The 44,064-nt window shown below is 73.9% G+C and carries 35 protein-coding genes (1 of these 35 only partly in view); 25 read left to right on the top strand and 10 right to left on the bottom strand.

Annotated elements, in window-relative coordinates:
• The 4 genes from LZG04_RS42585 to LZG04_RS16965 all read left to right on the top strand — a co-directional run.
• Positions 1-239, top strand: the final stretch of a protein-coding gene (locus LZG04_RS42585; RefSeq protein ID WP_233818024.1) for a flavin reductase family protein. 289 nt of this gene lie to the left of the window's left edge; 239 of the gene's 528 nt are visible here — the last part of the coding sequence; the start codon falls outside the window, past its left edge; it ends in the stop codon at positions 237-239.
• A gap of 365 nt (positions 240-604) precedes the next feature.
• Complete coding sequence (locus LZG04_RS16955; RefSeq protein WP_233818026.1) at positions 605-1,939, top strand: PHB depolymerase family esterase; 1,335 nt, start codon at positions 605-607, stop codon at positions 1,937-1,939.
• A 56-nt stretch (positions 1,940-1,995) separates the two neighbouring features.
• Positions 1,996-3,063 (top strand): cellulose binding domain-containing protein, encoded by a 1,068-nt coding sequence (locus LZG04_RS16960; protein WP_233818029.1) that lies wholly within the window; start codon positions 1,996-1,998, stop codon positions 3,061-3,063.
• Positions 3,064-3,457: 394 nt separating this feature from the next.
• Positions 3,458-5,074: a vanadium-dependent haloperoxidase gene (locus LZG04_RS16965; RefSeq protein WP_233818031.1), complete on the top strand. Its 1,617-nt coding sequence runs from the start codon at positions 3,458-3,460 to the stop codon at positions 5,072-5,074.
• A gap of 19 nt (positions 5,075-5,093) precedes the next feature.
• On the opposite strand, the gene LZG04_RS16970 is transcribed toward LZG04_RS16965, so the two are convergent.
• The 6 genes from LZG04_RS16970 to LZG04_RS16995 form a co-directional block, all read right to left on the bottom strand.
• Entirely contained in the window at positions 5,094-7,331 is a 2,238-nt protein-coding gene (locus tag LZG04_RS16970; protein WP_233818033.1) for a glycosyl hydrolase, read from the bottom strand.
• Between the two features lie 181 nt (positions 7,332-7,512).
• Positions 7,513-10,122: a CBM35 domain-containing protein gene (locus tag LZG04_RS16975; protein WP_233818035.1), complete on the bottom strand. Its 2,610-nt coding sequence runs from the start codon at positions 10,120-10,122 to the stop codon at positions 7,513-7,515.
• A gap of 38 nt (positions 10,123-10,160) precedes the next feature.
• Positions 10,161-11,507 (bottom strand): sugar ABC transporter substrate-binding protein, encoded by a 1,347-nt coding sequence (locus LZG04_RS16980; protein ID WP_233818038.1) that lies wholly within the window; start codon positions 11,505-11,507, stop codon positions 10,161-10,163.
• Between the two features lie 36 nt (positions 11,508-11,543).
• Complete coding sequence (locus LZG04_RS16985) at positions 11,544-12,434, bottom strand: carbohydrate ABC transporter permease (protein WP_233818040.1); 891 nt, start codon at positions 12,432-12,434, stop codon at positions 11,544-11,546.
• A gap of 11 nt (positions 12,435-12,445) precedes the next feature.
• Positions 12,446-13,333, bottom strand: a complete 888-nt coding sequence (locus tag LZG04_RS16990; RefSeq protein ID WP_233818042.1) for a carbohydrate ABC transporter permease — start codon at positions 13,331-13,333, stop codon at positions 12,446-12,448.
• Positions 13,330-15,495: an alpha-galactosidase gene (locus LZG04_RS16995; protein WP_233818044.1), complete on the bottom strand. Its 2,166-nt coding sequence runs from the start codon at positions 15,493-15,495 to the stop codon at positions 13,330-13,332. Before LZG04_RS16995 ends, LZG04_RS16990 begins: the two co-directional genes overlap by 4 nt.
• Positions 15,496-15,667: 172 nt before the next feature.
• Between LZG04_RS16995 and LZG04_RS17000 the strand changes: the two genes are divergently transcribed.
• The 3 genes from LZG04_RS17000 to LZG04_RS17010 all read left to right on the top strand — a co-directional run bounded on the left by LZG04_RS17000 (position 15,668) and on the right by LZG04_RS17010 (position 18,127).
• Positions 15,668-16,696, top strand: a complete 1,029-nt coding sequence (locus LZG04_RS17000) for a LacI family DNA-binding transcriptional regulator (protein WP_233818046.1) — start codon at positions 15,668-15,670, stop codon at positions 16,694-16,696.
• Between the two features lie 66 nt (positions 16,697-16,762).
• Positions 16,763-17,248, top strand: coding sequence for a hypothetical protein (locus LZG04_RS17005; protein WP_233818048.1), 486 nt, complete (start codon positions 16,763-16,765; stop codon positions 17,246-17,248).
• Between the two features lie 39 nt (positions 17,249-17,287).
• On the top strand, positions 17,288-18,127 hold the full coding sequence (locus tag LZG04_RS17010; protein ID WP_233818050.1) for a hypothetical protein: 840 nt from the start codon (positions 17,288-17,290) through the stop codon (positions 18,125-18,127).
• Here LZG04_RS17010 and LZG04_RS17015 read toward each other — a convergent pair.
• Positions 18,124-18,297: a hypothetical protein gene (locus LZG04_RS17015; protein WP_233818052.1), complete on the bottom strand. Its 174-nt coding sequence runs from the start codon at positions 18,295-18,297 to the stop codon at positions 18,124-18,126. The two genes, LZG04_RS17010 and LZG04_RS17015, sit on opposite strands and share 4 nt — an antisense overlap.
• Before the next feature lie 42 nt (positions 18,298-18,339).
• Between LZG04_RS17015 and LZG04_RS17020 the strand changes: the two genes are divergently transcribed.
• Entirely contained in the window at positions 18,340-19,173 is an 834-nt protein-coding gene (locus LZG04_RS17020; RefSeq protein ID WP_233818054.1) for an NYN domain-containing protein, read from the top strand.
• Positions 19,174-19,753: 580 nt separating this feature from the next.
• Here LZG04_RS17020 and LZG04_RS17025 read toward each other — a convergent pair.
• Positions 19,754-19,960, bottom strand: coding sequence for a hypothetical protein (locus LZG04_RS17025; RefSeq protein WP_233818056.1), 207 nt, complete (start codon positions 19,958-19,960; stop codon positions 19,754-19,756).
• A 77-nt stretch (positions 19,961-20,037) separates the two neighbouring features.
• On the opposite strand from LZG04_RS17025, the gene LZG04_RS17030 reads away from it, so the two are divergent.
• Positions 20,038-21,279 carry an ROK family transcriptional regulator gene (locus LZG04_RS17030; protein ID WP_233818058.1) on the top strand — a complete coding sequence of 414 codons (1,242 nt, stop codon included), beginning with the start codon at positions 20,038-20,040 and terminating at the stop codon, positions 21,277-21,279.
• Here the strand turns inward: LZG04_RS17030 and LZG04_RS17035 are convergent.
• A complete protein-coding gene (locus LZG04_RS17035) occupies positions 21,183-21,944 on the bottom strand; it encodes a BTAD domain-containing putative transcriptional regulator (RefSeq protein ID WP_233818060.1) in 762 nt (253 codons plus the stop codon). The two genes, LZG04_RS17030 and LZG04_RS17035, sit on opposite strands and share 97 nt — an antisense overlap.
• Positions 21,945-22,306: 362 nt before the next feature.
• On the opposite strand from LZG04_RS17035, the gene LZG04_RS17040 reads away from it, so the two are divergent.
• From LZG04_RS17040 to LZG04_RS17080, 9 genes are all read left to right on the top strand, one after another.
• Complete coding sequence (locus LZG04_RS17040) at positions 22,307-22,474, top strand: thiazolylpeptide-type bacteriocin (protein WP_233818062.1); 168 nt, start codon at positions 22,307-22,309, stop codon at positions 22,472-22,474.
• 68 nt (positions 22,475-22,542) lie between these two features.
• Entirely contained in the window at positions 22,543-24,948 is a 2,406-nt protein-coding gene (locus LZG04_RS17045; protein WP_233818064.1) for a lantibiotic dehydratase, read from the top strand.
• Positions 24,945-26,021 carry a lantibiotic dehydratase C-terminal domain-containing protein gene (locus tag LZG04_RS17050; RefSeq protein ID WP_233818066.1) on the top strand — a complete coding sequence of 359 codons (1,077 nt, stop codon included), beginning with the start codon at positions 24,945-24,947 and terminating at the stop codon, positions 26,019-26,021. The genes LZG04_RS17045 and LZG04_RS17050 overlap by 4 nt, the downstream gene beginning before the upstream one ends.
• Positions 26,018-27,565 carry a hypothetical protein gene (locus LZG04_RS17055; protein WP_233818068.1) on the top strand — a complete coding sequence of 516 codons (1,548 nt, stop codon included), beginning with the start codon at positions 26,018-26,020 and terminating at the stop codon, positions 27,563-27,565. Before LZG04_RS17050 ends, LZG04_RS17055 begins: the two co-directional genes overlap by 4 nt.
• Positions 27,562-29,232 carry a TOMM precursor leader peptide-binding protein gene (locus LZG04_RS17060; RefSeq protein WP_233818070.1) on the top strand — a complete coding sequence of 557 codons (1,671 nt, stop codon included), beginning with the start codon at positions 27,562-27,564 and terminating at the stop codon, positions 29,230-29,232. Before LZG04_RS17055 ends, LZG04_RS17060 begins: the two co-directional genes overlap by 4 nt.
• Entirely contained in the window at positions 29,229-30,329 is a 1,101-nt protein-coding gene (locus LZG04_RS17065; RefSeq protein WP_233818072.1) for a hypothetical protein, read from the top strand. Before LZG04_RS17060 ends, LZG04_RS17065 begins: the two co-directional genes overlap by 4 nt.
• Positions 30,329-31,861: a thiopeptide-type bacteriocin biosynthesis protein gene (locus LZG04_RS17070; protein ID WP_233818074.1), complete on the top strand. Its 1,533-nt coding sequence runs from the start codon at positions 30,329-30,331 to the stop codon at positions 31,859-31,861. Before LZG04_RS17065 ends, LZG04_RS17070 begins: the two co-directional genes overlap by 1 nt.
• Before the next feature lie 233 nt (positions 31,862-32,094).
• Positions 32,095-32,475, top strand: a complete 381-nt coding sequence (locus tag LZG04_RS17075; protein WP_233818076.1) for a nuclear transport factor 2 family protein — start codon at positions 32,095-32,097, stop codon at positions 32,473-32,475.
• Positions 32,476-32,600: 125 nt separating this feature from the next.
• The gene (locus LZG04_RS17080; RefSeq protein WP_233818078.1) at positions 32,601-35,579 is read left to right on the top strand and encodes an AfsR/SARP family transcriptional regulator; all 2,979 of its coding nucleotides are present in this window, start codon (positions 32,601-32,603) and stop codon (positions 35,577-35,579) included.
• A gap of 1 nt (position 35,580) precedes the next feature.
• Here LZG04_RS17080 and LZG04_RS17085 read toward each other — a convergent pair whose 3' ends face one another.
• Complete coding sequence (locus tag LZG04_RS17085; protein WP_233818079.1) at positions 35,581-35,886, bottom strand: hypothetical protein; 306 nt, start codon at positions 35,884-35,886, stop codon at positions 35,581-35,583.
• Between the two features lie 214 nt (positions 35,887-36,100).
• Here LZG04_RS17085 and LZG04_RS17090 point away from each other — a divergent pair, with 214 nt between their 5' ends.
• The 7 genes from LZG04_RS17090 to LZG04_RS17120 are packed head-to-tail and all read left to right on the top strand — an operon-like array spanning position 36,101 to position 44,009.
• Positions 36,101-37,309 carry a helix-turn-helix domain-containing protein gene (locus LZG04_RS17090; RefSeq protein WP_233818081.1) on the top strand — a complete coding sequence of 403 codons (1,209 nt, stop codon included), beginning with the start codon at positions 36,101-36,103 and terminating at the stop codon, positions 37,307-37,309.
• 39 nt (positions 37,310-37,348) lie between these two features.
• Entirely contained in the window at positions 37,349-37,789 is a 441-nt protein-coding gene (locus LZG04_RS17095; protein ID WP_233818083.1) for a cobalamin B12-binding domain-containing protein, read from the top strand.
• Positions 37,786-39,057 (top strand): methylaspartate mutase, encoded by a 1,272-nt coding sequence (locus LZG04_RS17100; RefSeq protein ID WP_233818085.1) that lies wholly within the window; start codon positions 37,786-37,788, stop codon positions 39,055-39,057. The genes LZG04_RS17095 and LZG04_RS17100 overlap by 4 nt, the downstream gene beginning before the upstream one ends.
• A gap of 36 nt (positions 39,058-39,093) precedes the next feature.
• A complete protein-coding gene (locus tag LZG04_RS17105) occupies positions 39,094-40,119 on the top strand; it encodes an asparagine synthetase A (RefSeq protein WP_233818087.1) in 1,026 nt (341 codons plus the stop codon).
• On the top strand, positions 40,116-41,396 hold the full coding sequence (locus tag LZG04_RS17110) for a glutamate synthase-related protein (RefSeq protein ID WP_233818089.1): 1,281 nt from the start codon (positions 40,116-40,118) through the stop codon (positions 41,394-41,396). Before LZG04_RS17105 ends, LZG04_RS17110 begins: the two co-directional genes overlap by 4 nt.
• Positions 41,393-42,610 carry an MFS transporter gene (locus tag LZG04_RS17115; RefSeq protein ID WP_233818091.1) on the top strand — a complete coding sequence of 406 codons (1,218 nt, stop codon included), beginning with the start codon at positions 41,393-41,395 and terminating at the stop codon, positions 42,608-42,610. The genes LZG04_RS17110 and LZG04_RS17115 overlap by 4 nt, the downstream gene beginning before the upstream one ends.
• A complete protein-coding gene (locus LZG04_RS17120; protein WP_233818093.1) occupies positions 42,603-44,009 on the top strand; it encodes an amidase family protein in 1,407 nt (468 codons plus the stop codon). The genes LZG04_RS17115 and LZG04_RS17120 overlap by 8 nt, the downstream gene beginning before the upstream one ends.
• Positions 44,010-44,064: the final 55 nt, after the last annotated feature.

Below are 44,064 nucleotides of genomic sequence, written 5' to 3' on the forward strand. Positions count from 1 at the left end.
CCACGCACGGCGTGGACCGCTTCGCCGCGCCCACCCGGTGGCGTCGCCTCGCGGACGGCGAACCGGTCCTGGACGACACGGCGGGTTGGCTGCGGGCCGAGGTGGAGGCGCTCGTCCCGGTGGGTGACCACCACCTCGTGCTGGCCCGCGTCACCGCCACCGACCTGCGTGAGGCCACCCCTCCCCTGCTCTACCACGACGGCCGCTACCACTCGCTCCAGGACGTGCCGTCGAGCTGAGCCCTCCGAAACGAGACGTCGATTTTCCGGCTTCGCGCTCGCCGTCCCGGCTAGCCTGAACAGCGCAACGCGGGGCGCGCCCGTCGAATCGGACATCGACGAGCGCGAAGCCGGACATCGCGCAGTTCACCGCGCCCGCCCGAAGCACGCGACCCCGTGCCGGCCCTTGCGGTTGTTCGACCGCACGACACCGACGAACGGCCGCACGCGGCGAACCGCGACGGCACGTCGGCGCGTCTCGATCGCCTTGCCATCAAAATTGTTTCGACGCAGACTCCTGAACGTTTCGACAGCCGGACACCGATGTCGGGCGCCGGGTGGCCTCGTGCGCTCCCCGCCCTTGCGAGCGTGCGGAGGAACTGCCCATGGGAGTCAAGAAAGCCCTGCTGTGCGCCGCCCTGGCGATCGCCGGGTTGGCGGGTGCGGCGGTGCTCGCCGTCACCTCGCCGCCGCCCGCGTCGGCGGCGAGCCTGACCCAGGTCACGAACTTCGGCACGAACCCGACGAACCTGCAGATGCACCTGTACGTGCCGGACCGGGTGGCGGCCAAGCCCGCGATCCTGCTGGCGATCCACTACTGCGGCGGGACGGGACCGGGCTTCTACTCGCAGACGCGGTACGCGTCGCTGGCCGATCGGTACGGCTTCGTCGTGATCTACCCGACGGTGACCCGCAGCAGCAAGTGCTGGGACGTCTCCTCGCCCGCGGCGTTGCGCCGGGGCGGTGGCAGCGACCCGGTGGGCCTGGTGGCGATGGTCGACTACGTCAAGCAGCGCCACAACGGCGACCCTGGCCGGGTCTTCGCCACCGGCACCTCGTCCGGGGCGATGATGACCAACGTCCTGCTGGGCGACTACCCGGACGTGTTCCGGGCGGGCGCGTCGTTCGCCGGCGTGCCGTTCGCCTGCTTCGCCACCACCAACGGGTCCGAGTGGAACAGCCAGTGCGCCGGCGGCCAGTCGATCAAGACGCCGCAGCAGTGGGGCGACCTGGTGCGCGGCGCCTACCCCGGCTACACCGGACCGCGACCGCGGATGCAGATCTGGCACGGCACCAACGACGAGACCCTGCGCTACCCGAACTTCGGCGAGCAGGTCAAGCAGTGGACCAACGTGCACGGCCTGGGCCAGACGCCCACCTACACCGACACGCCGCAGTCCGGCTACACCCGCACCCGCTACGGCAGCAGCGGTGGCACGGCGCAGGTCGAGGCCATCAGCATGCAGGGCGTCACGCACAACATCCCCGTCGACGCCGCCCAGGTGATCCGCTTCTTCGGCCTCGACGGCACCACGCCGACGACCAGCACCAGCACCACCACGACAACCACAACGACCACCACCACGAGCTGGACGACCCCCTCGACGCGACCGCCGACCAAGATCGACTGCCGGGTGAGGTACACGGTGAACGCCTGGAGCACCGGCTTCACCGCGGAGATCATCCTCTTCAACACCGGCAGTCTGGCCGTCGACGGGTGGGACCTCGTGTTCACCCTGCCCGCCGGGCAGACCATCACCAGCGGCTGGAACGCCACCTACTCGCCCACCAGCGGCACCGTGGTGGCGGGCAACGCCTCCTACAACGGCCCCATCGCGCCCGGCGGCGCCGTGTCCTTCGGCTTCCAGGCCACCCACACGGGCAACACCGACAAGCCGTCGTCGTTCACCTACTTCGGCAGGGACTGCGTCGTCGAGTGACGCGCACCGCCGAACGCCGCCGCCCACCGCGTTCCCGTCACCCGGAGGTCCGGTCCATGAAACGAAGGCACCTGCTCGCGAGCGCGGCCGCCGCGCTGACCCTGGCCGCCGCCGCGGTGCTCGCGGTCGGCACCGCCCAAGCCGACAGCGGCGTGAAGGTCATGCCGCTGGGCGACTCGATCACCGACGGCTTCAACGTCCCCGGCGGCTACCGCATCGACTTGTGGCAGAAGCTCGTCGCGAGCGGCCGCACGGTCGACTTCGTCGGGTCGATGACCAACGGCCCGAGCAGCCTGGGCGACCGCAACCACGAAGGCCACTCCGGCTGGACCATCGCCCAGATCGACAGCAACATCACCAACTGGCTGCGCACTTACACGCCGCGCACCATCCTGCTGCACATCGGCACGAACGACATGTACGGCGGCGACCCGGGCGGCGCGCCGCAACGCCTGAACACGCTGGTCGACCGCATCACCACCCTGGCGCCGAACGCGGACCTCTTCGTCGCCACGATCGTGCCCCTGTCGTCGGGCGACGCGACCGTCCGCGCCTTCAACGCCACCATCCCGCCGATGGTGCAGAGCAAGGTCAACGCGGGCAAGAAGGTGCACCTGGTCGACATGTACCGGGCGCTGACCACCGCCGACCTCGCCGACGGCGTGCACCCCAACGCCGGCGGCTACTCGAAGATGGCCACGGCCTGGTACAACGCGCTGCTGTCCGTACCCGGCAGCATCGGCGATCCCGGCACCACGACGACCACCACCACCACCACCACGACCACGACCACGACCACGACCACCACCCAACCGGGCGGCACGTCCTGCACCGCGACCTACCGCCTGGTCAACTCGTGGGGCGGCGGCTACCAGGCGGAGGTCAAGGTCGCCAACACCTCCACCGGGGCGATCAACGGCTGGACGGTCCGCCTGACGTTGCCGTCCGGCCACGCGGTCAACAACCTGTGGGGCGGCGTGAACACCGGCACGAGCGGCGCCGTGTCGGTCAAGAACGCGCCGTACAACGGTTCCCTGCCCAGCACGGCGTCGACCACGTTCGGCTACGTGGCCAACGGCCCGAACGCCAACCCGCCGGCGGAGATCACCTGCACCAGCCCGTGACACCGGGGCACCGGGCGTCGCCGCGTCCCCGACCGGCGACGCCCGCCCCGCGCGCGGTGGCCCGACCACCACACCGGCACGGCCGGGTGGTGACAGGCGAACCGCGCCGTCAGGGACAGCACCCCTTCACCCGGACGGTGGGCGCGCGTCGGGCGGACCGCGCACGGACCGTCTCCCCTGGCCGCACGAAGCCACCTGTGGGCGTGACTTCGCGCATCGTGCGAGCGCCCCGGGTTCCGGGCCGGTTCGCCGACCGGGGGCCGTTGTTACGGTCGGAGCCGTCCCAGGTCACCTCAGGGCCGGACGGCGGGGCGGCGGCGCGGTGTCCTCGCCCGGCGACCACCGGTTCGTCGCGGTGGGAACCGGCGTCCCTGACAACCCACAGGAGAACCCCGTGCCAGCGAAGGACGCCCTGAGCCGACGTGCGGTCCTGGCCGCTTTGGGCACGGCCGGCCTGACCACCGGCCTGCCCGGGCTCGCCGCCGCGGCGCCCGGTCGTGGCGAACCGCCCGACCTGCCGGAGTCCCGGGTCGAGCGGTCCTACCGCATCCGGGAGCGGGCCGCGGCCCGCCGGCGCTCCGCGCCGCTGCCCCTGCACCGGGACAACGGCGACGAGTCGGCCCACCCCGACCGCATCGGCAACTACGCCAAGGGCCTGCCGCACGACGAGCTGGGACGCGTGGACCGCGAAGCGTACGACATCATGGTGGAGACGGTGTCCGGTGACGAGCCGGGCGACTTCGAGGGCATCCCCCTGGGCGGGCCGGTAGGCTTGACCAACCCCCACGCCGCCTTCACCCACACCCTCGTGGGCGCCGACTCCCACCACCTCGGGCTGCGACCGCCGCCGTCGTTCGCCTCCGCCGCGACCGCCGCCGAACTGGTCGAGCTGTACTGGCAGGCGCTGTGCCGCGACATCCCGTTCGCCCACTACGACAGGCACCCGCTCACCATCGCCGCGTGCCACGACCTGTCCCGCCTCACCGACCACACCGGCCCGACCACCGACCGGCGCGTCACCCCCGCGACCCTCTTCCGCGCCACGCTGCCCGGCACGCTGCGCGGCCCCTACCTCTCGCAGTTCCTCCTGCACGACGTGCCGTTCGGCCCGACCACGATCAGGCAGACCTACCGCGTCACCACGCCCGGCGACGACCACATGACCGAGTACGACGAGTGGCTGCGCGTCGTCCGCGGCCAACCGCCCCGCGGCGAGAACGCCTACGACGCCACGCCGCGGTACCTGCGCAACGGCCGTGACCTCGCCGAGTACTCCCACCAGAACTTCTCCTACCAGCCCTACCTGATGGCCGTGCTGCTGCTCATCACCCGGGGCCGCGACGCCTGGGACCGCAACAACCCCTACCTGCACTCCAAGACCCAGCCGGGGGTGACCTTCGACTGGTCGCACCCGCTCGACGTCGTCGCCCGCGTCGCCGTCGCCGCGCAGAAGGCCTCGTGGTTCCAGAAGTGGTGCGTGCACCGCAGGCTGCGCCCGGAGGAGTTCGCCGGTCACGTGCACAACCACCGGCGCGGCAAGGCGTCCTACCCGCTGCACCCGCAACTGTTCGACTCCGAGGCACCGCACCGCGTCCACGCCGGGCACGGCTCGTTCCTGCTGCCGATGGCCTACCCCGAGGGCTGCCCGACCCACCCCTCCTACACCGCCGCGCACGCCACGGTCGCCGGCGCCTGCGCCACGGTCCTCAAGGCCTTCTACGACGAGTCGTACGTGCTGCCCGACCCGGTCGAGCCGAGCCCCGACGGGTTGTCGCTGCGCCCCTACCGCGGCCAGGCCCTCACCATCGGCGGCGAGCTGGACAAGCTCGCGTTCAACGTCGCCTACGGGCGCAACTTCGCGGGCGTGCACTGGCGTTCGGACACCACCGCCGGGCTGCACCTGGGCGAACAGGTCGCCGAGAGCATCCTCACGGACCTGAGGCTCACCCTGACCGAGCGGTTCGAGGGCTTCACCTTCACCCGCTTCGACGGCACCACCGCGATCGTCTGACGGCTGTCGCGGTGGTCGCTCAGGGGACGACGGTCTCGTAGATGCCCCGGCCGAAGGTGGCGGCGACGAGTCGGTGGTGGCGGCCGTCGTACTCGATGTCGTCCACCGCGACCCGGGGCAGGCCGTGGCCCAGGCGCAGCCAGTGTCCGGTGGCGAGGGTGTTGCCGACGAACACGCCCTGGTCCGTGGCCGCGTAGAGCTGCCCCGCGCGGCCCAGGACGATGTCGTTGACCGGGGCGGAGGGCAGGTTGCCCGAGATGTCGGCCCACCGCGTGCCCGCCGAGCGGGTCATCAGGACGTGCGGCAGGCCGGAGCCCGAGCGGTACCCCGACAGCGTCACGTAAGCCGTGGCCGGGTCGTGGTCGGACACCGCGACCCGGGTCACCCACGGTTGGCCGTCGAGCACCTTCGCCCAGGTGGCACCCAGGTCGCGGGTGAGCCACACGCGGCCGTCGTCGGTGCCCACCCAGATGGTGCGCGGGTCGGACGGCGCGGCGGCGACGGTGGTGATCGTGCCGTACGGGTAGGTGTCCTGGCCCGGGCCGCCGGTCAGGTCCGGGCTGATCGGGGTCCACGTCACGCCGTTGTCGGCGGAGCGGTTGAGCCGGTTGCCGCCGTAGTACAGGACGTCGGGGTTCGACGGGTCGAACTGCACCGGGGTGAACCAGTTGCGCCGCTCGGCGGTGGTCGCCGGGGTGAGGAACGCCATCGTGGTGCCGCCGTCGGTGGAGCGGAAGCAGTTGCCGTACTGGTAGCAGGCGAAGACGTTGTCCTCGGCGCGCGGGTTGATGATGTTCTCCTCGCCGTCGCCGCCGAGGTACTCGTTGAACGCCGGACCGCCCCACGAGCGCAGCGAGCCGTTGTCCTGGGTGCCGCCGGAGACCCGCGTGACGTCCTGCGGGGTGATCGCCACGCTGTAGAACTGCGTCCACGGCTCGTGCTCGGCCTTGGTCCAGCCACCGTCGCCGTCGGCGTCCGACCGGTACACGCCCCCGTCGTTGCCCAGGTAGACCCGCGCCGGGTGGCGGCGGTCCCAGACCATGGCGTGGTGGTCGACGTGGGTCGACGTGTCGTCCGCGGTCCACGTCCCGCCGCCGTCGTGCGTGGTCAGCAGCGCCACGCCGGCGACGTGCACGTGCCGGGCGTCGTCCGGGTCGACCCAGACCTTGCCGAACCACCAGCCGAAGCTCGACTGCGAGGACTTGAGCACGTCCGGTTCGGGCAGCCGCGTCCACCGGTCGCCCGCGTCGGCCGAGGCGTAGAAGCCGGCGAACGGGCCCGCGGTGCTGCTGACGATCGCGTACAGCCTGCCTGGCTCGGACGTCGAGACGCCGAGGCCGATGCGTCCGACGTCGGGACCGGCGGGCGGCAGGCCACCGGCGAGCCGTTGCCAGGTCAGGCCGCCGTCGACGGACCGGTACACGCCGGAGCCCTCACCGCCGTAGGTCCGCTTCACCGGGGTGCGCCGGTGGTCCCACAGCACCGCGTACACCCGTTGCGGGTCGGCCGGGTCGATCTGCACGTCGACCGCGCCGGTGAACTCGTTCGGCACGTCGAGCACCCGCTGCCACCGGCCGCCGGCGTCGGTGGACAGGTACACCCCGCGGTCGCCGCCCGGGCTGTAGAGCGACCCGGTGGCGGCGACGAACAGCCGGTCCGGGTTCGCCGGGTCGATCGCGATGGCGCCGACCGCGCCGGAGTCGCGCAAGCCGACGTGCCGCCACGTCGTGCCGCCGTCCGTCGAACGGTGGACGCCGGTCCCCTCGTAGGTCACGCTGCCGCCGCCCGGGTTCGGCTCGCCGGTGCCGACGTACAGCGTGCCGTCGCCCGCGGTGGCGACCGCGCCCATGGCCTGGGTGGCGTCGTCCGGCCACGCGGGCGCGAACGTGCGACCCGCGTCGGTGGACCGCCACAGCCCACCGCCGGCCGCGGCGGCGTACACGGTGTCGGGGCGACGCGGGTCCAGCGCGAGGCTCACGACCCGGCCGCCGACGTTGGTCGGACCGATCGACCGCCACCGCGCCCCGACCGCCGGGATCCGTTCGGCCTGGGCGGCGGCCAGGTCGTGCGCGTGCCGCGGGATGGTGTCGCCGCGGACGGCCTTCTGGAGGAACCGGTGCTCGGCCGGCGCCGACGGCCCCCGGACCGGCCGGTACTCGCCCGGCTGCCCGGTGCCGGGCCGATCGGCGGCGAGCGCGGGCACGGGCGAGAGCAGCATCAGCGCACCGGCGACGACCAGCAGGCGGCGAACTCGCATCGGGAACCCCCAGGCGGTGGACCACGGCAAGGCCGTCGCGGACGCTAGGGGAAGCGGTGACACCGACGACACCGGTGATCGTGGGTGGTTCTTGACAGTTGACCCCGGCCCACTGGTCGGCGCCACGTCGAAGGCGGGTGACCCCCGGCCGGATGGGGATCCGGCCGGGGGTGCTCCGACCTCAGCGCCGCGGCGTGACCGAGGTCGTCGCGACGAGCGGGGCGAGTTGGACCCAGTCGACGTTCGGACCCCAGCCGGTGGCGTTGCCGAAGGTCAGCGCGCCGCCGTCGGTGGTGAGGTCCAGCGGTGAGGTCTCGGCCCAGAACCCGTCCCAGGTGTAGTTGTGGCGGTAGGGCGCACGGGTCGTGCCGCCGCCCGCCTCGGTGGCGTCCAGGTACCTGGTGATCGCGTCGGTGTTGTACGGGTGGCCGGTGTTCTTCTCGGCCTGGGCGTACGCGACGGTCAGGTTGTACTGGCCCGCCTCGCGCAGCGCGTCCGGCCGGGCCACGGTCAGCGTGCCGCCGTTGCCGAGGTAGCCGACGTACGAACCGCCGGAGGCCCACCGGCCGGGCGCGGTCGCCGCCGCGCCGCCCAGCTGCCCGCTCTCCGCCTCGACCCGGACCGCGAGCCGGTCGGCCGCCGTGTCGCGGACCTGGGTGAGCGCGCCCAGGACCAGCGGGGTGCGGCCCTCGTTGGACAGCACCACCTCGGTGACGCCCGCCTTGAGGTGCACCGTCGTGGTGCCCGTCCACGCGCCGGCCCGGTCGGTGGTCAGGTCGCCGCCGGCGACGCGGCGGTCGGACAGGGTCAGGCCGAGCTTGCCGCGACCGGCCCCGAACCACGTGGTGGACAACGCGTAGTAGCCGTCCTCGGCGGCCGAGACGTAGGTGGTGACCGCATCGCCCGGCGTCAAGACCACGGCGTTGGGCACGAGGGCGCGCAGGGCGCGGACCCCGCGGTCGACGGAGCCGCCGGTGCGGCGCGAGTCGGACAGCTGGTAGGTCACCCGCTCCGGGCTGGTGACCTCGGTGAGGTCGAGGCGGTCCAGCGCGACGTCCGAGGGCGCGCCGAGGAAACCGGTGGGTTCGCTGGTGCGCAGGGAGATGCGGTGCCGACCGGCGGTGAGCTGGACCGGCGTGTCGAGCCGGCCCCGGTACTGCCAGTTCAGCGTGGCGGGGAAGGTGAGGGTCGCGCGGTGGGAGTCGTCGACGTAGAGGGCCTGCCGGCCGACGAACCCGCCCGTGCCGTACAGCACGCCCAGCCGGTACGTCCCGGTGCGCGGCACGTCGACCTCGACCGTGACGCGGGAACCGGCGTTGTTCATGTAGCCGACGTCCTTGCCGCCGGACGTGGTGTACCGCCAGCCCGACGGGTCCGACTGGTCGACGACCCGGGCGTTCTCCACCAGGCCGGATTCGGCTTCGTGGCTCGAGGTCCACGGCGCGTTCGCGGCCGGGGCCGGCGCCAGGCCGGCCGGGGTGACGATCACCTGGTAAGCGGCCAGGGGGTCGCCGCCGGGCACCTTGACGGTGATCTTGCCGTCGGAGACCCGGACACGGGAGGCCGCCACCACCGGCGGCTGGCCGGCGTCGCCCTCGTAGCCCGACCAGGTGGTCTTGGACACGCGCACGTCGACGTGACCGCCGAACGTCTTGCGGTCCAGGCCCGTGACGGCGACGTCCACCGGGTTGGCGGTGCCGCCGAGCAGGACGGTGGCCTCGGCGTCGCCGCGGTCGAGGGTGGCCAGGCCTTGCAGGGTGTCGCGGGTGCTGGGTTTGGGCGAGGTGACGCGGACCGTGTCACCGGACAGGTCGGCGTACCACTTGGTCAGCCACCAGCCGCCGTTGGCGCGGCCCGTGCGCACGGCCTGGTCGCTGAGGTTGCCGGCCAGCGACCAGTACGCCATCTGCCCGTCGACCTTGGTGTCCTCCAGCATGGTGATCCACTGGATCAACTGGCCGGGCACGGAGGTGTCGCGGCGGTTGGTGTACTCGGTGATGTTGATCGGCAGCGGGCCGATGCCGAGGGACTTCTCCATGGCCCGGTAGTCGTCGTAGTGGGCGCGGTAGTGGTTGAGGGAGTCCGGGCTGAGCTCGTGCCAGGTGACGATGTCGGGCAGCACGTCGTTCGCCTTGGCGTAGGTGAGGAAGTCGCGCAGCCTGCCGGGGTTGTAACTGGCCTCGCCGGGTCCGTCGATGCGCGCGTTCGGCAGCACCGACTTGACGGTCCGGTAGACCTTGGTCCAGTCGGCGAGGAACCTGTCCTTCTTCGTCGCCCAGTCGCCGTACCAGATCCAGTCCGGCTCGTTGAAGATCGTCCACACGAACCGGTCGCGGTCGGGTCGGGCGGCGACCTTCTCCAACTGCGGGCGCAGCCGGGCGAGGTAGTCGTCGATGCCCAGGTCCTGGTAGGGCCAGGCGCTGTAGATGTCCTGGGAGTTGATGAAGACGTCGGCCCCTCCGGAGGCGAACAGGTCGTCGGCCACGACGAGCGCGTCACCGTTGGGGTGCTGCTCACCGTCCGGCGGCTTCTGGGCGATGGTGCGGGGCTTCATGCCCGCGATGAGGTCGCGCGAGGGCACACCGGGGTCGCCCAGGCCGTAGAGGATGCCGGTCGCACCGCCGCGGAACGCGCCGGTCGAGTCGGCGAGGTCCACGCGCAGGGTCTCGGCGGTGGGCGCGGGTTGGGCGGCGGCGGTCGGCGAGCCGGGGATCGGGGACAGGGCGGCCAGCACCAGCGCGGCGGTCACCGCGACGGTGGTGGTCCGGGATCTTGCGGATCGGTGTCGCATCAGTGCTCCACGGGGTTGTGGTTGCCGGGGACGGGCGGTCAGCGGAACAGCGCGTTGACCTGTTCGTTGGCCTGGGTCAACGAGGCGGGGTCGGCCTGGGAGGTCAGCACGGCGTCGATGGCGGGCCCCATGACGGCGGCGACCTCCGGTGCGTGGTCGGTGATCGGGAACAGGTGGGTGGCGCCTTCGTCGAGGGGCTTGGTGAAGGCGGTGATGTCCACGCCCTTGGCGGCGAACGTCTCCTTGGCCACGGCGAGCGCCTCGGGCAGGGCCGGGAACACCACGGCCTTCTCCCCCACGGTCTTCTGGCACTCGGCGGAGGCGAGGTGCTTGACCCACTTCCAGGCGCCGTCGCGGTTGTCCGTGCCGGTGTAGATGGAGTCGGCCAGGCCGTTGAAGATGGTCGCGCGCTTGCCGGACGGGCCGGTCGGGGTGGGCGCGACGCCGACGTCCACACCGTCGTGGCCGAAGTAGGCGTTGATCATCCAGGAGCCGTTGGTGCTCAACGCGTACTTGCCCGCGCCGAAGGCGTCGTTGACGCTGGAGCCGGAGCGGGCCGTGGCCAGGCTCGGCAGGTAGCCCTTGTCGATCAGGCCCCGGTACCAGGCCATGGTCTGCTGGAAGCGGGGGTCGTCGTAGTTGAACTCCGTGCCCCACGGGTTCTTGTCGGTGTAGGTCCAGCCGGTGCTCAGCGCGTACATGCTCCACATCTGCTGGCCCACGCCCGCGCCGTTGTTCTCGTCCAAGCCCAACCCGTGCACGGCCACCTTGGACTTGTCGAACCCGGGCTCGTCGCCGCGCACCCCGTTGGCGTCCACGGTGAGCCGGGCGATGAGCTTCTCGTAGGTGCCGCCGTCCTGCGGGTTCCAGGTGAGGTTCGCCAGGTCGGCCTCGGCGACGCCCGCGTCGGCGAGCATCTTCTTGTTGTAGAACAGCGCGACGGTGTCGAAGTCCTTGGGCAGGCCGTAGCGCTTGCCGTCCTGGGCGGTCCACAGGTCGGCCAGGCCCTCGGGGTAGACGTCGGTGGGCACGGCGTCGCGGGAGACGAACTCGTCCAGCGGCAGCAACTGGTTCTTGGCGGCGTAGGTCGGGTAGTAGTTGAGGTGGTTGGTGAACACGTCCGGAGCGGTACCCGCGACCAGGTCGGTGGTCAGCTTGTTCCAGTAGTCGGCCCAGCCGAACTGCTCGATCTTGACGGTGGTGCCGGGGTTGGCCTGCTGGAACGAGGTGGCGCACGCCTGGTAGGCGGGCAGTTGGTTGGCGTCCCACAGCCAGTAGGTGATCTCGCTGGAGCCGCTGCCGCCACCCGGCGCGCCCGCGCAGCCGGCGAGCGCCAACGAGACGGCGGCGGCCAGTGCGGCCGGCTTGGACAACTTGTTGTGCACGGTGAAAACTCCTTTGTCCCACCCGCGTCGGGACGGCTACTTGATGCCGGAGAACTGGATGGAGTCGACGATCCGGCGCCCGAAGGCGACGAACAGCGTGATGACCGGCAGCGCCGCGAGCAGGGTGGCGGCCATGAGGCCGGCCCAGTCGGGACTGCCCTGCGGGGTCTGGGAGCGGAACACGCCCAGCGCCACCGTGAGGACGCGCACGCCCTCACCCTGGCCGACCAGCAGCGGCCAGAAGTACTCGTTCCACGCGGTGATGTAGGCCAGCAGCGCCAGCGTGGTCAGCGGGGCCCGGCTCATCGGCAGCACGATCCGGAAGAAGATCCTCGGGTGCCCGGCGCCGTCGATGCGCGCGGCCTCCTCGACCTCGCGGCTGATGCCGAGCAGGAACTGGCGCATGAAGAACACCGCGAACGGCGTCATGAAGAAGAACGGCAGCACGACGGCCGCGTAGGTGTTGAGCAGCTCGAGGTCGCGCATCAGCACGAAGTTGGGCAGCGCGGTGAAGATCGGCGGGATCATCAGCGCGGTGAGGAAGACGAAGAACACCGCGTCACGCCCGCGCCAGCGCAGCCGCGCGAACGCGTAGGCGGCCATCGAGCTGAACAGCACCTGGCCCGCGGTGATGAGGGTCGAGGTGAGCACCGAGTTCAGCAGGTAGCGCCAGAAGTCGATCGACGCGCCCGACCCGCCCTGCGCGCGGGCCTCCTCCAGCGACGCCAGGCCGAGCACGCGCTCGAACGCGCCCAGCGTGAACCCGGCGGGCAGCAGCGAGCCGGCGTCGGCCGCCAACGCCCGGTTGTCCGAAAGGGACACGCGCAGCATCCAGTAGAACGGGAACAGCGTGATCAGCACCAGCAGGGTCAGCACCACCCAGCCCAGCGCCCGCCGCCAGGTCGGGCCGATCGCGGTCGAGGTCATCACCGGCTCCTTCAGTCCAGGTCCGAGCTGCCCGCGCGCAGCAGGCGCAGCTGCGCCACCGCCAAGCCGGCCAGGATGACGAACAGCACGACCGACAGCGCGGCCGCGTAGCCGAAGTCGAACTGCTGGAACGCCTTCTCGTAGATGTAGAAGTAGATGACCCGGGTGGCGTCCACCGGGCCGCCCTTGGTGGTGACGGCGACGGTGTCGAAGATCTGGAACGAGCCGATCACGGTCAGCACCAGCACCATGGCCAGCACCGGCCGCAGCAGCGGCAGCGTGACGCTGCGGAAGACCCGCCACTCCGACGCGCCGTCGATCGCCGCGGCCTCGTACACCGACTTGGGGATGGCCTGGAGGCCGGCGAAGAGCAGCAGGGCCGTGTAGCCCATGTGCCGCCACACGTTGACCAGCGCGATGGTCGGGATGGCCGTGGACGTTTCGCCGAAGAACGCCACCGGGTCGACGCCGACCCACGACAACACCGCGTTCACGATGCCCAGCTGGGCGTCGAGCATGTTGTACCAGACCAGCGCGACCACGACGTTGGCGATCAGGTACGGCAGCAACAGCAGGCCCCGCACGAGCGACGACTTGGTCAGCCGGTGCATCAGCACCGCGATGAGCAGCGCCACGGCGGTCTGCACGCCGATGTTGATCACGACGTACTCGACGGTGACCAGCAGCGCGTTGCCGAACCTGGCGTCGCCGAACGCGGCCCGGTAGTTCTGCGCGCCCACCCAGTTCGGCGCGGCCAGCAGGCTGTAGTCGGTGAAGCTCAGGTAGAACGTCTGCAACGCGGGCCACGCGTAGAACAGCACGAAGCCGAAGCCCGCGGGCAGCAGGAACAGCAGGGCCACCCGGAGGTCGCCGCGCCGGGCCGGGTGTGCGGCGGTCATGAGCGCTCCTCCCGCACCAGGTGCAGCAGCAGGGCCTGCTCGGGGTGCAGCGGCGGGACCTGGACACCCACCTCGGCCAGCTCCCGCCCGGACAGGCGCGCGCCGGTGGCCAGCCAGGGCACCCCGACCAGGGCCGTGGACGGCGGCAGGTCGGCGTGGTCGACGGGGCGGACGGTGAACCGGGCGCCGGGCGGCAAGCCGGGCAGGGTCACCCGGCCGGGCGAGGTGGTCGTCCCCGACGCGATCGCGACGACGGCGAACAACGCCTGCGCCTCGTCATCGGACACCACGCCGTGGACCAGGACCGCCGGGTCCGGCGAGTCCGCGCGCACCACCCGCCCACGGTGCAACCAGCCGCGTACCCGCTGGTAGAACCGCACCCAGCGCGCCAGCTCGGCCAGCTCCGCCGGGTCGGCCGCGACCAGGTCCCACTCGATGCCGAAGTGGCCGAACAGCGCGGTGATCGCGCGGAAGGCCAGGTCGTGCCTGCGCCCGGTGGTGTGCGACCGGGCCGCGCCGACGTGCGAGCCGATCAGCTCGGGCGGCAGCAACAGCCCGGTCCAGCGCTGGATGCCCTGCCGGTCCAGGGCGTCGATGCAGTCGCTGGCCCACACCCGGTCGGTGCGCTCCAGGATGCCCAGGTCCACCCGCGACCCGCCGGAGGAGCAGGACTCGACCTCCAGGCCGGGGTGGCGGCGGCGCAGCTCGTCGAGCAGGCCGTAGGCGGCCAGCGTCTGGGCGTGCACCGCGGCACGACCGGTGCGCGAGTCGCCCGCGTCGACCAGGTCGCGGTTGTGGTCCCACTTGAGGTAGGCGATCCGGTACTCGGTCACCAGGGCGTCCAAGCGCTCCAGCAGGTGGGCCCGCACCTGCGGGCGGGTCAGGTCGAGCACGTACTGGCCGCGCACCAGCGGCGGACGGCGGGCACCCGTGGACAGGATCCAGTCGGGGTGCGCCCGCAGCAGGTCGGAGTCGGCGCTGACCATCTCCGGCTCGACCCACAGCCCGAACTCCAGGCCCAGCGAGCGGACGTGGTCGACCAGCGGGTGCAGGCCGTCGGGCCACACCGACTCGTCGACGTACCAGTCGCCCAGACCCGCGGTGTCGTCACGCCGGTTGCGGAACCAGCCGTCGTCGAGCACGAACAGCTCCGCGCCCACCTCCGCGCCGCGGTCGGCCAGGGCGCGCAGCCGGTCGAGCTCGTGGTCGTGGTACACCGCCTCCCACGTGTTGAGCACGACGCGACGCGGGCCGCCCGGGTGGTGGGGCCTCGACCGCAGGTGGCGGTGGAAGCGGGCGGACAGCTCGTCCAGGCCGTCGCCGCAGGAGCCGAACACCTCGGGGGTCGTGTAGGTCTCCCCCGGCGCCAGGCGCACCTCGCCGTCGAGCAGCAGCTCGCCGCCGCCGATCACGGCCTCGCCGGTGGGCACGCGTTCGGCGTAGGTGCGGTGGTTGCCGCTCCAGGCGACGTGCACGCCCCACACCCGGCCCCGGCGGAACCCGAACCCGCGCTCCCCCGCGACCAGGACCAGCGTGGCGTCCGACCCGGTCCGACCGCGCCGGCTGTCCCGCACGTGCGCCTCCACGCCGAACGGCCTGCGCTGCGGCGTGCGCTCGCGCCCCCAGCGCCCGGTGAGGTCGAGCAGCTCGTCGGCGCGCGCGGGCAGGGGCAGGGCCAGCACGAGCCCGTCGAGGGTGTAGGTGGTGTCACCGGTGTTGCGCACGGTGGCCCGCAGCCGCACCAGACCCGCGGGCGTCAGCCCGATCTCCAGGTCCAGGGCGAGCCCGGCGTCCAGGTCGGTGGCGTGGACCAGGCACGAACCGCCGTCCTCGACCACGCTCTCGACGGAGAACAGCGGCGACCAGTCGCGGCCGTCCCGGTGGCCCCGCAGACCGGGTGCGCCCGGCCAGGCGGTCGCGTGCTCGGGGATCACCGCCACGGCCGCCGGCTCGTCGGTCGCGTTCGGCACCACCGCGGGCACGCTGACCGAGGCCAACGCCTCCACGTCGGCGTCCGGACCGAGGTCGACGCCCCAGTGCAGGACGTGCGGCAACCGGGAGCCCTCACAGCGCAACACCAGGCTGACGCCGTCGGCGCGCAGGTGGACGATCCGGTCGGCGACCTCGACGGCCGGTGCGGTGACCAGCGGAGCACGGGACACGCAGGCCCTCCTGGAATCGGTCGGGTCTTACATTGAACGTTCCATGGAAGATGTCAGCAGGGTCACGTTCGGGTCAACGGTGTCGCCGGTAACGAGTCCGCAACATTGATCGTTCAATGTGCCCGGGTCGTCACGTTCGGTGAATCATGACCGGGTGCAGGGAGGTGGCCTCGTGCCCAGAGGCGGATCGGACCAGGGGAAGCGACGCGTCAGCATCGTCGACGTCGCCGCCGCCGCGGGCGTGTCCCGGCAGACCGTGTCCAACGTGCTCAACGGCCGCGACGAGTACTACTCGGCCGTGACGCACGAGAAGGTCACGGCCGCCATGCGGGAGCTGGGCTACCAGCCCAACCGCGCGGCGCAGACCCTGCGCTCCCGGCGCACCATGCAGCTCGGCTACCACATCTTCGGCGAGCAGCTGGACCGCGCGCAGGGCTTCACCCTGCACTTCCTGCTCTCCCTGGTCAAAGCCGGCGCCGACGTCGACCACCAGGTGCTGGTGTTCACCCACCGCCGCGACGACCCGCTCGGCGTGTTCAAGGACCTCGTCGCCCGGCACGCCGTGGACGCCGTCATCCTGTCGGAGTCCAGCGTCGAGGACGAGCGGGCGCGCTTCCTCGCCGACAGCGGCATCCCCTTCGCCTGCCTCGGCCGCCTCGCGCCCGACCTGCCCCAGCACTGGGTGGACGTCGACAACGCGGCGGGCATGAGCGCGGTGGTGGACCTGCTCGTCGCCGAAGGCCACCGGCGGTTCGCCTACCTCGGGCCCGACGGCGACCAGTACTGGAAGGCCGAACGCCTCGACGGCTTCGTCCGGCGCACCGCCGACCACGGGATCCGGGTGCCCAAGACGTCGCTCTTCCGCGGCCCTCACCAGGACATCCGCCGCCGCACGCGGCAACTGCTCGGCGGCAAGAACCCGCCCAGCGCCATCGTGACCGGCAGCGACGCCATCGCCGCCGTGGTCGTCAACGTCGCGCACTCCCTGGGCCTGCGGGTCGGCACCGACCTGGCGGTCACCGGCTTCGACGGCGGCGCCGTCGAACTGGTCACCGAACCCACCCTGACCACCGCCCGCATCCCCGTCGAACGCATCTCCCGCGAACTGGTCGCCCGCTGCCTGCGCCAGGTCGAGCACGGACGCGACGACGAACCCGGTCTCCTGCTGCCCACCGAACTCGTGCGCGGCGGCAGCGCCTGACCAGGTGCTCGCCGGTCCGGCGGCAAAGCCCGTCCGGGCCGACCGCGGTGCCGGTACCGTCCGGTCATGGCCGGTGGTGGTTTCGTGGAGGTGCACCCGGCGGGGCGTGGGCCCAACGTGGTGTGGCGGGTGGTCAGCGTGGTGATCGCGGGCGTCGGGCCGGTGATCGCGGCGTTCGGGTACGGCGACGACGGGATCGAGTCCGGGCAGTTGGTCGTCGGCGGGGTGCTGTCGTTGTTCCTCGTGCCGGTCGGGATCGGGGTGTGGCGCGGGGCCACGCGGGCCCGGCGGCGGTTGTTGCGGCTCGACGCGGTCGGGTTGCCCGCGACCGGGTTGGTCCTCGCGACGAGGAGCGACGGTGGCGAGATGCCGGAGATCGTCGTCACCGTGCGGATCAGCGGGCCGGACGTGCCGGCGTTCGACACGACCGTCACCGTCCGCTTCGACCCGGTCATCCGGCCCGGCTACGAGCTGACGGTGCTGGTCGACCCGGACGACGGCACGTTCCTGATCCGCGACTTCGACGACGCCGACTTCGTGCCGGGGAGCTGACGCCCCACCCGACGGCCGGAACGGCCCCTACCCGGTCGGGTGGGGATCGCGATCCTGTGCGCGCTGACGGGTGCGGTGCTGAGCGCGGTGGGCGCGGCACTGCAGCACAGCGGCGTGCGGGACGTCGGCGACCTCACCGTGCGCGGGTTCACCCGGCTCGCGCGCAACCGGCGGTGGTTGCTCGGGTTCTCGGTGCCGGCGGTCGCGGCCGTGTTGCAGGTACTGGCCCTGGCGTTGGCCCCGGTGACCGTGGTGGCACCGCTGGCCGTGCTGTCGCTGCCGATCATCGCGGCGATCGGGGTGCGCCGGGTGACGCCGGATTCCGCGGTGGCCGTCCTGGCGGCGACGGGCGGGGTGGCCGCGTTCGTCGCGGTCGCCGCGCGGTCCGCCGTGACGACGGACGTGGCGCCGGCCGTGGCGCTGCGGGCCGGTCAGGTGGTCGCCGTCGTGGTGTGCGCGTTCGTCGTCGTCGGCGCTTCGCGCAGCGGCACGGCGCGGGCGCCGGCGCTCGCGGCCGGCGCGGGTGTGGCGTACGGCCTGGTGGCCGTGCTGGTGCGGGACGTGGCGACCTCGTTGCCGAGGCTGTCGTGGGTGTCGTTCATCGGGCCGGCGGTGGCGTTCCTGGTCGGCGCGTCGCTGATCCGGCTGGGGTACGCGAGCGGCCCGGCGGACCTGGTGGTGGCCGGGCAGACGGTGGTGAACCCGATCGTCGCCGCGGGCATCGGCGTGGTGCTGCTGGACGAGACCCCGACCGCCGACCGGGGCGCGGTGGTGGCGCTGACCGGGAGCGCCGCCGTGTCGTTGACGGGCATCGCCGCACTCGCCCGCTTCCACCACCGTCGTCTCGCGGCGCGGGGCCGTGCGCCGACGGGCGGCTAGGCCGGGTCCATCCCGCCGGCGCTGTCGGGGGTCGACTCGTCCGGTGCGGTGTTGGCGGAGTCCGACTGGTCGTCGGCGTAGGTCGGCCGGGTGTGCTCGTCGGCGAAGTCCGGCTCCTCCTCCATGGCGGCCGCGGTGACGGGGTCTGGTTCGGGTGTGGTCACCGCCATGGTGTATCCCTTCGCTGACGGCCCAAACCAGCAGGGGAGATCGTGCGCATCGGGGTGTTCTACGACGGGACGTGGTTCGCGTACCTGAGCGATTACTACGCCACCGCCCATCCGCGGGCGGCCCGGATCGCGCTGGACGGGCTGCACGACGCGTTGCGCTGGTACCTGCACACCGAGACCGGCACGGCCCTCGAAGACTGCGTGGTGCGGGAGGCGCACTACGTGCGCGGCCGCATCGAGACGCCGGCGGCGTCGTTCGACGGGGCCCTGGCCGCCGCCGGCGTCACCCGGCACGACCTCCCGCTGCACGGCGGCAAGGAGAAGGGCGTCGACGTCCACTTCGCGCTGGAGGCGTGGGAGCGCGCGACCACCGTGCCGTTGCAGTGGGTCGTGCTGATCACCGGCGACGCCGACTTCACGCCGCTGGCCACCCGGCTGACCGGTCGGGGCGTGGGCGTGGTGGTGCCGGTCGTGGACGACCGGTCGGCCCCCGAGGCGCTGCCCGCCTGGACGCCCCGCAGTGCCGCGCCGCTGCGGGCGGCGGCGACGCTGACGCCGTCGTTCGACGACCTGTTCGCGCCCGCCGACCGCGCCGACTACCCGTTGAGCCGCCCGTTCGTCCGGTCCAGCGAGGTGGTGGCCTCACCCGCGGGCACGCCGCGCGGCCGTCGGCGCGGGACGGTGACCGGGTGGAAGGCCGGGCAGGCGCACGGCTTCATCACCGACACCCGCGGCGGCTCGTGGTACGCCTCGCGCGACGACCTGCCGGTAGGCGTGGCAATGCTGCCCACCGGCACGGCGGTGTCGTTCACCGGGTCGCCGGTGCCGTCGCCGGGCCGCAAGTACCCCCGGGCGGAGTCCATCCGGTTCGAGTGACCGGTCAGCTCGCGGTGCAGGACGCCGTCGGGGCGGTGTTCGCGCCGCGCGACGAGGTGCTCGCACCCGTGGCGAGGCTGTCGTGGTAGCTCGCGCTGCGTGCCGTCACGGTCGACCCGCCGGTGGTGACGGCCTGCCCGTCGGCGAAGGTCCACGTGACGGTCCAGCCCTTGCTCGGCGACGTCCCCGCGGTGGGCCGGGTCGAAGTCGGCGACCACGTCGAGGATCGGGTCGGAGTCGCCGCTCCACGACCACGCCAGGTAGCCCGGACCGCGTGCCTGGGCCTCGCGGACGATCGTCTTGTCGTCCACCTCGCCGGAGGCGAACCTCCACCCGAACTCGCCGACGACCAGCGGCCGGCCGTTGGCCTGGGAGCGGTTGAGGTAGTCCACGATGCCGGAGGCGGTGTTGATCACCGAGTACATGGAAGCCGACGTGGTCCTCCTGGCCGTAACCGGTGGTGTCGTGCACCTCCAGCACGCGGATCACCCGGTTGCGGTTGCAGAGGTCGATCAGGGCGGGCACGTCCGTCGACGGCCCCCACCGCTTGCCGCTGCCCAGTACCACGCGCCCGCGGCCTTCATGTCGGCGAACGAACTCGTGCGGCCGGTGAACCAGATTGCGGGTGGTCGACACCGCGCATCACGAACGGCTGCCCGTTGGCCTCGACGATCCTGGTACCGCTGACGTGCCGCCCCACCGCGGCCTGGGCCTGCGGCAACACCGTCAGCCCGAAGCCCGCGCCGACGAGCAGCGCGGCCACGATCAGGGCGATCCCGCTTCTCATGGCTCTCGACACCTCATGAGCCGATTCGTCCCGCTCCATGCCTGGGAGCGGTCCCGGATGGCCGCTATGTTCGAGCCGTGATCTCCGAAGCGGGCACCCGTGCCACCTCCTCCTGGCCGCGGCTGTCCGACGTCGCGCGCGACGTGCTGCTGGAGGTGCTGGTCCACGGCCCGCTGTCCCGGGTTGAGATCGCCGCCCGGCTGCGACTGTCCCGCCCCGCCCTCACCCGGGTGGCCAAGGCGTTGGTGGCCCGGGGCCTGCTGGTCGAGGGCGACACCGGACCGCGCGCCACCGCCGGTCGGCCGTCCGAGCTGCTCCACGTGCGGGGCGCGGCCCACCGCTTCCTGGGCGTGAAGCTGACCGCCGAACGGCTCTTCGCCACCGTCACCGACCTGACGGCCACCCCGGTCGCGACGGCCGAGGAGCCGCTGCGCTCCTCCGCACCGGACGACGTCGTCGCGCAGATCGCGGACCTCGCGGGCCGCTTCCCCGGTGTCACGGGCATCGGCGTGACGCTGGGCGGGATCGTGCTGGACGGCCTGGTGGCCCGCGACGAGTTCCTGCGCTGGCACGATGTGCCGCTGGAGGAGGCGGTGTCGCGGGCGACCCGCGTGCCCACCGCGGTGGACAACGACGTGCAGGCGCTCACCGCGGCCGAGCACTGGTTCGGTCCCGGCGCGGGCCTGAAGTCGCTGGCGGTGATCACAATCGGCGCGGGCGTCGGCACCGGGCTGATCGTGGACGGCGGGCTCGTCACCGGCTCGCACGGCCTGCCGCCGCACTTCAGCCACACCCTGGTCGACGGCAACGGACCGCGGTGCGGCTGCGGCCGGCGCGGCTGCATCTCCAGCTACCTGATGACGCACGTGATGCTGCGCCGGCTGCCGGGTCGCCCGACCTACGCCGAGGCCGTCGAGCTGGCGCGCGCGGGCGACCCGGCGGCGCGGCAGGTGTTCGACGAGGCCGGTTACGCCCTCGGCGTGCTCATCGGCACCGTCGCCAACGTCGTCGACCCGCAGAAGATCCTGCTCACCGGCGACGGCCTGCCGCTGTACGAGATCGCGTCGCCGCTCGTGCACGACGGCATCGAGGACACCTACGAGGGCGACCCCGACCAGGTCGTGCTCGACGTGCGGCCGTTCGACTTCAGCGAGTGGGCCCGGTCCGGCGCCGCGCTCGCGATCAAGGCCACGATCACCGGCACCATCGGCGACCGGCCGCGTCAGGCGTTGCTCGACAGCCCTTCGAACACCGCCCGCGCCTCACCGCCGGGCCGGATGCCGAGGTCGGAGTCCAGCACCCGCCACAGCCGCTGGTAGACGTCGATCGCGCCCACCCGGTCGCCCAGGTGGATCAACGCGCGCATCAGCAGCACCTGCGTCGACTCCCGGGTCGGGTGGGCGGATGCGTGGGGCGCGAGCAGGTAGACCGCCTCCTCCCACGCGCCCAGTGCGATCTTCGCCGCGGCCAGGTGCTCCACGGCGGCGATCCGGCGTTCCCGCCACAGCGCGGCCACCGCCGTCATCGGCCCGGAGGGCACCAGCCCGACCAGCCCGTCGACCGGCCAGCACGACAACGCGGCGGTCAACGCGGTCACCGCGCCGCCCGGATCCCCTTGCTTCAGGCAGGTCACGCCGCGGCGCAGCGACCCTCCCGCGCACAGCACGTCCACCGCCTCGGCGGGCACGTCCAGCCGGTAGCCGTGGCCGACGTGCACCAGCAGGCGGGCCAGGCCCGCGTCCGCCGCGTCCAGGCAGCGCCGCAGCCGGGACGCGTACAGCTGGAGGTTCTTCACCGCGCTTCGCGGCGGTTCCTTCTCCCACAGGTAGTCCATCAGGCGCTCGGTGGACACGGCCGACCCCGCGTCCAGCGCCAGCGCGGCCAACAACGTCCGCGACTTCACCCCTCCGGGCACCACGTCGGCCGCCCTCGGCCCGCTCACGGCGGGCCCGCCTAACAGCCGGACGGCGACGTCCCGTCGCACGCGCGACGTCGTACAGATCGACACCCCGGATCTCCCCACGTCGAACTCGATCATCCACCGCACACGGTAGGTCGTGGTCGGAGGTGTCCGACGGGAACCCGAACGCGGGCGACGACCGGGCGCCGCCACGCATACCGGACGTATACCGGCAGGTGACAGCGTGCCGCTCGACGCCCGCGCCGTGGGCGGGCACCCGACGACCCCGCCGGAACCCGATTCGGACAACCGCACCGCCGCAGGCGACGCGGTCCGGTCGCCGCGACGGGGCGCGGGGCGGCCCCCGGCCGGGCCGACCAGCACCACCCGACGCGGCGGGCCGACCGGCCGCGCCGCACCCCCCGTTCCGGAAAGGACGTGAACCGATGGACCTGACCTTCGACGACTCGGAGCTCGACCTCGGCGACCTGGCGGTCACCGCGATGCGCGACGCCGTGGCGCTGCCCGAGACCGGCGCCTCCGCGGCGGCGTGCTCGTGCAGCGGCACCTCGTGCTGTTGCTGCCAGCAGCCGCAGTTGCCGACGCAGGGCTGAGTCGAGCCGGAGCCGGGAGCGTCCGCACGCGGGCGCTCCCGGCACCACCTTGAGGGGGGAGCACGCCGATGGCCGGTGACCGCACCACCACCGAACTCGCGCCGTACGCGCTGGTCCGGGTGGCCGCGCTGCCGCACCCCCGACCGGTCGCGTCGGGCTTCCGGGCGGGGCTGGACGCGGTGGTCGCGGCGCGGGTCCGGATCGCGGCGCTCGCACCGGACCTCGCCGACGCGTTGCACGACAGCGCGGGCGGCCACTCGACCGCGTTCCACCAGAAGGTCGTGCTGCCGTTGCGCCGCGATGTGCACAACGGCCGGGTTCCGCGCGCGACGGAGTTGGGCACGTTGCCGCAACGGGTGCCCTTGTTGGCACGCTGGTTGGCCGCGCACGAGGAGTTGAGCCGGGCGGTGGACGCGGTGCTGGCCGCGTGGCCCGGCGAGCTGGCGGCGTCACGCCGGTGGCTCGCGGAGGTGTGCGCGACCGATGCGCTGCGCCGCGCGAGCGCGCTGACCGGACCCGACCTGCTGCACGGCCTGGACCGCACCGCGCGGGGCCGCGGCGAGCCGGACCGCAAGGCGCGCAAGGCCGAGCCGACCGTGTTGCGGTACGCGTTGCGCGCCACCGCCAAGACCAGTCCCCTGTCCTGGTACACGCACGTCGGCTGGGGCGTGTGGGGCGAGGGGCCCTGGCCCGCCACCGAGCCGGTGTCGCACCCGGCGGTGCACCGCCTGCTGGTGACGCGGGTGGTCGACGCGCTGGGCCCCCGGCTGCCGCACCGGCTCGCGCCGGGGCTGCGCGAGCGTGACGGGCGGCTGCTGTTCCGCCGTGACGTCCCGGTCGAGGGCGTCGGCCGGGCGGAGGTGGTCCGGGAGGAGGAGGTGGACGTCGCGGCGACGCGCCCCCTGCGGTTCGTGGTCGAGGTCGTTCGGGCGGCCGGGCCGGACGGGCTGCCGCCGGACCGGGTCGCCGATGCCCTGGCGGCGAAGCTGAGCAAGCCGGACGCGGCGGCCGCGTTCGTGGCCAAGACCCTGGAGCTGGGGCTGCTCGTGCCGGTGTCCCCGATCCACCCGCAGGACCCGGACGCGGTGGGCTCGCTGGCCGCCTGGCTCGCGCCGACCGACGGCGAGGCGGCCGGTCGGTTGACCGCGCTGGCCGCGACCACCGCCGCCTTCGCCACCGCCGACCCGCCGACCCGCGTGGCCGTGCTCGCGGAGCTGGCCGAGGGCTGGCGCGCGCTCGGCGACCGGTTCGGCGCGGACCTGACCGGTGTGACGCCGGTGGTGGAGGACGTCGTGCTGCCCGAACCGGTGCCCGTGCCGCCCGGCGCCGCGCCCGCGTTGACCCGCCTGACCCCGCTGCTGGTGGCGTTCGACCAGCACGTGCTGCTGCGCCGGCTGATCCGGACCCGGTTCGTGGAGCGGTTCGGCCAAGGCGGTGTCGCGACCCTGGCCGATTGCTCCGCGCCGCTGTCGCGGGCGTGGCAGGAGTCCATGGACACCGACGCCCTGGACGACCCCGACGTGCGCGCCGTCCTCGACCTGCGCGAGAAGCTGGCCGGGCAGGTGCACGACGGCGTGGTGACCGACGACGTACTGGCCTCCGCCGCCGACCTGCTGCCCGCGTGGGCCACCCGCCGCACCGGCTCGTACGGCTTCTTCGCCCAGCCGACCCACGACGGGCGGCTCGTGGTCAACCGGGTCTACGCCGGGTTCGGCAAGTTCACCAGCCGCTTCCTCGACGTGCTGCCCGGCGCGCGGGACGCGGTGGCCCGCCAGGTGCGCCGCCACACCGTCGACCCGGTGCAGTTCCGGCCGGTGCGGGGCTTCAACGCCAACCTGCACCCGCTGCTCGGGGCGCGCGAGGTCGGTGAGGACGCCCGGTGGGCCGACCTCCCGGCCGACGAGCTGGACGTGCGGCACGACCCCGTGGCCGACGAGGTGCGGGTGACGCACCGCGGTGTCCCGCTCGACGTGCTCTACCTGGGTTTCCTGATCCCGCTGGCGCTGCCCGACCGGCAGGTGGCGTTGTACTCCGACCTCGCCTGCGGCTGGGTGGACCTCGACCGGCTGCGTGCCGCGACGACCGACGGCGGTGTGACCGCACGGGGTCGGCTGACCTACGGCGACGTCGTGCTGGCCCGCCGTTCGTGGGACTTCGCCGTGCCGCCCGCGGTGGGCGCGGAGGAGCGCTCGGCGCTCGACGTGGCCCTCTTGCGCGCCCGGCACGGGTTGCCGGAGCACGTCTTCGTCGGACCGGACCGGGGACCGGCGTCGGCCGACGCCTACCAACGCGCCCTCACGGCGGGCAAACCGCAGTACGCCGACCTGGGCGACCCGCTGCACCTGCGCTGCCTGCCGCGGCTGCTCGCGCGGTTCCCGGACGGCGTGCGCCTGACCGAGGCGCTGCCCGTGCCCGGAGCCGCCGGTGGCCGGGTGGTCGAACTGATCGCGGAAACGTACTGGAGGGCCTCGTGACCGATGTCGTCTGCTACTACCACGACCCGGTGAAGGCGCCGTTGCTGCGCGAGGCCGTGCTGCCCGCGCTCGCGGAGGCCGAGCGCGCCGGCGCGACCGGGCACGTGGAGCGGCACTGGCTGCACGGGCCGCACGTGCGGGTGCGGTTGGACGGTCCGGACGAGGTCGCGGACCTCGTCGCGGCACGGTTGCGCGACCACCTGGCCACCTCACCGTCCACTGTGGACATGGAGCACGGCGTGCTGCTCGCGCAGGCCCGGCAGAACGGGATCGCCGAGCTGGTCCCGCCGCCGTACGAGCCGATCCACCCGGACAACACCGTGGTCGTCGAGCCCACGGACCTCACCGCCCTGCGCCGGCTGCTGCTGTCCGACGTGCTGGTGAACCTGCGCACGCGGTGCCTGCGGCTGGGCGTGCCCGCGATCCGCGACGCCGTGGCCGCGGACGCCGACAGCCCCGCGCGGGTGCGGCTGGCCATCGTCGCGATGACGGCGCACGCGAGCCGGTTCCCGGCGGGCCTGGTGAACGGCTACCACTCGTTCCTGTCGCACCTGGAGGGCTTCCTGTTGCACAGCGATCCCGGCGGGGTGCTGCGCGCCCGGTTCGACGCGGTGTGGGAGCGCAACGCCGAGCAGGTGGTGCGGACGGTGCGTGACGTGGCCGAGGGGACGGTCCCGACGCCGTGGGTGGCGTGGACGGACCGCACGCGCGCGGTGATCGAGGAGGTGTTCGACCGCGGCGAGCTGCCCACCGCGTACTCCCATCACCTGGGCGAGCGCGCGCTGGAGATGGACGAGGAGGAGGCGATCCGGCGCTGGCACCGCGACCACGCCGACCGGATCAGCGACTACCACGCCAAATTGCGGGAGGTCGACTTCGACCACCCGGACTACCGGCGGCCGGTGACCGTCTACCGCTTCGGGACGAACATGCTCTACCAACTGCTGGCCGTGTGCGACGTGACGCCGGTGGAGCGCTACCTGGCGGCGAGCCTGGTCGTGCGGGCGGCGCAGCGCATCACCGGCATCGCGTGGGCCGAGCACGTGGCGCAGATGGCGAAGGTGGCCCGATGAGCGAGGTGCTGGTGCGGCTGCGGCCGATCGTGCACGCGACGCCCACCCCGACCGGCCTGCACGTGCGGGGGTGGCGGTCCAGCTTCACCCTCGACGGCGGCACGGGGCTGTGGACGATCTGGGAGCGCCTGGCCGGTCCGTTGGCCGACGGCGTGCCGCCCGACCGGCTCACCGTGCCGGAGCACGCGCCGCCGGCCGTGGCGCGGGCGTTGGACCTGCTCATCGGCCAGCTCCACGAGCACGACATGCTGGTCGAGGTGCCCGCCGACTGGGGTGGCGACGCGCCGCCCGCCGACATCGCGAGCTGGCTGGACTCCGTCGCGCCCGCGCCGCTGGAGGCGTGGCGGCGGCTGCGGTCGGCGACGGTCGCCGTCACGGGCGAGGACGCCTTGGCCGGCCACGCGCGCCGCGCCCTGGTCGCCGCGGGCCTGCGGGTCGCACCCGGTCGACGCGGTCCCGGGTTGCTGCTGGTCGCCGGCGGGCACGCGGTCGCGGCCGGGTGCGCCGCCGACGTCGGCTTCGTCGTCGCGCCGGGTACGCTCGCGGACGTGGCGGCCGACGCGGCGGCGGTGGCCGAACGGCTGGCGGGCGCGCCGGGCGGTCCGCCGGAGGTGCTGGCCGCGCTGGTCGGGTCGGCCGCGGCGCACCGGCTGGTGTGCGCGGTGGGCGGGCTGCCCGACCCGTCGACCGAGGTGGTGGACATGTGGAGCGACGTGCCGCCGACCGGGCCGCCGCACCAGGCCGTGCTGGTGGCCCGGGTCGACCCGCTGCACGCCGAGTACCACCCGTGGCTGTCGGCGGTCCGGCCCCGCGAGCCGAACGGCACGCTGCTGGACGTGCTGGGTGACCGTGAGCTGGGCCCGGTGCCCACTCCCCGGCCCCGCGACCTGCCGCAGTTGCCGGTCAAGCTGGCCGCCGCCGGTGACGCGGTCGGCTTCGGCACGACCGAGCGCGCCGCCCGGCTCGACGCCCTGCTGCGCGCCGCACGGGCGCTCGCACCGGACGGCGTGGTGCTCGGCGCGGACCGCGTGCACGCGCTGGGACTGGCCCTGCGCACGGCCGTCCGGCGGCTCGGCGGCGCACCGGTGGCCGAGGAGGAGTGGTCGGGCGACCCGACCGCGCGGCGGTGGTGGAAGGCCGTCGTGCTCCGGTTCGCCCTGCCCGCCGAGGTCGAGGTGACCAGGCTCGGGCCGCACGTGGTGCGCGCGGTCGTGCGGGCGGACGGCGAGGAGCTGTCCTGGTCGGTCGAGGCGCGGGCGGCGGACGCCGTCGCGTTCGCCGCGATGGCCGCCGCCGGGCGGGCGCAGGCCGGGGTGCGCGAGACCGTGGTGCTGTGCGGGGCGGCGCCGTTCGCCGAACCCGACGGGGCCGCCGCGCCGTGGACGAACCGGGACTGGCACTGGCCGTACGGCCTGCGGGACGGCGAGGAGGCGTTGCAGGAGGACCTGCGCGCGCTCGCGGCGGAGGTCAAGCCCGTGCCGCTCGGACCGGTGCTCGACGCGGCGGGCCTGGTGGCGTTCGCGGTGGCGGAGGACGGCCGGTGACCGTGCGGGTGGTGGAGCTGGCCGACTACGCGCTCGGCGACCTGGACGGGATCGGCGCGGGCGGTCCCGTGCTGCCGGTGCGGTTCGACGGCGCGCTGGTGCTGATCGGGCCGGTGTCGGACGGGGTGTGCGTGCGCTGCGCGGAGGACGCCCGGTTGGCGGCGCTCGGCCCGTCCGTGCCGCGGCAGGACCCGGGGATGCGGTTGGGCGGCTTGGCGTCGCCGGCGGTACGGCCGTTGCTCGCGGCGCTGGTGGACCGCGTGTCGGCCGAGCCGGACGCCTACCGCGACAAGGTGATCGCCGTGCGGACCGACCTGGCCACGGTCGGCGAGCACCGGGTCCGGCCGAGGTCCGGCGGCTGCCCGACGTGCGGGCCGTTGCCCGAGGACGGTCCGCGGACCGTGGTCCGCGGGCCCGTGCCGGTGGTACCCGGCACGTTGCGCGGCCCGAACCCCCTCACCGCCGGTGACGCGCTCAAGCACGAGCTGTTCGACCTCCGGCACGGCCCGGTCGGCGGGATGCACCGCATCGGCGACCTGACCGTGGCCGCGGTGAGCGCCGAGCTGGGCGGCGGGCAGGCCGGGTTCGGCCGAACCGCCGACTACGCCGAGGCCGAACGGGTCGCGCTGTACGAGGCCGTGGAGCGGCACGCGGGGATGCGGCCCCGGGGGGTCACCACGGTGCTGGAGGCGTCGTACGCCGAGCTGGGCGACCGGGCGCTCGACCCGGTGCGGCTCGGGCTGCCCGACCACGAGTCGCCGCACGTCGTGCCGTACCGCCCGGACGTGCCGACCCGGTGGGTGCACGGCTGGTCCTACACCCGCGGGCGGCCGGTCGCCGTGCCGGAGCACGTGGCCTACTGGGGTCACGGCGAGGGCGCGCGGTTCGTGGACGAGACGTCCAACGGGTGCGGCACCGGCAACAGCCTCACCGAGGCGGTGCTGTACGGGTTGTTCGAGGTCGCCGAGCGGGACGCGTTCCTGATGGCCTGGTACCAGCGGACCCCGTTGCGCAGCCTGCGCGTGCGCGACGACGTGACCGCGCACCTCGCGGACCGGTTGGAGCAGCTCGGCTACCGGCTGGAGCTGTACGACGCCACCAACGACATGGGTGTGCCGTCCGTGCTGTCGCTCGCGCGCTCGCCCCGGTGGCCGCACGCGTTCTTCGCCGCCGGCGCCGGGCTCGACCCGGACGCGGCGATGCGGTCGGCGGCGGCCGAGGTCGCGATGGACGTGGAGGCGGGCGCGAAGCGCTACCGCGTCGAACCCGGCGACTACGACCGGGACCGGCTGCGTCGGCTGCTGCGCGAACCGCGGCTGATCCGCGGCATGGACGACCACGTCAACGTCAACGGCCTGGCCGAGGCCGCGCGGCGGTACGACTTCCTGACGCCCGGACCGCCGGTGGAGCCGACCGTGCCGGACGTGCCGCTGGACGACTTGGACGCGGTGTTGGAGCACTACGTGCGCGCGTGGGAAGCGTTGGGGCTGGAGGTGATCGCGGTCGACCAGAGCGACCCGGTGGTGCGCGACCGGCTCGGCCTGCACTCGGCGAAGGTCATCGTGCCCGGCACGGTGCCGATGACGTTCGGCGAGCTGAACCGCCGCACGCACGGCATACCGCGGCTGCGCCTGGCCGGTCCCCCGCTGCCCCACCCGTTCCCGTGACCGCCGACGCGTTGGCCGCCGCCTACGCGCACGGGCCGGGGCGGGTGGTCGAACCGGGCGCGTCACCGCGCACGGCCGCCGCGTCCGGGCCGCGCGTGCCGCTGGCGGCGGTGCGGGGGCGTTTCGGCCCGGCGTTGGCGCGCCTGCTGACCGACGTGGCGACACCGCTGCGGTGGGAGCCGTGGAACCAGTACAACGACCACCGGGCGTACCCGTCGGCGCGGGCCGCGGCCACGGTCGACCTGGTGGTGGCCGGGCGGTGGCTGCTCGACCCGGTGCGCCGGGCGCTGGTCGGGGACGGCACGCCCGTGGTCGACGGCCCGGTGCGGGTCGAGCTGGTCCGCAGGCGTGACCGCCTCTCCCCCGGCTACCGCGAGTTCGGCGACGTGCTCACGGAGCTGGAGGTCGGGCACGTTGCGGCGGCGTTGGTGGAGCACGCGGCCCGGCTCGGGCTGACCGCGCGGGTGTCCGGGTTGACGGTCACCGTGGCGTTCGACGGGATGGCCGAGGCCGCCCCGGCTTCGCGGCTTCCGGTCCGCAGTTCCGGCGTGGGTCCGCGGGGCATCGCGGCCGATCCCCGGCCGTTGCCCGTCGGTGTGCTGGACGCGGTGGTCGAGGCGATCACCCGACCGCCCGCCGGGTCGCCCGTGCGCGACGACCTGCGGCACCGGTTGGCCGTGCGCGACGTCGAGGGCGTCGCCGACGGCTGGTACGCCGTGGACGGCGGGCTGCGGCTGGTGTCGGCCGGCCCGGCGGTGCCCGCGTTGCAGCCGGTGTTCGGGCACCCGCCCGGCACGATCCACGTGGCCTCGATGAACCTCGCGCTGGTCACGACCGGCGACCCGGCCGCCGCGGTGGCGTCCGGCGGTCCGGACGGCTACCGGGCGCTGCTGCGCGCGGCCGGTGCGACGGCGCAGCACGTGTGCACGGCGGCGGCGGGCGCGGGTGCGTTCTGCCGGCCCGCCCGCAGCACCGACGACGGCCCGCTGGAGGCCCTGGTCGGCGCGCCCGCGTCGCACGCCCTGCTCTACCTGCTGCTCGTCGGCCGAACCCGGGGCGCGGGCTTCACCTACGACCTCACCCCTCTGGAGACGTGATGACGTGGACCAGCGTGCACGTGCGGCTGTCGTGGGCGGCGGCGGACGTCGACGCGTTCATCGCCGACGTGCTCGCGCCGGAGCTGGACGGGCACCGCGCCGCGGGACGGGTCGGCGACTGGTTCTACGTGCGGTACTGGGAGCAGGGCCCGCACCTGCGCGTCCGGGCGCGTGACGCGGCGGTGGACCTGGCCGCCGCGCTGCGGGCGCTCGTCGAGCGGACCGACCACCCGGTGCGCGAGGTGTCCGCCGACTGGCTGCCGCACGGTGACGTCCGCGAGGCTCCGTACGTCCCGGAAGTGGCGCGGTACGGCGGTCCGGCGGCGTTGCCGGTGGCCGAGGACGTGTTCTGCCGCAGCACCGAGGTAGCGGTGGCCGTGCTGCGGTCGGGGGCGTCGAAGTTCACCGCGGCCGTGGAGCTGGTGATGGCCACGACCGTCGCGCTCGGGATGGACCGGGTGGAGGCGGCGTCGTGGCTGCGTGCCCTGGCGACGGGGTGGCGGCAGGCGCACGAGCCCGTCGCACCGCCCGGCGTGAGCTCCCACCTCGCCGCGCGCACGGTGCACGAGGCGCGTGCGCCCCACCTCGCGGCGCGGTGGGACCGGCTCGAAGCGCACGCCACGGGCGCGGTGGCGTACTGGGTGGAGCAGGTGCGGTCGGCGCGGTTGCCCCGGCACGCCTGGGCCTCGCAGTTGCACATGCTGTGCAACCGGCTGGGCCTCGACCCGGAGGAGGAGCGCACCGCGTGCCGACTGGTGGCGATGACGGCCGAAGCACCCGACGGGCCCACCGGGTTCCACGAGGACGGTGCGGCCGCGCCCGACCGGCGTTACCTGGCGGCCAGCAAGTTCCACCCCGGCGTGCCGGGCCAGGGTCCGCGTGAGGTCGCCGCGACGCCGTCGACCTCGTCGTGGTGGCCGGACGTGACGCTGCCCCGGGCCGCACCCGTGCCCGGCGGGTTGGCCGACGCGCTGCTGACCCGCCGCACCGCGCGGGGTGCGGACCTGGCCGGGTCGCTGGACGCGGGGCAGCTCGCCACGCTGCTCTGGACGGCGCAAGGCGCCCTGCCGGACGGGCGCAGGCCGTACCCCAGCGCGGGTGCGCGGCACAGCGCCCGGCTGCGCGTGGTGGCGTGGCGGGTGAGCGGCCTGGAGCCGGGGGTGTACGACGTGGACGAGGCACGCCGGACGCTGCTGCGGGTGGCGGCCTCGCCGCCGGTGGACGACGTGCGCGCGGCCTCGATGTGGTTCGGTGACGGCGAGGACCGGGTGGACCCGGCCACCACGCCCGCGTTGCTGGCGCTCTACGCGCGGGTCGGCGTGCTGCGCAAGGCCTATGGCCTGCGGGCCCTGCGGTTGGCGTTCGCCGAGGCCGGCCACCTGGCGCAGAACCTCGCCCTGGTCGCCGCGTCCACGGGGCTGGCGCTCGGCGTGATCGGCGGCTTCTACGACGACGTGGCCCACGACGTGCTGTGCCTGGACGGCGTGGACGACGTGCTGGTCTACCTGATGCCGCTGGCCGGCGCGCGCTGACCGGGCAGCCGCGTGCCGACCCCGCCGGCGGCACGCCGCCCACCCGGCCCTCACTGACCGGGAAGGGGTGGCCCCAGCGCCGCCGACCATGCCTCCAGACCCGCCCAACCACCCGAAAGACTGGCGATCCGGCCCGCACGGGGTTCGTGATACCGCAGCGATAACGATCTTTGATCACGCCGGAGGAGGGTGGTGGGCGCAGGGACGCCTAGGGAGGGGATGGGGAGATGTCGGTGAACGGGCCGCAGGGGTTCGGGCCACCCGGCGACGTGGTCACGACCGTGGGGGTGGAGCACGTCCGGTTGAGTTACGAGTACCTCGACCGGCGGGACATGGACGGGTACGGGTCGTTGTTCGACGCGGAGGCGGAGTTGCGGTCGCCGGTGGTCGGGGTGGTGCGCGGGAGGGCGCAGATCGAGTCCTACCAGGCCGAACGCCCGCTCGATGGTGGGCGGCACGTGGTCGAGGAGGTGTTCTCGGCGCGGGGGCGGGTGGTCGTGGTCGGGCGGGTGACCGGTGCCGGGCGGGAGGTGGAGTTCGTGGACCTGTTCACGCTCACCGAGCACGGGCTGCTGCGGTCGCAGAAGTCGTTCTTCTTCGCCGCACCCGCCTGAGCCGCCGGTCACGGGCCGGTCGTCGTGCGCCGGATGACCGGTCCCGACCCGGCTTCCGGGTGGGTGCGACCACGGTGACCACCGGTTATCTTCGGTTCGGGGGTCGATGCAAGTGGGAGCAGCCCGTGGATTTAGCAGCAGTCGGGTCGCCGCCCACCCCCGTGTACCGGATCTTGGGACCGCTGCACGTGGCGGACGGGCCGGGTCGGGTCAGCCGGGTGCCACCCGGTCGCCAGCAGATGGTGCTCGGCGCGTTGCTGCTCGACGCCAACCGGGTCGTGAGCATCGACCACCTGATCGACGCGGTGTGGGACGAGGCGCCGCCCGCGACCGCGCGGCGGCAGATCCAGATCTGCGTGTCCGCGCTGCGCGCCAACCTCGCGTCGATCGGGCGCGATGAGGCCATCGTCACCCGACCGCCCGGCTACCTGCTGCGCGTCGCGGACGGCGAGCTGGACGTGCAGGTGTTCGCGGCGCTGACCGCCGAGGGCGAGTCGCTGGTGCGGTCGGGCGACCCGAAGGCCGGGTTAGTGCTGCTGCGGCAGGCCCTCGCGCTGTGGCGCGGACCGGCGTTGGGCGGCACGACGGGCAGGCTGCGGGCCAAGGCGGCGAAGCTGGACGAGGACCGGCTCACCGTGCTGGAGACGACGTTCGACCTGGAGCTGAACGCGGGCCGCCACCGCCAGCTCGTCGGCGAGATCAGCGCGCTGGTGGCGCAGTACCCGCTGCGGGAACGGCTGCGCGGCCAGTTGATGCTCGCGCTGTACCGGTCGGGGCGGCAGGCCGAGGCGTTGGAGGCTTACCGCACGACGCGGGAATTGCTGATCGACGAGCTCGGCCTCGAGCCGGGCGAGGACCTGCGCCGGCTCGAGACGGCGATCCTCGCGGGCGACCCGACGCTGGCCATGGGCGCGGACCACGCGCCACAGCAGCAGCCGCGGCCGTCGGCGCCGCCACCCGCGGAGATGGTCGTGCCGCTCCAACTGCCCGCCGACATCGGCGAGTTCACCGGCCGGGCCGGGCTCGTCGCGCAGGCGCGTGAGCTGCTGGCGCAGGGCGGCCTGGCCACGCGCGTGGTGGCGTTGGTCGGCAAGCCGGGCATCGGCAAGAGCGCGGTGGCCGTGCACGTGGCGCACCTGCTCGTGGAGGACCACTTCCCGGACGGCCAGTTGTACTGCGACCTGGGCGGCACCCGCGAGCACCCGGCCGGCGCGGCCGACGTGCTCGGCCGCTTCCTGCGCGCGATGGGCATCCCCGGCACGTCGATCCCGGACGCCGAGGACGAGCGGGCCGAGATGTACCGGCAGCTCGTGGCGCGCAAGCGGATGCTGGTCGTGCTGGACGACGCCGCGAGCGAACGCCAGGTGCGGGCCCTGTTGCCGGGCAGCAGTTCCTGCTCGGTCATCGTGACCAGCCGGACGCGGCTCACCGGCCTGCCGGGCGTGCGGGTGCTGGAGGTCGACGTGCTCGGCCACGACGAGGCCCTGGAGATGCTGTCCACGGTCATCGGCCGGGACCGGGTCGACGCCGAGCCCGCCGCCGCGACGGCGTTGATCCGGCTCGTCGGCTCGCTGCCGCTGGCGCTGCGCATCGTCGCCGCCCGGCTGGCCGCGCGTCCCGGCTGGTCGCTGGCGTGGATGCTGGAGCGGCTCTCCGACGAGCGGCGGCGGCTCGACGAGCTGGCGCACGGCGAGATGATGGTGCGCGCCAGCCTCGCCCTCACCTACGACGGCCTGCCGGGCGAGGCACGCCGGTTGCTGCGGCTGCTCGGCGCGTTGGACGGGCTGAGCTTCCCCACGTGGGTCGCGGCGGCGTTGCTGGACGTGGACGTGTTCCACGCCGCCGACCTGCTGGAGGGGTTGGTGGACGCGCAGATGCTGGAGGTCGTGGCGTTCGACGCGACCGGCAGCCCCCGCTACAAGTTCCACGACCTGATCCGGTTGTTCGCGCGGGAGCAGTTGGAGCTCAACGAGGGCGACGAGTCGCGGCTGGTGGCGTTGCGGCGGGTCGTCGGCGGGTGGTTGGCGTTGGCGGGCGAGGCGCACACGCGCGTCTACGGCGGTGACTTCACCTCGCTGCACGGTGACGCGCCGCGCTGGCTGCCGTCGAAGTCGCATGTGGACCGGCTGCTCGCGGACCCGTTGCTGTGGCTGGAGACCGAGCACGCGCACCTGTGCGCCGCGGTCGAGGTGAGCGCGGCGGAAGGGCTGCACGAGGCGGCGTGGGACCTGGCCGTGACGCTGGTGACGTTGTTCGAGGCGCGGTGCTACTTCGCCGACTGGGAGCGCACGCACCAGCAGGCGCTGGCCGCGGTCCGGGCGGCGGGCAACACGCGCGGTGAGGCGGCGTTGCTGTGCTCGATGGCGTCGTTGCAGCTGTCGTGGTCACGGGCTCGTGCAGCGCGCGAGCTGGTGGAGCCCGCGTTGCGCACGTTCGAGGCGTTGGGCGACGAGCGGGGCGTGGCGCTGGCCCGGCGCAACCTCGCGCTGGTGCACCACCGGCTCGGTGACCTGGAGAACGCCGCGCCGCTGTACCTGGCCGCGTTGGGCGGGTTCCGGGCGTCCGGCGACCCGGTCGGGCAGGCGTGGGTGCTGACGCAGATCGCGCAGATCGACCTGGAGCACGGTGAGCAGGAACGGGCGGCCGACCGGTTGTACGAGGCGCTGGACATCTGCCGGCGGTTCGGCAACCAGCGGGTCGAGGTGCAGGTCCGGTACCGGTTGAGCGACCTGATGGTGCGGCAGGGCCGGCACTGGGAGGCCGAGGAGTCGTTGGGCGAGCTGCTGTCGGCGGTCCGCGCGTCCGGTGACACCGTCGGCGAGGCGCGGGTGCTGCACAAGCTCGCGGTGGTGAAGCTCGCGCTGGAGGACCCGGAGGCCGCGGAGGGCCTGTTGCGGGAGGCGCTGGAGGTGCGGGAGCGGGCCATGGACCACGGTGGCGCGGCGGAGACGCGGGCCGAGCTGGCGGTGGTGCTGGCCGAGCGGGGCGACCGGGCCGCGGCGGTGAGCCTGCTGGGCCGGGCGATCTCGACGTTCGCGGAGCGCAACATGGGTGCCGCGAGGCTTCGTGCGCAACAGGTGTTGGAGCGGATCAGGGCCGGCTGACTCAGACCGCGGTCGGACCCCACGGGGTGTCATCGCCGGTCGGACCCCACGGGGTGTCATCGCCGGTCGGACCCCACGGGGTGTCATCGCCGGTCGGACCCCACGGGGTGTCGTCAGTGGTCGGGCCCCAAGGCGTGTCGTCGGTGGTCTGGCCGGCGGCGGTGTGCGCTGTCGCGGTCTGTGCTGTCGCGGTCCGGGTCGTCGCGGTGTCGCTGGTGGCGGCGTGGGCGGCGGTGGCGGCGACCACCGGGGCCAGCAGGATCGCGGCGGTGACGGCGGTGGCGGCGAGGATGCGGTCGATGCGCATTGTCGGGCTCCCTTGTTCCTGGTGTTCGTGTTCCGGGCCGTGCTGCTGGAACCGACATTAGGAATGTGGGGCATTGCCGAATTATCGCGCGACGAACGCCCCGCACCGCGCGCGTTTCGCCAGTTTTGCATCCCCGCGATAACGGGACGATACCGGCGTGACGATGCTGGGTTGAGGAATCGCCGAGAGCATCGTCTGCGCAGGTGGAGAACTCATGTACGGGCAATTCGGGGAACTGCTCAAAAAACACCGGATGAAGTGTGGCGCCACCCAGCGGCAGCTGGCCGACCTGTCCACCATCAGCGTCCGCGCCATTCGCGACCTGGAAGCCGGGCGCGCGAGCCGGCCGCGCCGCGACACCGTGCGGCTCATCGCCGAGGGGCTGCGGCTCAGCGGGCGCGAGCTGACCACGTTCGAGGCGGCGGCCATGCGGTCGCGCGGCGGCGTGGAGATCGACCTCTCCCCCGACCTGGCCGCCGTGCCGCCGCCCGCCGCGCTCGACGTGCTGGTCGGTCGCGACAACGAGGTCGCGTCACTGCTCGCCCTGCTCGGCGAGGGCGGCGCGCGGCTGGTCGCGGTGACCGGGCTGCCCGGCGTCGGCAAGACCCGCCTCGTCGTGGAGGTCGCGGGACGGCTGCACGAGTCCGGCGCGGCACGCGTGCTGTGGGACGCGGCCACCGCGCCCGCGCCCGGCGGTGACGCGGCACGGCTGCGGCTGCTGGTGCACTCGGCGCTGGCCGTCGCGGAGGACGGCGAGGGCTGGGACGCGCTGGCCACGCTCATCGGCGACCGCGAAGCGGTGCTCGTGCTCGACGGCCACGACCCCACCTGGCCCGACCCGGACCGGGCGCTGGCGCTGCTGCACCACTGCCGGCGGTTGCGCCTGCTGCGCACCACGCGCGGTTCCCGCCCGATCCCCGGCGAACGCGTCGTCGCGCTGCCCCCGCTCGCCCCCGAGCACGCCGCCTGCCTGCTGCACCGGCTCGCCGGTCGGCCCGGCGCGCCCGACCCCGCGCTGGTCGAGGTCGCCGAACGGCTGGACGGCCTGCCCGGCGCGGTGGAGGCGGCAGCGTCCTGGCTGGTGGTGCACCGCCCCGACGAGCTGCTGGACCTGGTGCGCGCCGACCCGTTGGACGTGGTGGCCGACCGGCTGCCCGACCTGCGCGACGCCCTCGCCCACGCGTTGTCCGATGTGGACGGACAGGCGATCGCGGCGCTGGCGGGCGACTGGTCCGTGGCCGACGCCGCCCGCCTCACGGGCGTCGCGCCGGTGGCGTGCGCGCGGCTCGTGCGCCACCTGTTGCTGCTCGGCCTCGTGCGCCCGGTCGGCGACGACCGGTTCCGCGTGCTCGCCCTGGCCCGCGCCCTAACTGCCGCCCGGCTGCCGGTCGGGCTGCCCCTCGACGGCTCGCGCGACTCCTAGTTTCGGCGTCAACGACCATCCCGCGACCGAGGGAGTGCCATGGACCTGGTGGAGAACGACGTCGGACTCGACATCGTGGTGACGAGCCTCGCGTCCGACGCCCACACGTGGAACCTCGTGTTCCTCCAGCTCGTGCTGGAGGAGGCGGGGCACCGGGTGGTCAACCTCGGCGCGTGCGTCCCGGACGACCTGCTGGTGTCCGAGTGCGCCCGGCACGCGCCGGACCTCGTCGTCGTGAGCAGCGTCAACGGCCACGGCTTCCACGAGGCCAAGCGGGTGATCGCCAAGCTGCGCGCCCGGCCCGACCTGGCGGCCACCCCGGTGGTCGTCGGCGGCAAGCTCGGCATCGACGGGCCCGGTGGGCAGGACCGCGCCGCGATCCTCACCGCCGCCGGGTACGACGCGGTGTTCGAGGACGCCGGGAGCATCGCCGCGTTCCGCGCGTTCCTCGGCCGGTTGCCCGTGGGCGTGCGGTCATGAGCTCCTTCGGCGAGTTCGTGGCCCGGGCCGCGGCCGACGGCGAGCTGGTCGTCCAGCCCCGCATGGGCATCGGCGACCCGGCGGCGATGCGCGCCGGGCTCGCCGCCGTCCGCGCGGCCGGGGTGCGGGCGGTCGGCACGATCACGCTCGACAGCTTCACCCGGGTCGGCGACCACGACGCGGTGCGCGCCGCGCTCGCCGCCGGTGACGCCCTCAACGGCTACCCGATCGTGGCCTACCCGCCGCGGACGACGCGAGAGGTGCTGCGCGGCGTGGCCGGGGACGCGTTCCCGGTGCAGGTGCGGCACGGCTCGGCCCGGCCGCAGGACATCGTGGTGGCGCTGCTCGACGCCGGCCTGCACGCCACGGAAGGCGGTCCGCTGTCGTACTGCCTGCCCTACAGCCGGGTGCCGGTGGCCGAGGCGGTGCGGGCGTGGGCCGAGTCGTGCCTGCTGCTGGCCGGCCTGCGGGACCGGGGCGGACGCCCGCACCTGGAGTCGTTCGGCGGCTGCATGATGGGCCAGCTGTGCCCGCCGGGGCTGCTGGTGGCGATCAGCGTGCTGGAGGGCCTGTTCTTCCGGCAGCACGGCCTGGACAGCGTGTCGTTGAGCTACGCCCAGCAGACCCACCCCGAGCAGGACGCGGAGGCGGTGCTGGCGCTGCGCGCGCTCGCCGCCGAGCACCTGTCCGATGTGGACTGGCACGTCGTGCTCTACACCTACATGGGCGTGTTCCCCCGCACCCGGCGCGGCGCGTCGGCGTTGCTCGAACGGGCCGCCGAGCTGGCCGTGCGGACCGGCGCGGAACGCCTGATCGTCAAGACCACGGCCGAGGCGCACCGCATCCCCACCGTCGAGGAGAACGTGACGGCGTTGCGCACGGCGAGCCGTGCGGCGGCGCGGACGTCACGCGGCGGGACCGTGGCCGACACCGGCGTGCTCGCCGAGGCGCGCGCGATCGTGGAGGCGGTGCTGGACCTCGCGCCGGACCTCGGCGTCGCGCTGGTCCGCGCGGTCGAGCGCGGCTACCTGGACGTGCCGTACTGCCTGCACCCGGACAACGCCGGGCGCACCAGGGCGGTGGTCGACCGGACCGGGCGGCTGCGCTGGTCGCGCACCGGTTCGCTGCCGCTGGCGGGCGTGGTGCAGGCCGCGCCCGGCGTCGAGATCACCTCCACCGAGCTGCTGCGCTCGCTGTCGCACGTCGAGCGGACGTTCGACGACCTGGCGCTGGACCGGGTCGGCGCGCAGCCGATCGGCTCCGGCTGATCACCCCAGCCCACCCACCGAAGGAGCTAGAGCGACATGGACACCACGAGCGCCGCCGACGCGGCGACCCCGCGGCCGGCGACCACGCTGCCGGGCAGCCCGCGCGAGCACCTGTCGTCACCCACGACCCGTGCCGTCCTGCGGTTGCAGCACACCGTGCTGGACGCGGCCCGCGAGCACCTGGGCGGCGCGGGCTTCACCGAGCTGCTGCCGCCGATCATCGGCCCCGTCACCGACCCGGGCGCGCGGGGCGCGAAGCAGGTCGACGTGGACTACTACGGCCACCGGTACAAGCTGATGACGAGCGCGATCCTGTACAAGCAGGCGTCGCTGACGGCGTTCGACCGGATCTTCTGCATCGCGCCGAACGTGCGGCTGGAGCCGTTGGAGACCAGCTCCACCAGCCGGCACCTGGCCGAGTTCCACCAGATCGACGTGGAGATCGCGCACGCGTCCCGTGACGACGCGATGGCGGTGGCGGAAGGGTTGGTCGCGCACGTGCTGCGGCGCGTCGTGGAGCGGTCGGCCGGGGAGCTGGAGGTCCTCGGGCGTGATCCCGACGCGTTCGCCGACCTGCTGTCCGGCGAGCCGTTCGAACGGCGCACGCACACCGCCGCCGTCGCCGACCTGCACGGCCTCGGGCACGACCAGAACCCCGACGCCGAGATCGACTGGGCGGGCGAGGCGGTGCTGTCGGCGAAGTCCAGCAGGCCGTTCTTCCTCACCGACTACCCGAAGGGGTCACGCGGGTTCTACGACAAGGAGAACCCCGCGCGGCCGGGACGGCTGCTGAACTTCGACCTGCTCGCGCCCGAGGGGTACGGCGAGCTGTGCAGCGGCAGCGAGCGGGAGCACGAGTACGGCACGATCATCGCGCGGATGCGGGAGACCGGCGAGAACCCGGCCAAGTACGGCTGGTACCTGGAGATGGTGCGGGCGGGCATCCCCGGCAGCGCGGGTTTCGGCATCGGGTTGGAGCGGCTGACCCGGTACATCGCGGGCCTGGAGTCGGTGTGGCAGGCCAGCGCCTACCCGAAGGTGCCCGGGGTGGTGTCGCCGTGAGCGCGTTGACGGCGGGGACGTTCCCCGAGGCGGCGGTGCGGGAACGCGCGCGGGTCGGTGCGGCGGCGGCGTTCCCGGCCGTGGCGGACTACGGGCGGGCCTTGTTCGGCGCGCCCTCGGCGGAACCGACGGGCGACGAGCTGGACGCGGCGCGGCTCGTGCCGCCGGTGTTCGTGCCCGAACGGCTGGAGAAGCTGATCGACCTGGCGCGCGAGCCGCTGCACGGCGACGTGGAGCTGGGCACGGAGGTCGGCGGCTTCACCTCGCCGCTGCCGCTGTACCTGTCGGCGTTCGGGTCGACCCAGGTGGCCAGCGCGGACCTCGGGCAGGCCGCGAGCGCCCAGGCAGGTGCGCTGGGCGTGCCGATGGTGATCGGCGAGAACGTGGTGCCGGTCAACGGGTACGGGCGCCTCGACGGCGGTGGCGGGCGGTCGCTGCTGGGTCGGATCTCGGCGTACGCGCGGGCCGTGCCGGACGGGGTGGGCGGCGTGGTCGTGCAGCAGAGCACGGAGGACGCCGACGCGGAGGTGTGGAACCTGGTCTACAGCGACCCGTCCGCGCGGCCGCTGCTGGACTCCGGGCGGCTCGGGTTCGAGCTGAAGGTCGGGCAGGGCGCGAAACCCGGGCTCGGCGGCCTGACCGTGGTCGACGCGGCGGACGCGGACCGGTTGTCGGGGCAGTTCGCCGTGGAGCACGTGTTCGGCGCGGGGTCGGGGCGGGCGTTGCGGTGCGCGAGCCCCGGCACGTTCACCGAGGAGATCCTGCGCCAGCAGATCCGGTTGATGCGCAACAACTTCCCGCGTGCCCGGGTGTGGGTGAAGCTGCCGCCCGGCCGTGACGTGGCGGTCGCGGCGGCGGTGGCGTGGGAGGCGGGCGCGGACGCGGTGACGGTGGACGGCGCGGAGGGCGGCAGCGGGTGGGCGCCCACGTCGTTCCTGTCGGGTGTCGGGCTGCCGCTGGCCGAGTGCCTGCGCCGCATCGCCGGCCCGGCCGGGTGCCTGCTGGCCTCGGGCCGGGTGTGGGAGGGCTCGCGCGCGGCGAAGTGCCTGGCCGCCGGCGCTCGGGCCGTCGGCTTGGGGCGGGCGGCGTTGATCGCGGTGGACGAGGACCCGGTCGCGGGCCTCACGCGGCTGGTGGAGTGCCTGTCCCTGGAGCTGCGGTTGCTGATCAGCGCCCTGGGCAAGTACCGGGTGTCGGCGTTGACGCCGGACGACCTGTGGTCGCCCACCGGTTGGGCGGTACCGGCGCGCGCCGCGGTCGGGACCGTGACCGGATGACCGCCCCCGCCCGGGTCCGGCCGGGACCGATGTCGGTGCCCTACCTCACCTTCGTGTCCGCGACCGGCCTCTCGTCCCTGGGTGACGCGGCGTGGATGTTGGCGCTCACCACCACCCTGATAGGGGTGTCCAGCGCGACCACCGCGGGGCTGTTGGTGGCGTTGGCCGGGGTGCCGCGGGTCATCGCGTTGCTCGGCGGTGGGGTCGCGGCCGACCGGTACGGGCCCGTGCGGGTCATGGTGTGGACCGATCTGCTGCGGTGCGCGGTCATGGTCGTGGCGGCCGGTGTGGTGCTCGCGGTGCGGCCGACGGCCGTCGTGCTGGCGGTGGTGGCGGCGGCGTTGACCGTGCTCGGGGCGTTCTTCGTGCCCGCTTCGGGTGCGTTGCGGCCGTTGCTGCTGCCCGACGAGCACCTGGTGCGCGGCAACGCGCTGTACCTCATCGGGCTACGCACGGGTCAGGCCGCCGGTGGTCCCGTCGGCGCGGCCCTGCTGGGCCTGGGCGGGGTGGCGGCGGTGGCGGCGGCCAACGCGGCGAGCTTCCTGGTGTCCGCGGCGGCCGTGGCGCGCAGTCGGCCGGAAGGGCCGGTGCCCGCACGCGACCGCGTCGCCATCCGCACCCGGATCGTCGAAGGGCTGCGGCACGTGGCCGGCGACCCCGCCCTGCGCACGCTGGTGCTGGTGGTCGGCCTGGTGGAGCTGGCGGCGGCGGGACCGGTGAACATCGGGCTCGTGCTGCTGGCGCACTCCATCGGCGCGGGCGACACGGGCGCGGGCCTGCTGCTGACCGCGTTCACGGTCGGCGCGACGCTCGCGTTCCTGCTCACCCTCGTCCGCCCGGTGGGCCGCCGCGCCTCGACCGTGCTGGTGCTGGGCGTGTGCGGACAGGCCGTGGTGCTGGGCGCGCTGGGCGTGCTGGACACCCTGCCCGCGCTGCTCGGCGGCTACGGCGTGCTCGGCCTGCTCACCGCGCTGTCCGGGGTCGTGCTGACCTCGCTGATCCAACGCCGCACACCGACGCCGGTGCGCGGCCGGGTCATGTCGATCATGTCGCTGGTGGTGTTCGGCGCGCCCCTGCTGGGCAACGCCGTCATCGGCGCGTCGATCGACCTGTTCGGCCTCACCACCACGATGGCGTTGCACGCGCTGTCGGCGCTCGTGGCCGTAGGCGTGTACGCGTCCTCACCCGTCCTGAGGGGAGCCCGCCTTGACTGAGACGACCGCGGCGCAGTGGCCGTCGCTGAACGACCTGCGCTCCCGCCTGGCGGACGGCGCGCTGACCGCGACCGGCCTGCTGTCGGCGTGCCTGGACCGGATCGCCGAGGTCGACCCGCTCGTGCGGGCGGTCCTGGCGCTCGACCCGACGGCCCGCGGCCAGGCCCGCGAGAGCGACTCGCGGATCGCCGCCGGCCGGGCCCGCCCGCTGGAGGGCGTGCCGGTGCTGGTGAAGGACAACATCGACACGGCGGGCCTGGCGAGCACCGCCGGGTCGCGGCTGCTCGCCGGCACACCACCCCGCGCGGACGCCGACGTGGTGCTCCGGCTGCGCCGGGCCGGTGCGGTGGTGGTCGGCAAGACTAACCTCTCGGAGTGGGGCAACTTCCGCTCCACCAGCGGCGTCGAGGGCTGGTCGGCCGTCGGCGGGCAGACCCGCAACCCGCACGTGCTCGACCACAGCCCCGGCGGGTCGTCGTCCGGTTCGGCGGTGGCGGTCGCGACCGGCATGACGCCGTTGGCGCTGGGCACGGAGACCGACGGCTCGATCGTCGTCCCCGCCGCGCTCAACGGCGTGGTCGGCGTGAAACCGGCCCTGGGCCTGCTGCCCGGACGCGGGATCGTGCCCGTGTCACGGGTGCAGGACACCGCGGGCGTGCTCGCGCCGAGCGTCGCCGACGCGGCCGCGTGCCTGGCCGCGTTGACCGGCCGACCGACGGCACCCGCCATTCCCGCGCACGGGCTGAGGATCGGCCTGTGGCGCGGCAGGAAGATGAACGACGCCGTCCTGTCCGAAGTGGACCGGGTGGCCGAACGGCTGCGCGCCGCGGGTGTCGTCGTGGTGCCGGTCGAACTGCCCTGGGACGCGCCGCCGCTGATCGCCGGGATGGACGCGCTGCTCGCGGAGTTCCGGCTCGGGCTCGACGGCTACCTGGCGGCGCGCGGTGGTCCGGTGACCTCGCTCGCCGACGTGCTGGCGGGCAACCGGTCCGACCCGGTCGAGCTGAGCCGGTTCGGCCAGGACCTGCTGGAACGCGCCACCGAGGTCACCGCCGAGCAGCTCGCCGAGGCGTCCGCCAACCGCGCACGAGCGCGGTGGTGGGCCCGTGACGCGATCGGCGCGCTGCTCGCCGAGCACGCGCTGGCCGGGATCGTCGCACCGACCAGCGAACCGGCGTGGCGGCTCTCGTCCGACGGCGACCCGCTGGCCCGCAACACCTCCACCATCCCGGCGATGGCGGGCGTGCCGAACGTGACCGTGCCGACGGGCTCGCTCGGCCGGCTGCCGCTCGGGACGTCGGTGTTCGGGCCGCGCGACACGTTCGAGGCGCTGGCGCTCGCGGCGACCGTGGAGGAGGTCTGCGGGGACCGGCGGGCACCAGGCTTCCTGGAGTCGTAAGACACGAGTCCCGTGACGGGGTCGGTGGGAACGGCGAGGTGCCGTTCCCACCGAC

Source organism: Saccharothrix sp. S26 (genome assembly GCF_021390395.1).
In the GTDB taxonomy this organism is placed as follows: Bacteria; Actinomycetota; Actinomycetes; order Mycobacteriales; family Pseudonocardiaceae; genus Actinosynnema.

Coding starts and splice junctions, on each gene's coding strand:
- LZG04_RS17105 (WP_233818087.1), top strand. CDS start 39,094: ATGGACACCACGAGCGCCGCCGACGCGGCGACCCCGCGGCCGGCGACC.
- LZG04_RS17025 (WP_233818056.1), bottom strand. CDS start 19,960: ATGAGAAGCGGGATCGCCCTGATCGTGGCCGCGCTGCTCGTCGGCGCG.
- LZG04_RS17015 (WP_233818052.1), bottom strand. CDS start 18,297: ATGGCGGTGACCACACCCGAACCAGACCCCGTCACCGCGGCCGCCATG.
- LZG04_RS16960 (WP_233818029.1), top strand. CDS start 1,996: ATGAAACGAAGGCACCTGCTCGCGAGCGCGGCCGCCGCGCTGACCCTG.
- LZG04_RS16990 (WP_233818042.1), bottom strand. CDS start 13,333: ATGACCGCCGCACACCCGGCCCGGCGCGGCGACCTCCGGGTGGCCCTG.
- LZG04_RS16970 (WP_233818033.1), bottom strand. CDS start 7,331: ATGCGAGTTCGCCGCCTGCTGGTCGTCGCCGGTGCGCTGATGCTGCTC.
- LZG04_RS17070 (WP_233818074.1), top strand. CDS start 30,329: ATGACGTGGACCAGCGTGCACGTGCGGCTGTCGTGGGCGGCGGCGGAC.
- LZG04_RS17040 (WP_233818062.1), top strand. CDS start 22,307: ATGGACCTGACCTTCGACGACTCGGAGCTCGACCTCGGCGACCTGGCG.
- LZG04_RS17090 (WP_233818081.1), top strand. CDS start 36,101: ATGTACGGGCAATTCGGGGAACTGCTCAAAAAACACCGGATGAAGTGT.
- LZG04_RS16985 (WP_233818040.1), bottom strand. CDS start 12,434: ATGACCTCGACCGCGATCGGCCCGACCTGGCGGCGGGCGCTGGGCTGG.
- LZG04_RS17085 (WP_233818079.1), bottom strand. CDS start 35,886: ATGCGCATCGACCGCATCCTCGCCGCCACCGCCGTCACCGCCGCGATC.
- LZG04_RS17005 (WP_233818048.1), top strand. CDS start 16,763: ATGGCCGGTGGTGGTTTCGTGGAGGTGCACCCGGCGGGGCGTGGGCCC.
- LZG04_RS17100 (WP_233818085.1), top strand. CDS start 37,786: ATGAGCTCCTTCGGCGAGTTCGTGGCCCGGGCCGCGGCCGACGGCGAG.
- LZG04_RS17055 (WP_233818068.1), top strand. CDS start 26,018: ATGAGCGAGGTGCTGGTGCGGCTGCGGCCGATCGTGCACGCGACGCCC.
- LZG04_RS16975 (WP_233818035.1), bottom strand. CDS start 10,122: ATGCGACACCGATCCGCAAGATCCCGGACCACCACCGTCGCGGTGACC.
- LZG04_RS17095 (WP_233818083.1), top strand. CDS start 37,349: ATGGACCTGGTGGAGAACGACGTCGGACTCGACATCGTGGTGACGAGC.
- LZG04_RS16955 (WP_233818026.1), top strand. CDS start 605: ATGGGAGTCAAGAAAGCCCTGCTGTGCGCCGCCCTGGCGATCGCCGGG.
- LZG04_RS17115 (WP_233818091.1), top strand. CDS start 41,393: ATGACCGCCCCCGCCCGGGTCCGGCCGGGACCGATGTCGGTGCCCTAC.
- LZG04_RS17045 (WP_233818064.1), top strand. CDS start 22,543: ATGGCCGGTGACCGCACCACCACCGAACTCGCGCCGTACGCGCTGGTC.